Here is a 41,807-nt window from a genome sequence, read left to right on the forward strand (position 1 = left end):
CTTTTAGCGTCAAATAGATTGATGATCCTTTATAAAAAACCGAGTTGTATAACCAACTCGGTTTTTTTATAGTTTATTGATGTCTTTTTTAATCGTGAATTCAATTTACATCTATCGCCACTCTGTTGAAAAACTTATATTTTAAAATCAATGTGATGAATGCATTTTTGAATGAGCGAATGCTTTCATTGCTAAACCTTACATCTAAAGTCTAAATTGTTTTGTGTAGGTGATGCTTCACTTTGCTTAACTAATTTTTATTTAGTCGCTTTCTTGCGCTGTAAACAAAGCAGTGCTTTGTTTTTGCTTATATCCCCCCGCTCAACATGGCGACATTCATGTCTCCTCGCGATAACAAGACCATCTGTAAATCAAAAATACAAAAAACTGTTTCAGCAAAACTTTTTAAAAAAATCATATAAAAAGCATAAAGTTGATTAAGTATACATGCTTGAAATTAAAACCTTTGTATGAACAATTGGGCAATTTAGCTATATTTTTTAAGGTTTTATATTCTATCGTATTCAGTGATCTTAGCTTAGCTCTATCAATATTAGAGCCTTCAATAAAGACTTATATATCACATAAACGAACTATAAATTTATAAAAACTCATAAGGACATATTTAAATAAATCATATGAGACTAGACAGAATCGTATGTATACTGATCAATATTTTTAACAAATATTAAAAACTATGTTAAATAATATTTACTTTTTATTAGGAAAATTGGGATTAACAACACAAAAGCGTGCACTACATGCCCAGTTCAGTAATCATACTCTCAATGACCATGTATTCTTGCAATGTATTCATGGGACACATGCCATCAATGATGGGGTGAACTTACAACTGATTTGTCTATCTACGCAGAACAATATCGCATTAAAAAGCTTTATTGGGTGTCGTGTAGCCATTGATGTGGTCAATGATCGCTCCGAACTCAATCGTATTTCAGGGATCGTGACCAAAGCAGAGGTGGGTGCCTCTGATGGTGCGTTGACGATTTATCGCTTAACAGTAGAAGACCCAACCGCACTATGGAAACAGCGTAGAAACTCGCGCGTATTTATGAATATGTCTGCTTTACAAGTAGTCGAAGTTATATTTAATGAATGGCGAGACAGATCTCCACTGTTTGCTTCAAGTTTAACTTTGGATAAAAGCGGTCTAACTAAGGCTTACGATATTCGACCCTTCATTATGCAGAATAATGAACGAGATATAGATATTATTCAAAGGCTTCTAGCATCGGAAGGTGTGACCAGTTTAATTGATGAGACACAACTAAAAGTGTCTCATTTTAATGAACCCATCCAGCCTCAAAAGCTTCGATTGATTGATGACAATACTCAATACGAAAGTTTAGAACGACGCACGATCCGCTTTCATCGAAGTTCATCTGTAGAGACTCGCGATTCGATTATCAATTTTACAGGACAACGTTCACTTCAACCGACGTCTGTACATATTCAACGTTGGCAAGCCGATATTCTTGAAACCGAACAAGGTGCAGGCAATGTACAAAGCAAACATCAGCGCAGTGACCAGTACGATAACGCCAGTCTAGGTTTAGAACAAGTATGGCACTTTAGCCCTGCATGGACTCAAGACTTAAATGGGGAAGATGGTGCAACACCATCGGGTAACAGTCAGATCGAACGCTTTAACCAAAACATCAGCAACTACTACGATGCGCAAGCCAAACAATTTATCGCAACTTCAACGGTACGAGATGCGCAGGTGGGTTATCACTTTGAACTTAACCAACATCCAACTCTAGAGCTAAAAGATGTTGCCGATCGGCAATTTCTGATCATCTCCAAAACCTTTTATCACCAAAATAACTTACCCAAAGACTTGAGCCATCAAGTCGAAGCACTCATCCGACAAAGCCAATGGCAACTCGCCCATCTCACCACAAACAATAACGAAGAACGCCAAGCCAATCAGTTGGTGCTACAACGACGTAATATTACGGTTGTTCCTGAGTATAATCCCTTAACCCAAACACCCGCAGCCCATCCAATGCGAGCGAGAGTGGTTGGACCAAGTGGAGACGAAATCCATGTCGATGAATGGGGACGTATCAAGGTTCGCTTCCTGTTTACCCGCAATGAAGATCACAGCCATGATGGTGGTGCAGGTGCGAACGACAATGATACCGACTCAGCTTGGGTCGATGTACTCACGCCTTGGGCAGGCGAAGGCTATGGAGCACGCTTCTTACCGCGTATTGGAGAGTTGGTCGTGGTTGACTTCTTTGCGGGGGATATAGACAGACCTTTTGTGGTGGGACGTATTCATGAAGGATACCGTTATCCAACCAAGTTTGATGATAAAGGCAAGTTACCCGATACCAAGAAGTTGGCAGGGATTAAAAGTAAGGAATATCAGGGGAGTGGCTATAACGAACTGAGATTTGATGATACCACCAACCAGATCAGCAGTCAGTTACACAGCAGTCATGGGACAAGCCAACTGAATCTTGGCAACCTCAGCCATCCGAAAGAGACAGATAGAAGTGAAGGGCGAGGTGAAGGCTTTGAGCTAAGAACTGATCAATGGGGTGCAATACGTGCAGGACAAGGCTTATTGCTGAGTACTCACGCTCAAAATGGCGCATCAGGTAATCATCTAGATACAACCGAAGCCAAAAGTCAGTTAGAAAATAGTCTCAACAATTCAAAAGCTTTAAGTGAAGTTGCCAAACATCAACAAACTGATCCTTTAGACAATTTGGAACACTTAAAGTCTTTTATTGCAGCTTTGGAAAAAGATGATACAGCACAAACTAAAAGCCAAGCCGATGCATTTAAACAAGCACTTATGATATTGGCGTCACCAAACTCAATTGCACTTAGCAGTAATCAAGATATCCATCTCTCGGCAGATGGACAAATTAGCCATAGTGCGAGCGATAGTATCAACCTCAGTACGCAAAAGAGCGTAGTAGCACATGCGCAAAACAAGATTAGTCTATTTGCAGCGCAGGAAGGTGCAAGGTTATATGCTGGCAAAGGCAAAGTTGAAATACAAGCTCAGAATGATGGTGCAGATTTGATTGTACGTAAAGGCGTTCAAATCATTTCTACTGAAGATCGCATCGAATTTATTGCCAAGAAGAAAATAGTAATTCTATCCGATACTTCTATGCTTGAGGTGAGTGGTAAAGGTGTGCTTACAACAACACCAGGTTTGTTTGAAGTGAAATCTGGACAGCAGAATTTTTTGAGTGGTGAGAAAGTTTCAGTTTCTCTACCAATTTTACCATTTGGTTCTTTTAATAATACCTGCCCTTTAAAAGGTTGTTATGGGAATAATAATACTCAAAAAGATAAAAATAGTGATTAATGGAGAAAATATAATAATGACTATAGATCATGCACCCTATCCAAACTCAAAGGGCGAAGATATAAATACCCCTGCAATCAATAAACTTCCAAAAGTTCAACCTCCAGATTTTTCAAAAATTCAAGGGCATACTTGCACCAAAATTCCAGCATTTAACGAACGACAAAAGCGTTTTGAAAGTTTATCAGGGAGTTATTATCGAACCAAAGCTGATGGTTCTTATGAGGGTGTTGTTGAGTATGACCCTGAAGAAAGCTATACGGATAAACTTAAAATTGTTGAACAAGATGGCAAACAAAAAGTTGTCCCTTTTTATAATTATGGAGAGAGATCTAAAAATATTGATATTGAATTTGATTCTAAGAAAAATGTCCTCATTTTTTCTCGTAAACTTATTTTTATACTGAAAAAAGTGATAAATTCAGACAATGGTAAAGAATACCCTTACGAAAATCAAAAATCTACACAAAAACCCTATCAAATACAAGATAGAGAAATTACCCAAGAAACCATGCAATTTATTCAAGATAGACAAGATAAAGTGAATGAATTACTGAATTATGCTGGTTATTACCTAACACCAACGGATTGTAACATTGAAGGTGGGTGTACTTGTGTTGTTCCAATCATTATGAAAGTTACTATGCAAGTACAGCAGGCAAGTGAACCGCAAAACTTAATCGCTCATTATATCAACCTGTATCCTTCAGCTTCTCGTGCAGATGAGAGTAATTGGGGGGAAGTTGAGTTAAAAAATGAAAAGTTTACTAAACATGGAGAAACTAAAGTTATCAATGGAAATGTGATTTCTTCACCATCTATATTAGTTCAAGAAGAACGCACCCAAGATTCTACCGCCGTATTTCTACATGAAACTGCACACTTGTTTGGTTTTCCTGATGAGTATTTTGAGGGAGGGGGCGCAGTCCATAAGATGTATATTCATGCTGACACTCAAACTGTAGATATACATTTCCTTGAACCAAAAGATGATTGGAAACGTCAAGTAGATGGTCAACTCATGTCTTCAGCAGTACCTGGAACAATGCCAGTCATTCCTCCCTATTATTATGAACAATTTCGACAGTATTTTGAGAAAAAGACAGGTGTGAGATGGACAATCAAAAAATTAGTAAATTAATAAAAAAAATTACGTTTTGTTTTTTATTATTTGGAATAACCACAATGAATTACGCTGAAAATTTTAAAATTAAACATCGCTATGTTCAAGTTAATCACAGTTTTGGTATCCCGATGCAAACATGGAAACATGAGATTGTTGTCAGTAATGATGACTATATTGTCACTGGACGCTTAAGTGATATATTTTCAATTAAAAGCGATGACTTTGGTGTATTTAAAGTTCCATTAACAGCAGATTTAAAAAAAACAATGTATGAGGTTAATAAAATATTGAGAATTCCAAAAATTGACAAAATACTGGCAACCAGCAAGAAAGAAAAAGACTTTTATTATGTATTAGATCATGATACACCTCAAAAAAAATATGCAACTATTCAAGGGTTTGAAATCTATAATAAATGGAATATAAATGAATACCTTAAATATGGTAAAAAAAATCAAACTAATTTTAGCCAAAAGATCAGTGATTTTATTGAGGATTTAGATAGATTAGGATATTCAAAAGAAAAAAAGAAATTCGCTGATTTTTATGGAACAACCAATATTATTCCAAGAAAAGAAGGCTTAGAAGTAATTCTAACTTTAAAAAATGTAGGTCCTTTTGATGTAACTTTTTCTAATCCATCACATTGGGGGGATATTGCTAACCTTGAAGAACCTTTTAATGAAAATAAAATATGGTATGAAGTCCGTTTAGGTGCACAATGTCATGAAAAGTCATGTTGGACTAGATTAGCATTACAGTCTGAATATCTAATTAAAAATGATTTTTCACCTGAAGAATTAGCAAAATATTACTTTATATTAAAATCAAATAGTGAAAGAAATTTTCGTTATTTAATACCCTACAATAAAATTACGACGACTTTTACCAATGGTGAAATAAATTCCAATCGAACTAAAGAAGGTTATATTCACTTTGATCAAGGATTAGCACTTAAATTAACTTTTTGGAATATGGATGTCGATTTTGGGGGAGTTTTTTCAAAAAGAGTTTGGAAAGAAGAAAAAGAGTCACAAATCAAAGGTTGGATAAATTTGGAGTAGATTATGTTTATTATCACAGTATGTTTTTTAATTTTTTGTATTGTGTTAAAGGTTTATCATTATCAAAATGCATTTAAAGAAAATAACCCATATCCAAAGGATTACTTTGAGAAAAAATGAAAATAATTGAGGGCAAAGTAAAGAATTTAAGAATTCAAAAAACTAAATATGAAGTTCTAAAAAATAATGGTAAACAAGCTACCGTATCTGCTGCATTGGGTACAGCTGTAGGGAGTGCTGCTCTAGCTTCACAAGCCGTTTTAGTTGCCGACAGTCAATGGGATGTAAAAGAGTGTATAGCTATATGTGAATTAAGAGCTACATCTCTTTAAATCCGATATCTAGAGCATCAAAAATAGAAATATTTTGCTGACTTACAAGGTTTCTGACTTTCATTTTCAGTACAGATCATGCTTGGTTTGGCTTTAACGAGTTTGTTAACTTAGAGCATTTTTAGCATATAGATATATGGGTTTGCATATATATGAAAACTCGTATATAAAGGTGTTATAAAATCTCAAAAGAGCTTAATTCGATGACAACTTCATCAAATGTGAAGATTTATCACAACCCAGCTTGTGGGACATCTAGGAATACTTTGGCTTTGATCCGTAATACAGGGATCGAGCCAATTGTGATTGAATATCTCATTACACCACCTAGTCATGACGAATTAGTTAAATTGATTCAGGACGCAAAATTAACAGTGAGAGAGTCCATTCGTCAGAATGTAGATCCTTATCGGGATTTAGACCTTGATCGTAGTGATTTGAGCGATGAGCAGTTACTTGGTTTTATGCTTGATCATCCAATATTGATTAATCGACCATTTGTTATTACTGAATTAGGCACTCGCTTATGCCGTCCCTCAGAAGTTGTTTTAGATATTCTACCATTACCTCAGAAGGGTGCTTTTACGAAAGAGGATGGTGAAAAAGTGATTGATGAAAATGGTCAACGAGTGAATTAAAAATTTTACTTTTATATATGATTATCTGTATATCCAAATAAGTGAATAGGAATTAAGAATGGACCAAGTTAATTTTTTTAAATGCTTATCAGATGAAACTCGACTCAATATCGTGACTTTAGTCACTGAGAATAAAGAATTATGTGTTTGTGATTTGACTGAAAAGTTGCAACTGAGTCAGCCAAAGATTTCAAGGCATTTAGCGTTATTGCGTTCCTCTGGTCTCTTACAGGACAGAAGACAAAGCCAATGGGTGTATTACAGCATCAATCCGCAGTTACCAACGTGGTGCCATGACGTTCTGAATCTTTTGGTAAGCAGTCAAACCTTAGCGAATAAAGCTTCCCAAAATATCCAAATAAATAGTTATTGTGAGTAACAGAATATGAAATTTCTTTTTTTGTGTACAGGAAATAGTTGCCGTAGCATCCTGTCAGAAGTTCTTTTTAACAGCCGTGCGCCTGAAGGGTGGAAAGCATACAGTGCAGGAAGTAAGCCATCAGGGCAAGTACATCCATTGACCATAGAAACTTTACAAAATCTTAGTCTCTCAACAGATGGTTTGTGGAGTAAAACCATTGATGACTGCGAACAATATCAACCTGACGTGGTGATTACTGTTTGCGATTCAGCAGCTCAGGAAGCGTGTCCACTTTATTTAGGTGGAGCGATCAAGGCACATTGGGGCTTGGGTGATCCTTCACATTTAGATTTGCCGAAAGAAGAAAAATTAAAAGCATTCCAAGTTACTGTTGATCATATCAATCGCCGCTTAGACGCTTTATTGGCATTAAATACAACTCATATGACTCGTCCTGATTTGATTGCAGCAATCAATCAAATTTCGCATATTGAATGAGAACATCATGGCTCAACAAAGATTATCCTTTCTAGATCGTAACCTCACTCTATGGATTTTTATCGCCATGGCATTGGGGATTGCGATAGGTGTGTTCTTACCGCAAGCCTCCGTCGCTTTAGATAAAATCAGTGTGGATTCCGTCAATATTCCAATTGCGATTGGTTTGATTCTGATGATGTATCCACCGTTAGCCAAAGTGGATTATGCAGCCCTACCACAAGTGTTTAAAGACAAAAAAACCTTAACTTTGTCTTTGGTGCAGAACTGGGTGATAGCACCAGTACTAATGTTTGCATTAGCCATTATTTTTTTGCATAGCTATCCTGAATATATGACAGGCCTAATCCTGATTGGGTTGGCTCGCTGTATTGCAATGGTCTTGGTGTGGAATGGCTTAGCCTGCGGTGATAACCAATATGTAGCTGCATTGGTAGCATTTAATAGTATCTTCCAAATTTTATTTTTTAGTACCTATGCGTGGTTATTTCTGACTTTCTTACCGCCATATTTTGGTGTTGCAGGGCAAGTGATCAATGTCGATTTCTGGACAATTACCCATGCGGTATTAGTGTATTTGGGAATTCCATTTTTCCTTGGCTTTATTACACGATTCACTCTAGTGAAAGCTAAAGGTCTTGATTGGTATCAAAATGTCTTCTTACCTAAGATCAGTCCACTGAGTTTATTGGCTTTATTATTCACGATTGTGGCGATGTTTAGCCTCAAAGGGAATGATGTGGTGAGCTTACCACTAGATGTCTTACGTATTGCCATTCCATTGACGATTTACTTTATCGTGATGTTCTTCATTAGCTTCTTTATGAGCAAATGGATGGGGAATGACTATCCTAAAACAACAGCAATTTCGTTTACTGCTGCGGGGAATAATTTTGAACTAGCATTGGCGGTTGCAATTGCAACCTTTGGTTTAGCTTCACCTGTGGCATTTACCACAGTGATTGGTCCATTGGTTGAAGTGCCTGTATTGATTGCTTTAGTCAGTGTGTCTTTGTGGCTTAGAAAAAAGTTTTTTAAAGAAGAGGTGTAATTTTTATGACTCTCCCAAATGTAGATATGAATCTTCTCGATCAACCTACTTTAGATAAAGTACAGGCAAAGGAGTTGGATCATCCACCTCGTATTTTGCTGCTGTATGGTTCTAATCGTGAGCGTTCATACAGCCGATTGGCAGTGATGGAAGCAGGGCGTATCTTGGAGCAGTTTGGTGCCGAAGTAAAAATCTTTCATCCTAAAGGTTTACCTTTACCTGAAGATGCAGATATGGAACATCCAAAAGCCAAAGAACTACATGAGCTTTTGGCATGGTCAGAAGGGATGGTGTGGTGTTCACCTGAACGTCATGGTTCAATGAGTTCAATTTTCAAATCGCAAATTGACTGGATACCATTGGCAGGTGGTGCAATTCGTGCAACGCAAGGAAAAACTTTGGCATTGATGCAGGTCAGTGGCGGTTCGCAGTCATTTAACAGCTTAAACCAGATGCGTATTTTAGGCCGTTGGATGCGTATGATCACTATTCCTAATCAATCATCTATTCCAAAAGCTTTTTTAGAGTTTGAAGAAGATGGAAGAATGAAATCTTCATCCTTCTATGATCGAATTGTCGATGTAATGGAAGAACTATATAAGTTCACCTTGCTCACTCGTGGGCAAAGTCAGTACCTCACAGATCGTTATTCAGAGCGAAAAGAGTCGGCAGAAGAATTATCTAAGCGTGTCAATCAACGGAGTCTATAGCTCGAAAATAAGGTTGTGTATACAGATATACTTACTTTTCTATTTTAAAAAATCTGCTTATCAATCGAATAATGATAATACTTCTCTTAACTATGAGAAATTCATTCAAGTTTGAAATAAATAAAAGCCATCCACTAAGGGATGGCTTTTTATTCAAGGAAATTACAATTGTCGCTAAGGAAATTTCAATTGTCGTTATTCGCGACGATGGTCTACCTTACCAGCTCAACGCACCACCAGTTTGATAATCAGTCACACGCGTTTCAAAGAAGTTCTTCTCTTTACGCAAGTCCATCATTTCAGACATCCACTGGAACGGGTTATTTACACCAGCAAACTGCTCAGGAAGACCAAGCTGTGCTAAACGACGGTTACAGATGAATTTCAAATATTCTTCCATCATCGCTGCATTCATACCCAAAACACCACGTGGCATCGTGTCACGCGCATATTCGATTTCAAGCATGGTGCCTTCAAGAATCATTTGAATGATTTCTTCTTGGAACTCAGCAGTCCATAAGTGTGGGTTTTCGATCTTGATTTGGTTAATCATGTCGATACCAAAGTTCAAGTGCATCGACTCATCACGTAGGATGTATTGGAATTGCTCAGCAACACCATTCATCTTGTTACGACGACCCATAGACAAGATTTGGCTGAAACCACAGTAGAAGAAGATTCCTTCAAGTACACAATAGAATGCAATCAAATTACGCAGTAAGATCTGATCGTTTTCAGGTGTACCCGTATGGAAAGTAGGATCACTCAAAGACTGTGTATACTTCAAGCCCCACGCTGCTTTACGGGCAACAGATGGAACTTCGCGGTACATATTAAAGACTTCGCCTTCATCCATACCCAAAGATTCGATACAGTATTGGTAAGCATGGGTGTGAATCGCTTCTTCAAATGCTTGACGCAAAATATATTGACGGCATTCAGGGTTGGTAATATGACGGTAGATCGCCAAAACCAAGTTGTTTGCAACCAAAGAATCTGCAGTTGAGAAGAAACCTAAAGAACGCATTACAATGGTACGCTCATCTTCAGTCAAACCATTTTCAGACTTCCACAATGCGATGTCATGATTCATGTTGACTTCTTGTGGCATCCAGTGGTTTGCACATCCGTCTAGGTATTTTTGCCAAGCCCACTCATATTTGAATGGAACAAGTTGGTTCAAATCTGCGCGACAGTTGATCATGGCTTTATCATCAACTTGTACACGTTGTGCACCCATTTCAAGCTCTTCCAAGCCCGGTGCAACATCCAGCTTTTCTAAGGCGTGAGATGCTCTTGCCAATGAATCGGTTGGATTTGTTGATCTTGCTGTATAGGTTCCAGCGGATTGTGCAGCTGCCAAATTCTGCGATGATTGCTTTGCATCAGATACCACCTGCGAATCAGTCGTTTTTTTCGGTTCGACGGGCGCAGGCTGGTGAGCTTGTGCAGCTTGTTTCGGTTCATCATCTTCAAAATCGTCCCAACTTAGGATAGACATCGTTGTTCTCTCTTCGTTGTTAATATCTATGTTCGACATCTCACAAAAAAGATGTCACTACTATACGCTTATTCTGTGCAAGCAAAATTAAGTTTTGCCGATAGTTGTTTCGTTCTTGTTCGAAAGAACAGATACCCACACTACTTATTTTGATTACGCTTTTGCTGTTTGCGGATCGCAATAAATGCATAGACCGCAGGGATATAAAAAACCAAAAAGGCTAAGATCAGCACAATTATGCCTAACTCATAGTTATGACTTAAATGGAACATGGCTCAGCCTTTTGTGATTTTAGAGTTATTCAATCCCCTTAAATTCCCTGTTAAAAAGGAGGGATTTTCATCCCACCTTTTATCTTGAGGAATCGCCCTCCTTTTAAAAAAAGAGGGTCGGGGAGGATGACTTACTGACAAGCTTCACAATCAGGATTGTCAATTGAGCAAGCTTGTGGCACTGGTGCTGCTTGAGAGAAACCTTCTTCTTCAGCAGGTGCTTCAGGTTTAGCTTCTGGTGCAACCGCTGCCACTGGAGCAGCCACAGTTGTTGGTTTAACTGCGTTTAAAGCACCTGTGTTAATGGTTGATTTTTCAGCAGATGTTGCACCCAATGCACGGAGGTAATAGGTTGTTTTAAGACCACGTAACCAAGCCATCTTATACGTGATGTCAAGTTTTTTACCATTTGCACCCGAGATATAGAGGTTCAATGATTGTGCTTGATCAATCCATTTTTGACGACGTGATGCAGCATCAACGATCCAACGTGTATCCACTTCAAACGCTGTTGCAAAAATTGCTTTTAGTTCATCAGGAATACGGGCAATTTTTTGTACAGAACCTTCGAAATGTTTAAGATCATTGACCATCACAGAGTCCCAAAGACCACGATCTTTTAACGCACGTACTAAGTACGGGTTGATCACTGTAAATTCACCTGAAAGGTTTGATTTTACATACAGGTTTTGGAAAGTAGGTTCGATTGACTGAGAAACGCCACAAATGTTAGAAATCGTTGCTGTAGGCGCAATCGCCATCACATTTGAGTTACGCATACCGTCTTTTTGAACTTTGGCACGTAAAGTGTCCCAGTCTAAACGTTGTGTGCGGTCAACTTCGAACATGCGCTCTGGACGAGATTTTGCAACGATCTCTAAAGAGTCGATTGGTAAGATACCTTGATCCCACAATGAACCTTTGAATGTTGAATAAACACCACGTTCAATCGCAAGGTCGCTAGAAGTTTGGATCGCATAGTAGCTGATCACTTCCATAGACTCATCAGCAAAGTCGACTGCTTCATCTGAACCATAACCCATACCCAATTCATATAAAGCATCTTGGAAGCCCATGATACCCATACCGACTGGACGGTGTTTTAAGTTTGAATTACGTGCTTGTTCAACTGCATAGTAGTTGATGTCAATCACGTTATCGAGCATACGAACTGCTGTTTTTACAGTACGTGCCAATTTTTCACGGTCAAGTTTACCGCCTTGAACGTGTTGAACAAGGTTGATTGAACCTAAGTTACATACTGCGATTTCATCTTTATTGGTATTTAAAGTGATTTCTGTACATAAGTTAGATGAGTGAACTACGCCAACATGTTGTTGTGGTGAACGTAAGTTACATACGTCTTTGAATGTGATCCACGGGTGACCAGTTTCAAACAACATTGATAACATTTTACGCCATAAGTCTTTTGCACGGATTTTCTTATGAAGCATGTTGCTTTCTTTAGCGATGCCTTCATAGTAAGCATAGCGTTCAGCAAATGCAGCGCCAGTTAAGTCATGTAGATCAGGTGTTTCAGATGGCGTGAACAATGTCCACTCAGCATCTTCAATCACACGTTGCATAAACAAATCTGGAACCCAGTTCGCTGTGTTCATGTCGTGCGTACGACGACGGTCATCACCTGTATTTTTACGTAGCTCTAGGAATTCTTCAATATCCAAGTGCCAAGTTTCAAGGTATGCACAGACTGCACCTTTACGTTTACCGCCTTGGTTAACGGCAACAGCGGTATCGTTAGCAACTTTAAGGAAAGGAACCACACCTTGAGATTTACCGTTTGTGCCTTTGATGTAGGAGTTCAAAGCACGAACAGGTGTCCAGTCATTTCCTAAACCACCCGCCCATTTAGATAGGAGGGCATTGTCACGCATTGCACCATAGATGTCGTAAAGATCATCTTGAATGGTGGTTAAGTAACAGCTTGACAATTGTGGACGTAAAGTACCTGAGTTAAACAGTGTTGGTGTAGACGCCATATAATCGAAGCTAGACAATAAGTCATAGAATTCGATTGCACGGTCTTCACGCTGTTCTTCATTTAATGCAAGCCCCATAGAGACACGCATAAAGAACAATTGCGGAAGTTCAAAACGTACATCATTTGAATGAATGAAGTAGCGGTCAAACAAAGTTTGTAGACCTAAATAGGTAAATTGGTTTGAACGTTCTGGTTTGATCGCTGCTGCCAATTTAGCAAGGTCGAAGTTTAAAAGTTCTGGTGAAAGAAGTTCTAACTCGATCCCTTTTTTCAGGTAAGTTTCAAGCGCATCACCTTCTTCGGTATCTGTCGCTAAACCTAAGAATTTTAAACCTGTTGCAACTAAATCATCACGAAGTAAACGTGCAGTTACATAGGTGTAGTTTGGTTCTTGTTCGATACGGGTACGGGTCGCCATCATCATCGTCGTTGAGATGTCTGACTGTTTTACACCGTTATATAAGTTTTTTACTGTTTCATCGACAATGGCTTGAACATCAATACCTTCTAAGCCTTCACTCGCTTTTTCAATCGTGGCTTGAAGTTTGCCCAAATCTAGAGGCTGAAGCTGACCATTCGCATCTGTGATTTGTAAAGTTGGGTGATGATGAGCACCTGTTTGTTTACGTGCTTCAGAACGTTGTTCACGATAGATCACATAAGCACGTGCAACTTTTTGTTCGCCTGTACGCATAAGTGCCAATTCAACTTGGTCTTGAATTTCTTCAATGTGAATTGTTCCGCCAGACGGTAAACGACGATTAAAAGTGTTCATAACCATTTCTGTTAATTGTGTAATACGGTCATGAATTCGGCTTGAGTCTGCGCTTTGCTGGCCCTCAACAGCCAAAAAAGCTTTACCAATTGCTACAGCGATTTTATCTGCATCAAAAGCGGCAACATCACCAGTGCGTTTAATCACTTGTAGTTGACCAGGGGTTGTAATGGCGTTCATTGTCAGCGTAGCTCCATTGTCATCATCTTTGTTATGTTTATGGACCATTTGAACCGGACGAGATGCAATTTTGTTCGTCACGATGTTTGAGGACTAAACACAATACTTAGTGGTTTAATTTAATTTAGAACACAAGATACGGTAATTTTAAGGTCAGATCAATATTGACATTTTAAGAATGTTTTATCTCTAATCAGTAAATTTTTATTTGTGTCTTTTTCCCTTAAAGAACCATTTTTGTTATATGCCTTATTTGGCAAGGACATAGCATAACAAACACTGCCAAGAGTGCTTATAGATAACTATGTGGATAACTTAAAAAACGACGAACTGTTTAAACAGAATATGAACAATGAAATATTTTGTATAAAAAATAGTCTGCGTATTGATTGTGTTAGGAATATTGCTAAATACTGACAGGTGTTCTTGGAAAACTGTCTACAATTCAATAGTTAATAAAAATATAACAAATTGATACGCTCATGTATCAGTTTGGTGAATGAGGTCTTGTTTACATTGTAAACGTGTGTATATTGCAAAACATAGTGTCTTGAATCTGCGAGATTTGTAGCAGGGACCAAACCAAATATAGGGGCAAATAGATGAGCCAAGAAGAAAAGTTACCAAAGATTTTGATTGTTGAAGATGACGAGCGTCTTGCTCGCTTAACTCAAGAATATTTAATTCGTAATGGTCTTGAGGTTGGGGTAGAACCAGATGGTAATCGTGCAATTCGCCGAATTATTGCTGAGCAACCAGATCTTGTGGTCTTAGATGTCATGTTGCCAGGTGCAGACGGTTTAACCGTTTGTCGTGAAGTTCGTCCACATTATCATCAGCCGATTTTGATGTTGACTGCACGTACTGAAGATATGGATCAAGTACTTGGTTTGGAAATGGGTGCAGATGACTATGTTGCTAAACCTGTTCAACCGCGTGTACTGCTCGCACGTATCCGTGCATTGTTACGTCGTACAGACAAAGCCCCTGAAGATGAAGTGGCTCAACGTATTGAGTTTGATGATCTGGTGATTGACAATGGTGGTCGTTCAGTGACCTTAAATGGTGAGTTAGTTGATTTCACTAGCGCTGAATATGATTTGCTTTGGTTGTTGGCGTCCAATGCAGGGCGTATTCTCTCCCGTGAAGACATCTTCGAGCGTTTACGTGGTATCGAGTACGATGGTCAAGACCGTTCAATCGACGTTCGTATTTCTCGTATACGTCCAAAAATCGGTGATGATCCAGAAAATCCAAAACGTATTAAAACTGTACGTAGTAAAGGTTATCTATTTGTTAAAGAGACTGGTCTATAAACGATGGGTCAATCATCTAAAATGCTTGCCTATGCAACGGCAAGCATAACGAAGGTGAGTTTGCGTGTCTAAACACAGTATATTCCTGCGTATTTATGCTGGACTAGTTATTCTTGTGGTGTTGGTGGCATTGTTTGGATACTTGCTTGTTCAAATAATCAACTACCAACGTGCGCAGGAATATCGCGAATCTTTAACAGATGGTATTTCATTTGTGATTAGCGAAGGTGTGGCACGTCAACAAACCGAGCAACAACGTCTTGATTGGATTTCGGACGCTTCTGATTTATTGGAATTGCCTATTTATTATCTGGATGCACAAAAAGTTGATTTATCACGTACGGAAGAAAAACGTATTGAAAGTCAAAAAGCAGTTGTGCGTTATGATGCTGAACAGGGGATTGCTTATTTGGTGTTGGGCATCCGCAATGATCCTAAACACTATCTTTATATCAAAGTAGATCAAATTGGCGAACGCCAAATGAAGGCATTGCCTGTCTTTATTTTGGATTATCTGGTTTATTATCCGGGTCAAGAACAAGAATATCTTAAAAAAATTCAACAGCATTTTTCTTACCATGTTGGTGTAGAAAAAATATCTCAGCTCAATCTTGATTCTGAGCAAATTGGTCGTTTAAGGTCAGATCAAAGTGTTATTTTGTGGCGGGACAGCGCAACAGTCCGTGGCACAACTATTTCCATCGTTTCTCCGTTGCCAAACTCACCAACCGATGTACTCGTACTCGGACCTGTTCCAATGTTTAATTGGATGCCAGTCAAACTTGCTGCGGGAATTACCTTGTTGAGTATGTTCTTGCTTTGCTTGGGTGTATACGGTTTGATCGTGCCAATGCAACGTAAACTGAAACAGGTCAATCAAGCTTTGGATGTGATGAAAACAGGTGATATGTCACAGCGTGTACCGGTTGAGGGTTATGATGAGATGGCGAGTCTTGCCAGTAGTTATAACAGCATGTCCGATCATATTCAGCGTTTGATTGAAGCTCAACGAGAATTGATGCGTGCAGTGTCGCATGAGTTGCGGACGCCTGTGGCACGTATCCGTTTTGGTATGGAAATGTTGGCTGATGAAGAAGATCATGACTATCGTTTGCAACAGGTTGAAATGATCGACAAAGATATCGAGGCATTGAATACTTTGATTGATGAGATTATGACCTATGCCAAGTTGGAGCAGGGTACGCCTTCTTTAGACTTTGAAAAAATTGCATTGATTGATGTTTTACAACAGGTTGCGACAGAAACTGAGGCTTTAAAAACTCAGAAAATAATTCATCTCAATCCACTTTCGTCTGACGTGGTGGTTGATGCGGAACGTCGTTATTTACATCGTGTGGTGCAAAACCTTGTCGGTAATGCGGTACGTTATTGTGATCATCAAGTTAGCCTAAGTGGTGGTGTCAATCATCAAACCAAGATGGCATATGTGTGTGTCGAAGATGATGGTCCAGGAATTCCCGAAGAAGACCGTAAACGTGTATTTGAAGCATTTGCCCGTTTGGACGACAGCCGTACCCGCGCTTCTGGTGGTTATGGTTTGGGATTGTCGATTGTGAGTCGTATTGCTTATTGGTTTGGTGGCACGATTGAGGTTGATCAAAGCCCAGAACTTGGTGGGGCAAGATTCACCATGTCTTGGCCTGTTGAGCGGTTTAAGAAAAAGAAAGTGTAAGCAAGTAAAGTGAAAGCTTAGTGTTGTGGTTAAAAGCTAAGCATAAAAAACACCGAAATATTTCGGTGTTTTTTTATTTAAGCACTCAACAGGCTTATTTTTAAGCCTTGGAACTTATTCTTGAAGCGTCGCATCAGGTGCAATAATCGGTTTACTTTCTCTTAATGCTTGTAAAGCGTCTGCATTAAAGTCAATCAATAAGCTATTTTGTTCTGCATCAATTTTATAGCCACTGATAATTTTTTGATCACCTTGAATGGTGTCAATTCGATATTCATCTGCAATGTTTAAAATACCTTCCAGATTTGTTGTGGTTGCAGCAAGATCTTGACGGAAAATTTCATAAACATCACGAAGATCAAAAATCGCATTTTGTGCATCAGGATGCTTTTTGACATAGTTTTCAATATGACGAATCAGTAATTGTGCAAATAAAAAATAGTTTGGTTTGCTACTAAATTCCATGTTTTAGCCCCTAAATTATTGATTTAAAGTGAATGATATTTAGCATACACAGGAAAAATTGTTAAATGTGTATAGGCTGTGTAGATAATTCGTCTATGTTTGCGACAAGTTACCAGGATTGATTCAATGTTTAAAACAGTACAACAAGATGATGTAAAGCATCAATGAAATGTATAGCGTTAATGAAATGGGAAACGCAAAATAAAATAAGCGGTGGAGGGGGAGGGTGTATAGTAAATACAGATATTGATATACGAGAGTTTATACATAGGATAAAACATGATTAAAGGCTGGAACTTCATATTTGTTTAAAAAATGAGGTTGGATCAGTTCTGATAAAATGAAATATTGATATTGTAAGGTAGGTCAAAAGTAGGCGTATTGGATTTTAGAGAAGCTAAATAAAAAATCTATTTTAAGTTAAGGGTGCTTTTTTTGATAATGGAGTTATCAAGATGAGAATGTTGATTTAATTAAATGACATTATTTATCATATTGAGATAATTTTTATGAAAAATACGGGCTGCTTGAATATGACTTTTTTACATAGAATGTAACAAAATATTTTGTGTATAATTTCGCTAAAAGAAAGCAGATTTGTTGTTGAATAAACACAAAAAGTTGCACAAAAGTGATGTCTGAAAAATTTTAATGAGAATTAAGCTACTGATTTGTCATTTTTAATTCATCTCTTTAAAATATACTTCGGAAAAATTAATAAAAAATAGGAATGGAATTTGATAAAGCGATAATTGAACGTGGTATTGCGTCGAATCATGAAAAATTATGTGTTTTGTCTAAAAAATCATCCGAAAGACTTAGAGCTATTAACTAGCAACAGATGACATCAATCGGGTACAATTGACCAGATTTATTTTGTGTTTGGTGTATTTGCAAGGCCAATACATACATTCTTTGTTAAATAATAGGCCTGCCAGGAGTTATCCCCGCATGAGTGCCATTACTCCATACGATTGGGCAATCATTGCCTTCGTGATCGGCGTGACATTTTTATGTGTCTTTATGCTCACCGTTCCTTTGCTCCTTGGGGGTAAATCATGGGGACGTGCGAAGCAAGAGCAATTTGAATCAGGTGTGGTTAGTGCTGGTGGAGCACGTATCCGCTTGTCTGCAAAGTTCTACCTCGTCGCAATCTTCTTTGTTGTATTCGATTTGGAAGCCCTCTATTTATACGCGTGGGCGACATCTGTACGTGAAGTAGGTTGGTTCGGGTTTTCAGCTGCGGCTGTATTTATTTTAGTTTTACTCGTTGGTTTAATTTATGAATTATCAACAGGTGCCTTAAACTGGTCGCCTTCGGATAAACGTAAAATAGCAGGGATTAAACCTAAAATTGGTTCACCGAATATGGACCTTGCAGAAATTACTCGCTTCAATTCAATTGAAGAGTTGGTGACAGATCCTACAGGAACGATTCCAGCTCAATCTTCTGGTCGTGTGAAAGATAAGACATCGACCATGTCTCTGAACAAGGAGTAACTCGGGAATGAAATATACCTTAACCCGTGCGAATCCAGAAGCTGAACAATATCCGCTTCAAGATCGTCAGATTGTGACAGATCCACTTGAAGAAGAAGTGAATAAAAATGTATTCATGACTCGTTTAGAGGACGTGTTGCATACAGCTGTGAACTGGGGCCGTAAAAACTCATTATGGCCTTTTAACTTTGGTACTTCGTGCTGTTACGTAGAATATGCAACAACCTTAACAGGTGTGCATGATTTATCACGTTTTGGTGCTGAGGTTATTCGTGCTTCACCGCGTCAGGCTGACTTAATGATTGTAGCAGGGACTTGCTTTGTCAAAATGGCACCTGTTATTCAACGTTTGTACGAACAAATGCTTGAGCCTAAATGGGTGATTTCAATGGGCGCTTGTGCAAACTCTGGTGGTATGTACGACATTTATTCTGTTGTGCAAGGCGTAGATAAAATTATTCCTGTTGACGTGTACGTTCCAGGTTGTCCGCCACGTCCAGAAGCATTAATCCAAGCATTAATGTTATTGCAAGACCAAATTCAATTAGAACGTCGTCCGCTGTCTGCGGTAATTGGTGATGATCTTCAGCCAGTATATAAGCCAAAGATGATGCCAGAACGCGACCGTAAGAACGCTGAACGTATTGCAGTGAAAAACTTACGCTCTATGGATGAGATTGAGTAATTTTTTCTGATGAATGTTTGACATACCTGAAGGGTATGATCATCAGAAAATTTCACAGAATTTGTATTAAATAGGAAGCCAAGCCAATGGCTGAAACTGAAATTGCTATGCCAGAATCAACTCCAGTTGATTCCCGCCCAGCATTTGCGATTGTAGAAGATCTCAAAGCCAAATTTGGTGAGAACTTTTACGTGCAACCGACGTTTGAAGATTTTCCAACGGTCTGGGTTGAGCGCGCACGTGTACAAGAAGTTTTAATGTACCTGCGTACAGTGCCACGTCCTTATGTGATGCTGTTTGACTTATCTGCGGTAGATGAGCGTTTGCGTACTCACCGTGATGGTTTACCTGCATCAGACTTCACTGTGTTCTATCACTTGCTTTCATTGGAACGCAATAGTGATATTCGTATTAAAGTGGCGTTGAATGAGAATGATATTAACATTCCAACAGCAACCAACATTTGGCCGAATGCTAACTGGTACGAGCGTGAAGCATACGATATGTTTGGGATCAATTTCGAAGGGCATCCGATGCTCCGTCGTATTTTGTTGCCAACGTATTGGGAGGGTCATCCGTTACGTAAAGAATATTCTGCACGTGCGACGGAATATACGCCGTATATGCAAGACAAAGCCAAACAAGATTTCGAGCAAGAACATCTTCGTTTTGTTCCAGAAGATTGGGGTTTAAAACGCGGTAACGCAGATGAAGACTTCATGTTCTTGAACTTGGGTCCAAACCATCCATCTGCTCATGGTGCATTCCGTGTTATTTTGCAGTTAGACGGTGAAGAAGTAAAAGACTGTGTGCCTGATATCGGTTATCACCACCGTGGTGTGGAAAAGATGGCTGAACGTCAAACTTGGCATTCATTCATTCCTTATACTGACCGTGTAGATTACCTGGGTGGTTGTGCGCAAAACATGCCTTATGTGATGGGTGTGGAGCAAATGGCAGGGATCACTGTTCCTGACCGTGCGCAATGTATCCGTGTCATGATGTCTGAATTATTCCGTATCAATAACCACTTGTTGTATATCGGTACTGCGATTCAGGATGCGGGTGGTATGACACCTGTATTCTATATGTTCGCGGACCGTCAAAAAATCTATGACGCAATTGAAGCGATCACAGGTTTCCGTATGCATCCAGCTTGGTTCCGTATTGGTGGTACAGCACATGATCTTCCAAACAACTGGCAGAAACTGATTCGCGAAATTCTCGAATGGATGCCAAAACGTTTGAAGGAATATCATACTGCGGCGCTTAAAAACTCTGTCTTTGTTGGTCGTACCCGCAATGTTGCGCAATACGATGCAAAATCGGCATTGGCATGGGGTGTAACAGGTACTGGTTTACGTGCAACAGGTATTGACTTTGATGTGCGTAAATATCGTCCTTATAGTGGCTATGAAAATTACGATTTTGAAGTGCCATTGGAGTACGAAGGCGATGCTTATGCACGTGTGATGGTTCACTATCGTGAAATTGAAGAGTCATTGAAAATCATTAAACAGTGTTTGGATAATATGCCTTCGGGTCCTTATAAAGCGGATCATCCATTGGCAGTTCCACCACCAAAAGATAAGACTTTACAAGATATTGAAACTTTGATTACGCACTTCTTGAGCGTGTCATGGGGTCCTGTAATGCCAGCTGGTGAAGCGTCTGTAATGGCAGAAGTGGTAAAAGGTGCGTCTAACTATTACTTGACTTCTGATAAGTCAACGATGAGCTATCGTACCCGTATTCGTACACCAACTTTCACCCACTTGCAGCAAATTCCTTCCGTGATTAACGGCAGTCTTGTATCTGACTTGATCATTTATTTAGCGACAATTGACGTCGTTATGGCTGACGTGGATCGCTAAGGGGTAAACGCATTATGATGATTTTGACTGATAAAAAGCCACGTGTGAATGTTGAAGGGATTCTGACCAGTGAAGAAATCCATGAAATTGAACATCACATAGGTCATTACCCATACCCACGCGCAGCGTCTTTGGATGCCTTAAAGTGTGTACAACGCCGTAACGGTTGGGTAGACGATGCGCAGTTACATGCAATTGCTCAATTATTGACAATTACAACTGCGGATTTGGAAGGTGTTGCAACATTCTATAACCGTATTTACCGTCAACCTGTGGGTCGCCACGTAATTTTATTATGTGATTCGATTGCATGTTTCTTGATGGGTGCGGAAACTTTAGCAGAAGCTTTCCAACGCGAACTGGGTATCCAATTTGGTCAAACGACAGCTGATGGTCGTTTTACTTTATTGCCGATCTGTTGTTTAGGGAACTGTGACAAAGGTCCAACCTTAATGATTGATGAAGATACTCACGGTTTGGTTGAAGTGACTTCTGTGAAACAGTTATTGGAGAAGTATGTATGAATACCGAACCAAGACCAATATATGGCGACGGAAACCCTGAAACTCACCCATTAACATGGCGTTTGAGTAAACAGGAATTTGTTCGTAGTGCTGATGACTATGAAGCTTTAGAAGGCTATGCAGGCTTTAAAAAAGCGCTGTCTATGCCACCTAAAGATGTTCTTGAAGTCATCAAAGCAGCGACTGTAAAAGGTCGTGGTGGTGCAGGTTTCCCAGCAGGGATTAAATGGTCATTGATGGCACCGAATGATGGTGGTCCTCGTTACCTGATCTGTAATGCCGATGAGATGGAACCGGGTACATTCAAAGACCGTTTGTTGATGGAAAAACTTCCACATCAATTGATCGAAGGAATGTTGATTGCAGGTTATACCCTTGAAGCTACACAAGGCTATATCTTCATTCGTGGTGAGTACATTGAAGCTGCTCAATACTTAAATGAAGCTTTAGAGCAAGTTCGTGCTAAAGGTTATTTGGGTGACAACATCTTAGGTACAGGTTGGAACTTTGATCTCCACGTACATACAGGTGCGGGTCGTTATATCTGCGGTGAAGAAACTGCGTTGATTAACTCACTCGAAGGTCGCCGTGCCAATCCACGTACTAAACCTCCATTCCCGCAAGTTGCAGGAGCATGGGGTCGTCCTACGATTGTGAATAACGTTGAAACCTATAACAACTTGCCTGCAATTATGTTGCGTGGTCCTGAGTGGTATATCGGTTTGTCTGCGGGTAAATCTAAAGATCCAGGCACTAAAATCTATGGTGCATCAGGAAAAGTTACTTTCCCTGGGTTATGGGAATTACCATTCGGTACAACTGCACGTGAAGTGATTGAAGACTATGCTGGCGGTATGCGTGATGGTCTTAAGCTTAAAGCATGGTTGCCGGGTGGTGCATCAACGGATTTCTTGGCTGCTGAGCACATTGATCTTCCAATGGATTCAGAAAGCATTATGAAAGCAGGTTCTCGTCTAGGGACATGTTTGTTAATGGTGGTTGATGAAACCCAATGTATGGTTTCTGCGACCCGTAACTTAGAAGAATTCTTTGCACGTGAATCATGTGGTTTCTGTACACCATGCCGTGATGGTTTACCTTGGGCAGTGAAAGCACTTGTCGCTATTGAGAAGGGCGAAGGGAAGATGGAAGACATTCAACATCTTCAAGAACTGACTCGTAAGTTATGGATTGGTAAAACATTCTGTGCTCACGCACCAGGTGCGATGGAACCATTGATGGGTGCACTCAAATATTTCCGTAGCGAGTTTGAAGCTAAAGTGACAGATCGTCCTGTAGCCCAAGCCAGCCACGTAGAACAAGTTTAAGGAATTCGACTATGGCTACAATTCATGTCGATGGAAAATCGTACGAAGTCAATGGCTCGGAAAACCTGCTACAAGCATGTTTGAGCCTTGGCATCGACATCCCATATTTTTGTTGGCATCCAGCTTTAGGTTCTGTCGGTTCTTGCCGTCAATGTGCTGTTACTCAATATGCGAATCCAGAAGATACTCGTGGTCGCTTAGTAATGTCATGTATGACCCCTGCATCTGACAATACCTATATTTCGATTGAAGACAAAGAAGCAAAAGATTTCCGTGAGTCTATCGTGGAATTCTTAATGACCAACCATCCACACGACTGTCCAGTCTGTGAAGAAGGTGGTCATTGTCATCTTCAAGATATGACTGTGATGACACAACACGACCGTCGTCGCTATCGCTTTACTAAACGTACACACCATAACCAAGAGTTAGGTTCTTTCATTGCACATGAAATGAACCGTTGTATCGCATGTTATCGTTGTGTTCGTTACTATAACGATTATGCAGGTGGTACAGATTTTGGTGTTTATGCCAATGCATCACGTGTTTACTTTGGTCGTCCAGAATCAGGAACTTTAGAGTCTGAATTCTCTGGTAACTTGACTGAAGTTTGTCCAACAGGTGTGTTTACCGATAAAACACATTCGGCACGCTATAACCGTAAATGGGACATGCAGTATGCGCCAAGCGTATGCCAAGGCTGTTCTTCAGGTTGTAACATTTCACCGGGTGAACGTTATGGTGAATTACGTCGTGTAGAAAACCGTTTCAACGGTGAAGTTAACCAATACTTCTTGTGCGATAAAGGTCGTTTCGGTACAGGTTATGTGAACCGTGAAGATCGTCCACGTCAGCCACAGTTCCGTAATGGTGCAGATGTTGAAATCGTTTCTGTAGATACAGCACTTGATACAGTGATCGCAAATGTTCAGGGCAAAAAAGTCTTGGGTATTGGTTCGCCACGTGCATCATTAGAATCAAACTACGCATTGCGTGAGTTGGTGGGTCAGCAAAACTACTCAACAGGGATGTCTCAAAAAGAGCAAAACTTGGTTGAGTTGGCTGCATCGATTATGCAGGCTGAGGGTGTTTATAACCCAGGTATGCGTGAGATTGAAAGCTATGACGCTGTATTGATCCTCGGTGAAGATCTTACTCAAACAGCACCGCGTATGGCATTGTCAGTTCGCCAAGCTGCGAAAAACAAAGCCAAACAAATGGCAGCAGACCGCCGTACTCAAGATTGGTTAGCCGAACCAGTAAAACGTATTGGTCAGGATGAAAATTCTCCGATTTATATCTTGGCTGCGACACAAACACGTTTAGCTGATGTGGCTGCGGGTGAAGTTGTTGCTTCTCCAAACGACATTGCACGTTTAGGTTTTGCTGTTGCTGCTGCTGTAAAAGGTGAGGCAATTCTTGGTTTAGATGACGATGCGAAAGCATTTGCTCAAACTGTTGCGGATACATTAAAAGCTGCGAAAAAGCCATTAATCATCTCTGGAACAAGCTTACAAGATGTTGCCATCATGGAAGCTGCTGCACAGGTTGCGCAGAATCTAGGTGAAAATGCAGGTCTAACATTGACGGTTCCTGAAGTGAACTCAATGGGCTTGGCACTGTTCGGTGGTTTAAGCTTAGAGCAAGCATTTGCACAAGATTATGATTCAATCATTATTGTTGAAAATGATCTATTCCGTCGCTTACCAGCAACTCAAGTAGAAGCTGCATTAGCCAAAGCGCAAAGTGTGATTGTGCTTGATCACTCTGAAACTGAAACTGTAAATGCTGCAGATGTGGTTCTTTCTGCTGCAAGCTTCGCTGAAGGCGATGGTACGGTGGTCAGTCAAGAGGGTCGTGCACAACGTTTCTACCAAGTTTATGATCCAAGTTACTACAAACCAGAGTATGCCATTAAAGAATCATGGCGCTGGTTGCATGCCATTGAAACAGGTGTGCAAGGTAAAGCGATTTCATGGACCTTGTTGGATGATGTGATTGAATCTGTTGTGAAAAATGTTCCAGCATTGGAAGCGATTCAAGATGTTGCGCCTGATGCAGGCTATCGTGTTCATGGTTTGAAAATTGCCCGTGAACCACGTCGTTACTCAGGTCGTACTGCAATCCGTGCACCGTTGAACGTACATGAGCCGAAACAACCTGTCGATGTCGATACCGCATTAACATTCTCAATGGAAGGTTATGTTGGACCACAAAATGCATCGTCATTGGTACCATTTGCATGGGCACCGGGTTGGAACTCTCCACAAGCTTGGAATAAATACCAAGACGAAGTAGGGGGGCATCTGAAAGGTGGTGATTCTGGTGTTCGTTTATTTGATCGTTTAGTGAAACGTCCTGCTCGTAGCTATGTTGCACCAAGTGCAGTTGTAAACAATCCAGACAGTTTCCGTCTTGTTCCAATGCATCATATTTTTGCTTCTGGTGAATTTACAGTAAAAACACCAGCGATGGAGTCACGTATTCCAGAAGCTGCTTTTGCTGTAGGTGAACAAGATGCAGCACGTTTGAATGTTCAAGATGGTCAACAACTGACCGTCCAAGCTGGTGAAACGACAATCAGCCTTCCTGTGCATGTGATTGAATATTTACCAACAGGTTATATCGGTTATCCAGTTGGACAAGCTCCAACCGTTTCACTTGCTGAACCTGTATCTGTAACGGTAGGAGTGTAATCATGAATGAATCTTTACGCGCCCTACCGACTTGGGCACAAGATTGGCCGATTGCTTATTCGGTCATCCAAGCAATTGTGATTTTGTTGGTTGTGGTTTTGCTTGCGGCATTGATGTCATTTATTGAGCGTCGTTTGCTTGGCTTGTGGCAAGACCGTTATGGTCCAAACCGTGTAGGTCCGGGCGGGATGTTCCAGATCGTTGCTGACATGCTTAAAATCATGTTCAAAGAAGACTGGACACCTAAGTTCGTTGATAAACTGACTTTCCGTTTAGCACCAGCAGTTGCGATGGCAACTGCGGTACTGTCATTTATGGTTATTCCTGTTTCACCTTATTTAGGTGTTGCAGATATGAGCATTGGCTTATTGTTCTTTATGGCAATGGCAGGTATCGCTGTTTATGCTGTGTTATTTGGTGGTTGGGCTTCAAACAACAAATATGCATTGCTTGGTGGTCTACGTTCAGCAGCACAAACCATTTCTTATGAAGTCTTCTTAGGGATTTCATTGATGGGTGTGGTTGCGATTGCAGGTTCATTCAATTTGCGTGAAATCGTAGAAGCACAACGTGATGTATGGTTTGTGGTTCCACAATTCATTGGTTTCATGATCTTTGTGGTTGCTGGTGTTGCAGTGACACATCGTCACCCATTTGACCAACCAGAAGCTGAGCAAGAGTTGGCAGAGGGTTACCACGTTGAGTATGGTGGTATGAAATGGGGGATGTTCTTCGTTGCTGAATACGTCAACATCATCCTGATTTCAGCACTGATCGTGACTTTATTCTTCGGCGGTTGGTTAGCACCATTTAATTTAAATATTCCATTCATTCCAGATGCGTTCTGGTTCATTGCGAAAACAGCATTCTTTGTAATGATGTTTGTCTTGGCTCGTGGTTCTTTAATGCGTCCACGTTATGACCAAGTGATGAATTTTGGTTGGAAAGTGTGTTTACCACTTGCATTGGTCAACCTTTTGGTGACTGGTGCTGTGATTCTGATGAATCAAGCCTAGGACAGCAGGGAGTACAAAATGTATAAAATTCTAGCTGGCGTAGGATCAATTGTTCGTTCGTTGTGGATGGTGTTTAGCCATGTCACACGCAAACGCGATACGATTTTATATCCAGAAGTTCCAGCCGAGCAAATCGTACCTCCACGTTACCGTGGTCGTATCGTACTAACACGTGACCCAGACGGTGAAGAGCGTTGTGTTGCGTGTAACTTATGTGCGGTTGCATGTCCTGTTGGCTGTATTTCATTACAGAAAGCTGAAAAAGAAGATGGACGTTGGTATCCAGAATTCTTCCGTATTAACTTCTCACGCTGCATTTTCTGCGGTATGTGTGAAGAAGCATGTCCAACAACTGCAATTCAGTTAACACCAGACTTTGAGCTTGGTGAATATGTACGTCAAGATCTTGTGTATGAGAAAGAAAACTTACTCATTTCAGGTCCAGGAAAATATCCTGACTACAATTTCTACCGTGTGACTGGTATGACGATTGATGGTAAAGAAAAAGGTCAAGCGCAGCGTGAAAGCGCGCCTGTAGATGTACGGAGCTTATTACCATGATGTGGCCATTTTATTTAATGGCTCTTGTGGCCATTGTTTCTACGGTTCGTGTTGTGACTAACGCGAATCCTGTACATGCTTTATTAAGTTTGATCGTTTCATTACTTGCAGTTGCAGGTATGTTCTTGACGATTGGTGCACCATTTGCAGCTGCACTTGAAGTGATTGTTTATGCCGGTGCGATCATGGTGTTGTTCGTATTCGTTGTGATGATGCTCAATCTTGGTCAGCATACAGTTGACCAAGAACGTAAATGGTTGACTTCAGATGCTTGGGCTTATCCAGCACTTATGAGCTTTTTAATGGGCTTATGTTTAGTTTGGGTATTGGGTTCAGATCATGTACAGCAGGGTGCTGTACTTGGAACTCAAGTCATTGGTCCTAAAGTTGTTGGTCAAGCACTCTTTACCCACTATTTATTATTGGTTGAAGTTGCCGCGATGTTATTGCTTGCAGCCTTGGTTGCAGCATTCCACTTAGGCAAACGTGAACCAAGTGCAGAAGAGGATAAACAGTAATGGGCAACATTCCTTTAGAACATGGTTTGATCGTTGCATCTATTCTTTTTGCACTGGGTTTTTACGGTGTAATGGTGCGACGCAATTTATTATTTATGTTGATGAGCCTTGAGATCATGATGAATGCAGCCGCATTGGCATTCGTTGTGGCAGGAAGTGCATGGGCACAACCTGATGGTCAAATTATGTTTATTTTGATCCTTACTCTTGCTGCGGCAGAGGCGTGTATCGGTCTTGCGATCGTCCTTCAGTTCTACCATCGCTTCCATCATCTGGATGTAGATGCTGCTAGTGAGATGCGCGGATGAGCTATTTATATTTAACAATTTTATTTCCGCTCATTGGTTTTGTCCTTTTAGCGGCAGGGCGTAATAAACTTCCTGAAAATGTAGCAGCCATTATTGGTGCAGGTTCTGTTGGTCTTTCAGCATTATTTGCATTGCTTGCAGGCATGGACTTTGTAAAACAGGGTTCAGTTGCTCAAGCACAGCATTTGTGGACTTGGTTTAATGTGGGTGGTTTTGCGCCAGGCGTAAGTTTGCATCTTGATGGCTTATCATTATTGATGATGGGCATGATCACAGGTGTGGGTTTCTTGATCCATATCTTTGCAACTTGGTATATGCGTGGTGAAGAAGACTTTGCTCGTTTCTTCTCATATTTCAACTTATTCGTTGCCAGCATGTTGGTGTTGGTGTTGGGTGACAACTTAGCGTTGTTATTCTTAGGTTGGGAAGGCGTAGGTCTGTGTTCTTACCTGTTGATTGGTTATTACTATCAAAATCCTGCAAACGGTTTTGCTGCAATCAAAGCATTTACAGTGACTCGTGTGGGTGATGTATTCTTACTGATCGCATTGTTCTTGCTTTACCAACAATTTGGTACTTTGCATATTGGAACGATCGTTGCCAATGCTTCACAAGTTTTAGCCCTTGATCACAACCTCGCACTTTGGACATCGTTGATGTTGTTCTTGGGTGCTGCGGGTAAATCTGCACAAATCCCATTACAAACGTGGTTGGCAGATGCAATGGCTGGTCCTACACCAGTATCTGCATTGATCCATGCTGCAACAATGGTTACAGCAGGTGTTTACTTGTGCTGCCGTATGTTCTCTGTGTTTGAAATGACACCAGAAGTAATGCAGTTCATTTCGATTACTGGTGCAGTGACATTGCTCGTTGCAGGTTTTGCTGCCTTGGTGCAAACGGACATCAAACGTATTTTGGCTTACTCTACAATGAGTCAGTTAGGTTATATGTTTATGGCTGTAGGTGCTGAAGCATACCAAGCTGGTCTGTTCCATATGCTTTCACACGCATTCTTTAAGGCATTATTATTCTTGTCTTCAGGTGCAGTGATTCTGGCTTACCATCACGAGCAAAACATCTTCAAGATGGGTGGCTTGTTCTACAAAAACAAATTCTTATTCGCTTGTTTTGCAATAGGTGGTGGTGCACTTGCTGCAATTCCATTTATTACGATCGGCTTCTTCTCTAAGGATGCAATCTTGGGTGCTGTTTGGGCGCAAGGTCAATCTGTAGCACTGTATGGCTCATTGTATTGGGTTGGTGTTGCTGGTGCATTCCTGACTTCGATTTATACTTTCCGTTTAATCTGGGTGGTATTCTTCGGTGAAGAAAAAACACATTATCACGAAATCAAAGGTGCGACTTATTGGGCGCCTTTAGGTATCTTGGCTGTTCTTTCAACTGGTTTGGCTTATTTCTTAAAAGCGCCAGTCATGAATGTTTTAAATGCTGCTCATATTCCTGCATTTGAAGTATCAAAAGCAGTTGAAGAAGGTATGCATGGTGCAGAACACCTTGCTGTAGGTATCGCATTGGCTGGTTTAGCAGTAGGTGTTGTATTATTTGCATTTGCTTATAAAGCGGTTAAAGGCTTTGCAGCAACTTCATTTGGTGCTGGGCTTGCGAATATTTGCCGTAACGCATTTGGTTTCGATTCTTTATATAACCTTGTATTCGTTCAACCTTATTTGCTTATTGCGAAAATCTTAGGTCGTGATCCAATTGATGGCTTATGGCTTGTCTTACCTGCAATTGTAAAAGGTGGTAATAAATTTACAAGTACCCGTCAAACAGGTTCATTACGTGAATATGCATCAAGTATGTCACTCGGTGTAGTGGTATTGCTGATGATCTTGATCGTGATTCAGGTAGTGGGGAAATAAGATGGAAATCACAAACAATTGGATTTTACCCGCACTGATTCTTGTACCTTTTATTGCAGGTTTCGCGTGTTGGTTAGTCGATAAACTTGATAAACATTTGCCTCGTTATATCGCATTAGTGGGAATGCTCATTACTTTGGGCTTAACCGTTATTTTGTGGAAACAAGGTGGATTTGATTATGCTTTAGGCGGTCAAGCGCCGACTTGGGCAGCTGAGTTCTATGTCCCTTGGATTAAAACACTGGGTATTAACATTCACTTAGCGGTCGATGGTCTTTCGCTTCTTATGGTCGGTTTAACAGCATTACTGGGTGTACTTGCTGTTGGCTGTTCATGGGGCGAAATTCAAAAGAATGTTGGTTTCTTCCACTTAAACCTTTTATGGTCATTGGGTGGGGTAATCGGGGTTTTCCTTGCAATTGATATGTTCTTATTCTTCTTCTTCTGGGAGATGATGCTGGTTCCTATCTACTTCTTGATCGCACTTTGGGGTCATAAAGGTGCAGATGGTAAATCACGTGTTTACGCAGCAACCAAGTTCTTTATTTATACCCAAGTCGCGGGTCTCATCATGCTTGTTGGCATATTGGGGCTGGTAATCATTGGTTATAGCACGGATGGTCGAATTGGGTTTGGTTATACGCACTTGATGAGTGTTGCAAATGCATTAGACGCTAATCCTAGTACAGCTGGTTATGCTTATGCATTGATGATCTGTTTGTTTATTGGTTTTGCCGTAAAACTTCCAGTCTTCCCCTTGCATGGCTGGTTACCGGATGCCCATGCGCAAGCGCCAACCGCAGGTTCTGTAGACTTAGCTGGTATTTTGATTAAAACTGCTGCATACGGTTTACTTCGTTTTGTAATGCCTTTCTTCCCTGCAGCATCTGCACAGTTTGCTGATATTGCAATTATTTTCGGTTTGATTGGTATTTTCTACGGCGCTTGGTGTGCTTTCCAGCAAACGGATATGAAACGTTTGTTGGCGTATACTTCTATTTCACACATGGGCTTCGTATTACTTGCACTTTATGCAGGTAATATCCTGACATTCCAAGGCTTAATGATCATGATGTTGGCACATGGCTTGTCATCTGCTGCATTATTCATTATGTGTGGTCAGGTCTATGAGCGCTTACATACACGTGATTTACGTTTGATGGGCGGTATTCGTGGTCAATTCCAGTATCTACCATTCTTCTTAATGTTCTTTGTATCAGCACTTGTGGGTATCCCAGGTCTAGGTAACTTTATCGGTGAATTCCTGATCCTTATGGGCTCATTTGCCAAGTTCCCAACATTTACAATTATTGCTGCGATTAGCTTAGTCTTTGCTGGTCTTTATGGTCTAATTCTGATTCATAAAGCATTATTTGGTACACCGAATGAAGCACAGAAGCCACATTATGAAAGCCCGTTAAAAGACTTAAATACACGTGAAACTGTGATTTTATTGGTCTGCGCACTTGGCTTACTTTGGTTAGGTGTACATCCACAAACATTCCTTGATATTTCAAACTCAAGTATGGCGTGGTTAGCAAATAGCTATATTCCAGTTCAAGAAATTGTCGATACAGCTCAACAAGTTGTATCTCAACAAAATGTGGAGATCCAATAGTCATGAACTTCACTATGTCATTTTCGGATCTCATGCCTTTAGCACCAGTTTTTATTGTTGCATTGACAGCGATAGTGGTGATGATTCTGATTGCGATTAAACGTAATCACAATCTGATTGCAACTGTTTCGGTGATTGGTTTAAACCTTGCTTTGGCAAATATATTACTTACTTTGTTTGGTAAGGCATTTGTCCCAGGACCGGTCATGAACATGTTTATGGTTGATCCATTTACATTGTTCTACCAAGTGATGATTTTAATTGCCGCATTGGCTTGCTGCACATTGTCACATGCATATATTGAAACTTATAAAGACAACCGTGAAGAATTGTACCTGCTTATGCTGATTTCAGTTTCAGGTGCAATGTTGATGGTTGCAAGTTCTCATTTTGCATCGTTCTTTATCAGCCTTGAATTGATGTCTATTCCTATATATGGCTTATTGGCATATACCTATCAACGTGGAAAATCGCTCGAAGCAGGTGTGAAGTATCTTGTACTTTCTGCGACAGCTTCTGCCATGTTGTTGATGGGAATGGCTTATGTCTATTCAGCAGTCGGTTCTCTGTCTTTTGCAGGTCAAATTGATGATTTGTTCTGGAAATTGAGTAAAACTCAAAATCCAGAACTGATCATGGCAATCCAATCGGCACTTGGGCAATATCACCAACTGATCGAAACACCAATGGTCATTATTGGTTTGGGGCTGATTATTGCAGCTGTGGCATTTAAACTTTCTCTTGCGCCATTCCATAAATGGACACCAGATGTTTATCAAGGTGCACCTGCACCGATTGCGACGTTCCTTGCAACAGTTTCAAAAATTGCAATGATCGGATTGTTGGTCCGTTATTTATTATCTTCAGGCGTGATTGGCATTGAATCAATTCAGACGGTTATCGTCGTTATTGCAGTTCTTTCAATCCTTGCAGGTAACTTACTTGCAGTGCGTCAAGTCAACTTGAAGCGTATTTTAGCGTATTCATCAATCGCTCATTTTGGTTATCTGCTTCTTGGTTTAGTGAGTGCTTCATTCCTTAGCCTGACATCTGTTGGTGTATATGTATTTACTTATGTCATCACAACCATCGGTGCTTTCGGTGTGGTTGCCTTGATGTCTAGTCCATACAATAATGTTGATGAAGCTGAGTCACTTGCGGATTATCGTGGTTTGTTCTGGCGTCGCCCTGTGCTTACTGCAACTTTAACAGTCATGATGTTATCTCTAGCAGGGATTCCATTGACTGCTGGTTTCATTGGTAAGTTCATGTTAGTGATGACCACTGTGTCTCAACAACACTGGTTCTATGCGGCAATGATCATCATTGGTAGTGGTATTGGTTTGTACTATTACTTACGTGTCATGATCGTTTTGTATATGACACCACCGGATACACCACGTATTGATGCTGATAAGCATTGGGGGCAAAAAGCAGGCGGTATCATGGTTCTTCTTGCTGCCTTATTGGTACTGGTATTTGGTGTTTACCCAGATCCGATTATCGCTTTGGCACATGGTGCTCAAATCGTTGCGCCTTTGCATATCATTTTGCAATAATCTGATGAAAGTAAGTTATTAACAAAAAAAGCCCTCATTTGTTGAGGGCTTTTCTTATCTCTTATATAAAAAACAATTATAATAGCGGAAATTTACTTTTATCCTTTTAGGTAATCTCCTGTGTCAATTCAAGAAATCCGTCATCCGCTTATCCGTCATAAACTTGGTCTATTACGCCGTGCTGATATAAGTACCAAGAACTTTCGTGAGCTTGCTCAAGAAGTGACTATGCTTTTGACTTATGAAGCGACTAAAGATTTACCAGTTTGTGATCACGAGATTGATGGCTGGAATGGCAAGGTAAGTGTAGATCGTATTGCCGGTAAAAAAATTACGGTTGTGCCGATTTTACGTGCGGGTATTGGGATGCTCGATGGCTTCTTGAACCTCATTCCAAGTGCTAAGGTTTCAGTATTAGGGCTTGAACGTGATGAAGAAACTTTGGAAGCACGTACCTATTATAAAAAATTAGTTCCAGATGTTCAGAATCGTTTAGCCATGATTATTGATCCAATGCTGGCAACAGGTTCGTCTTTGGTTGCTGCAATTGATGTATTAAAAGCCAGTGGTTGTAAAGATATCCGTGTGATGGTGCTTGTTGCTGCACCAGAAGGGATTAAACGTGTTGAAGCTGCACATCCTGATGTAACGATTTTTACTGCCTCTATTGATCAAGGCTTAAACGAAAATGGCTATATCGTACCGGGCTTAGGTGATGCAGGTGATAAAATTTTTGGTAGTGTGCAAAAAGATTAAAATTTAGTATGATCAAAGGAGGCGATAGGGGCCTCCTTTTTTTATTCTAATAAATGAGAAAAAAATGTTTCGTAAGGGGATAGTCATTTTTTATGATGAAAAATCTGCTAAGGGCTTAATAGAATTAAAAAACGATCATCAACAAGTTGTTTTTAAATTAGAAGATTTTTCAAACCAAACTGTTCTCCCACAACTTGGAGAGCGGATTAAGTGTGTTGTGCTGGAACAAAATGGAGAAGTTTTAGCTAAATTTATCGTACGTCTAGATCATAAAAACTATGTCACTGATCCAAACCGATCTTTACCTATTCAGCATTTATATGAAGAAAATGTCTATGAGAATGTAAGAAAAGCGCGAAAGGCACATAAGAAAAGAAGAGTGATTGAGGATGAGCAATTACCAGACAATGTTCAATCATTGACAAGACCTGCGTTGCAAGCCCAAACGATGCAAATGAGTGAAGACATAAAACTGGATGTTGTTGTACAAGACATATGTAGTCCAGAAAATAAGACTCAAGAACAGCCCAGTCAAGACAAACAACTACAAGATTATGCGCCAACACTATCGTATCAAGTCGAAGACAAATCATTATTGACAGATCCAAACCTTGTTAATATAGGCAAAGATACAGCTGAAGCAATTTCTGCAATAGCACTATTCGATACAGTCCAAATCTCGAAAACTGAACCATCTTTAGCCCGAATTCAAACGGACAATCGTGCTGCTCAAAAAAATATAAGCCTGCACTGCGAAAGTGAGGAAAGAGCGATCGTCCATGAAAAGCAACAGAACTTGGGAGATAGCAAGCGTGAAGCTGTTGTTGATCTTCAGACGCAAACTGTAGTTTTAACGCATCCAGTTGAACATAGAATTCTTGAAAAAAATATGCATTTGAATGTGTTACAGCAATTTTTTCAAAATATTAAAATTCAATTCTTTTATTCTAAACGTAAGCAGCCGAAGAAGAAAACAGCTTCTGAACCAGCTATACGGTTGAATCCTTGGATAGTCATTATTGGCATTATTTTATTTATCGGTGTAAATTGTGTTATGTATGCCATGGATCGTTATAAGCAGTACAAAATTGAAAGTGTAATGAAGTTACAACAATATCAACAGCAACAAAAAGATGCAATTAAACAGCAGAAACGCGAGGCATACTCGCGCTAAGTCTCTGAAATGAGTAAAATATATTGTGATTCATAAGTATTTATAAGAGAAATGCTATGTTTTATTTGGGGCAAATCATTGAGTATCACGATGATAAAGGATATGGGCTTTTATTAGATCACCACTCTGCACAAACCGTGGCGTTTTATATTGCCGATTTTCCAAAAGAAGGGGGACAGCCTAAAAAGGGTGAAACCATCAAATACGTTGTGATCAATGATAAAGGTACGTTTAAAGCACATCAAATGATCCGTTTAGATGTGGCGATGAGCAATGATCTTAAAAGTAAAAAGGTGGATATCGATAAACAAAGAAATATTTTAAGGGCAAGTCAAACGGATAGTCGTAAATTCGGTTTTATTTCTTTTGTAATTTTGGTGATGGTTTTTGGATTGGTTTATTTTAGTTTTGCGGCTTGGACCCAATATCAAAGTTATCAAAAAGATCAACTGGCAAAATTTGAATTGTTTGAACAACAACAGAAACAAATTGTAGCGCAACAGCGAAAAGAAGTAGGTTATGTAAAACCTGTAAAATTTAGTGAAAAATCTGAAAATGCTTTAAATGGAAAAAATGAGGCATTGCGTGTACAAAATGCGCCTGCTGTAGCCATGACTGCAAATACTCCTGCAGTGGCTTCCACAAATACATCACCATATCGTTGTGATGGAAGAACCCATTGCAGTCAGATGAATTCCTACGAAGAAGCATTGTTTTTTATTCGGAATTGTCCAAATACTCAAATGGATGGTGATCATGATGGTCAACCATGTGAACGCCAATTTGGGCATTAACCCATTCAAAAAGCAAAAGAAAAGCTCCACGTGGAGCTTTAAAACTATTTAATTTGAGTTCGATAAAAATTCTTGATGAAATATGATACTCGGAACCGTCATCCGCAGTTGTTTGAGGCAGGACTACTTTTATAAAGTATTGTTTCTGCGACTGATTGAATGTGTTGCTGGTGATTGACGAGTTTTGCGGATGACAGTGGTTTTGCCTACTTTTCCCGAAAGAAAAGTAGGGCGAGCCGCAGGCTGATCCTGAAATTGGGTGAAAAATCAACAAGACTCCGCCGAGACTTATTGTTTTCCAATAAGTTGAAGATGTGGTTACATCGAACTCACGTTATTTACTTTCACAAAACTTCATGAAGGCTCTTAAGCCGGGACCTTGGTATTTCTGACGGTGTACCAACATAAACAATGGACGAGCCAGTTGCCAGAAAGGAGTATTTAGAATCACCAATTGTCCCTTATCCAGTAAGGGTTGAATAGCCAATTTAGAGATACACGACATACCTAAGCCACCAGCGACTATTTTTAAGATGGCTTCGTTATGACCCAATGTTAAGCGGATATTGGCATCTTGAAGGTCTTTAAGAATCGCATTATCAAATACTTCACGTGTTCCAGAGCCTTCCTCACGTAAAATCCATTCTACATGTTGGAAATCAGATTGTCTGAGTTCACGATGTAAGTTGGCAAGAGGATGACTAGGTGAACAGCACACGGCAAGCTCATCATCACGCCAATGTATACATTGCAATTGAGGTAAGAAACAAGAGCCTTCGATTAAAGCCAAATCAAGTTGAAACTGATTAACTGCTTCGATCATCTGGCGTGTATTACCGACTTGAAGCTGTAAATGAGCTTGGGGTTGAATTTGTAGGAAATCCGCCATTAAATCAGGCATTAAGTAATCACTAATGGTCAGTGTGGCACCAATGCGTAAGTCAATACTTTGCAATTCACCTTTGGCGGCTTGTTCAAAAGCTTCACAGCGACCTAAGATTTCTAAAGCTTGTGGCAATAGAAATCGTCCTAAATCATTTAATTGTAGTCGTTTCCCTAAACGGTCAAACAGAGGAGCACCCAAACCATCCTCTAAGTCTGCCAAAGCCATACTTGCTGCACTTTGAGTTAACCGAACTGCATCACTTGCTTTGGTTACGGTACCTTCCTGAGCGACAGCAACAAACACAGCCAGTTGGCGTAAAGTCATTCGCATAAGTAGAGCCTTAACATTTTAATATTCATACATTATATAGGCATGCTACCATGAGCACTATGTTTCATGCCACGAAGAAATTATGTCAATTGAAAAATTTAGCATAGAAAAGGTCTTATCTGTTCATCGTTGGACGAATACGCTTTTTAGTTTCACCATGACTCGACCCGCTCATTTTAAATTCACCGCAGGGCAATTCGCTCGAATCGGTTTAAAAGTCGGTGATGATTTGGTGGTAAGGGCTTATTCCGTGGTTTCCTCGCCTTTTGATGAAACACTGGAATTTTTTTCAATTGTCGTGCCCGATGGTGCATTCACGTCAAATTTACAACATCTTAACGTGGGTGATGAACTGTATTTGGAAAAAATTCCATACGGATTCTTAACTTTAGCACGTTATCAATTACCACTTCCGCAAGACTTGTGGTTACTGGCAACAGGTACGGGATTGGCGCCATTTATTTCGATGTTACAAGACTTTGAAACATGGTCAAAATACCAAAAAATCAATTTGGTATATAGCGTAAGAACCGCATCTGAATTGGCCTATGTGGATCGTATCCAAGAGATCGCAGAGCAATTTGGTGAAGGGCATACAGGATTTAAATTTATTCCTATTATTACACGAGACCCACACGCAGCCTTGCATGATCGCTTACCGATATTGATTGAAAATGGTGAGTTGGAAAAAGCTGCTGATTTACACTTTAATGTCGAAACCACACATGTCATGTTGTGCGGTAATCCACAGATGGTCGATGATACCAAAGCGGCGCTTAAAGCCCGTGGTTTAACCATGAACCGCCGTGGTGAAGGCAATATTGCTGTTGAAAATTATTGGTAAATGATCTATTCAGATGAGAGAAAGATATCAAGGATCTTTCTCTTCACAATCAGAAAATATTTTCTGCTAAATTACGTGACGATTCTTAATGCGGCATTTTGCATCAGCCGTTCGGTTGAATAGGCGTTAGCATCTACAAACGTTTCCTGTTTTAAAATCAATTGTCTAAGCAGTTGAGCTGAGGCTGGTCCCATACATAAGCCATTACGATAATGTCCAAAGTTCGCCCATAAATTATTGAGCTCTGGCATTTTTCCAATATAAGGAATGCCTGTTGGCGAGCTTGGGCGCAAGCCAGCCCATTGCTTCACAATTGGAAAATTGGCCAATTCAGGCACCATTTCAATACACGCTTTATAAATGCTTTGTTGTACAGAGATACTAGGGCGATGATCAAAGCCAATATGATTCATACTCGAACCGCATACGATATGTCCATCTGTACGTGGAATGAGATACATGACGTTGTTCATACACATGGTTGGAAGCCAGTTTTCAGGAGTTTTAAACAACATCATTTGACCTTGAACAGGATTAACAGGAATCGTTAGCTGCAACTGCTCACTCCAACAATTAGACCAAGCACCTGTTGCAATCACAAAATGATCAGCTGAAAAGTCTTGTCCATTTGCAGTTTGAACAGATTGAATCTGTTCATTTTGAATATTAAATTTCTCAATCCATGTGTTTTCACGGATATCAGCCAAAGGATGTTGTTTTAGATAGCTGATCAGTGATTTGAGTAGCCGAGGGTTGCGTACATTGGCTAACTGTGGAAAGTAGATCGCATGTTGAAATTGTTCAGAAATTTGTGGATTAACTTGTTTAAGTTTTTCTCTGGATAAATATTCACAATGTTGCATGGGTTCTTGGTATTGGTCTTTATAATTGAGTCCAATCTCAAAATCTGCTTCGTCGAAGATCAACATGCCAGTTTCATGAATTTCAAAGTCTATACCCGTTTGAGGGAGTAGTTTTTTATTCCAATCCTGATAAAGTTGTTTGCCATATTGAGCCAAATGGTTGACTTCTTGTGGATAGCGCCAAGGGTACATCGGAGACAGAATACCACCGCCTGCCCAAGAAGCGGCTTGTCCAGCATGTTGTTGATCGAATAGGGTGACTTTACAGCCTTGTTCAATAAGTTCAAGTGCACTGAGTAAGCCACTTACTCCAGCACCAATAATGGCAATATGCATGGTGTATTCTGTAAAAGTAAATAAATTTGAATGAACGAGAGTTCAACCTACATTTCTGAACGATGGCATCATCACAAAATGATTTTGATCATTCAATTAACTTTTGATTTGACCTACTGTGTTAACTACAGTAGATCAAACCAATTCAAAGCGCATTGCGCTTCATCGTTAAACATTTTTTGCGACCTATAAGGGAGTCCATCCATCGCAAAAAATTTACATTTAAAATCTAGCCCTATTGAAGACAATAGGGGATGACATCCATAGGTATCGTTTATAGCAGCGTGAGAATTTACTACATCTGTTTTAATTGACGTGCTGCATCTTCCGCATAATAGGTCCAGATACCATCTGCACCAGCACGACGGAAGCACATCAACGACTCCATAATCACACTCTCAGATAACCAACCATTTTGAATCGCAGCAGCAAGCATGGCATATTCACCACTGACTTGATAAACGAAGGTTGGCACACCGAACGTATCTTTGACTTCACGGACTACATCCAAATATGGCATACCAGGTTTAACGATCACCATATCAGCACCTTCTTGAATATCGAGCGCAATTTCATGCAATGCTTCTGCACGATTGCCGACATCCATTTGGTAATTGTACTTATTACCACCTTTGAGGTTGGATGATGAACCTACTGCATCACGAAATGGACCATAGAAACTTGAAGCATACTTTGCAGAATACGCCATGATATTGGTATAGATAAAATTATTACTTTCTAAAGCTTGGCGGATAGCTCCAATCCGTCCATCCATCATGTCGCTTGGTGCAATGACATCAGCACCTGCCTCAGCATGACTTAAAGCTTGTTTAATGAGACATTGTACAGTTTCATCATTCAGCACATAACCTGTATCATCAATGATGCCATCCTGACCATGCGTAGTATATGGATCTAATGCACCATCAGTAATCAGCACCATTTCCGGAAGTTCTTTTTTCAAAAGACGTAAAGTATTTTGAACTAATCCGTCTTCATGCCATGCCGCTTCAGCTGTTAAACTTTTGTCTTCTTGTGGTGTAACTGGAAATAGGGCAAGTTTTGATACGCCAAGTTCTAATAGTGTTTCAGCTTTTTTTAGCAATAAATCTGCCGATAAGCGCTGAACATTTGGCATACTGGGTACATCTTGGGACTGGTTTTGCCCTGGAAGTACAAATACTGGGTAAATGAGATGGTCTGCCGTAAGTTGTGTTTCTCTCACCATCGCTCGAAGTTTGTCGTTTTTACGGATACGGCGCATACGAGTGGCTGGGAAAGCAGGACGATTGAACGTATAAGTCATAACAATCTCGATGTTCAGTATTAAACTAGGCACATATTGTAGCCCTTTCATATTTTTTTTGGGAAAAAGCTGAAGTTTTTTCTCATTATTGGTTTCGAAATGATGATGAGTGATTCTCCTAAAACTGATTCTGCGCAGAGCGAATCACAAAAGAAGTGGACTGGTAACTTACATTTAGGTGCAAAAGCAGATCTAAATGTCGTCCTTAACCAGTTGACCAAAGCGTTTAATGGTTCACCTTATTTTTCGCATAACAACATGCAAATGCGTGTAGTAAATGATGAAATTGAAGGGTATATCGAAATGAAGCCTTATCTGATTGGCAATGTTGCATTTCAAATCTTGCATGGCGGTGTTGCTGCGACACTGTTAGACAGTATTGGTGGGATTGTTGCAATGGGTGAGTTGTATAAACGAGCCGAACCAGACCAGCTTCCAGATACGCTCAAAAAAGTTTCTCGACTTGCAACTGTGGATATGCGTGTCGATTATCTGGCGCCCGGTCGTGGTGAATATTTTATCGCAAAAGCTGAAACCTTAAGAATGGGACGTAAGGGGTGTACGATGCGGATGACCATGGTCAACAATGAAGGTAAGGCGATCGCAACTGCAATCGCATCGTATGCCTATTGATCATGCTGACAAAGTGTACTAGGCAGTACACTTTTGTATTGTTTATGTCAATATAAGCCATCGGAAAGCATATTTTGATGGCTTATTTGGTTTTAAAAAAAATATGAATAGCACAGGGTCTATTGACAGTTCGTCTATGCTTGCGACTGTGTGTGTGTTTTAGTCGATACTAGGCACGGAGTACGAAATTTAGTCATTCTAAATAAGTAGTTCGTAACGACGTAGCGGCAAAAAACACAATAGTCCCGAAGGGTTGTGGCTAAAATTATCTCAGCCTGCGTTATGAAATTCGAAAATAGTCTCGCTATTCTCTTCATTTCATGCCTTGCCTGCTCAATTTTAACCTACAACGCAAGCCATTTACGAAATGTCCACAGCCCCTAAATTCTTTCTGGAGAAATCTATGTCGTTCAAAAGTTTTGAACGTACACCAGTGAATCTGAGCATCTTAATGATGCTCAGTTTTGGTTTGG

At 40.1% G+C, this 41,807-nt stretch carries 36 protein-coding genes and 1 pseudogene; 30 read left to right on the forward strand and 7 right to left on the reverse strand.

The window, feature by feature from the left end; all coding sequences use genetic code 11:
• Positions 1-697: 697 nt before the first annotated feature.
• From AAV97_RS19055 to arsH, 10 genes and pseudogenes are all read left to right on the forward strand, one after another.
• On the forward strand, positions 698-3,355 hold the full coding sequence (locus tag AAV97_RS19055; RefSeq protein ID WP_228136569.1) for a type VI secretion system Vgr family protein: 2,658 nt from the start codon (positions 698-700) through the stop codon (positions 3,353-3,355).
• Positions 3,315-4,496 carry a hypothetical protein gene (locus tag AAV97_RS19060; protein WP_171249396.1) on the forward strand — a complete coding sequence of 394 codons (1,182 nt, stop codon included), beginning with the start codon at positions 3,315-3,317 and terminating at the stop codon, positions 4,494-4,496. Before AAV97_RS19055 ends, AAV97_RS19060 begins: the two co-directional genes overlap by 41 nt.
• A 44-nt stretch (positions 4,497-4,540) precedes the next feature.
• A complete protein-coding gene (locus AAV97_RS19065) occupies positions 4,541-5,545 on the forward strand; it encodes a hypothetical protein (RefSeq protein ID WP_042090168.1) in 1,005 nt (334 codons plus the stop codon).
• A 116-nt stretch (positions 5,546-5,661) separates the two neighbouring features.
• Complete coding sequence (locus AAV97_RS19070; RefSeq protein WP_042090132.1) at positions 5,662-5,877, forward strand: hypothetical protein; 216 nt, start codon at positions 5,662-5,664, stop codon at positions 5,875-5,877.
• 203 nt (positions 5,878-6,080) lie between these two features.
• A pseudogene (gene arsC, locus AAV97_RS19075) lies at positions 6,081-6,425 on the forward strand (arsenate reductase (glutaredoxin)); the annotation flags it as partial.
• Positions 6,404-6,478 (forward strand): hypothetical protein, encoded by a 75-nt coding sequence (locus AAV97_RS21625; protein ID WP_227560563.1) that lies wholly within the window; start codon positions 6,404-6,406, stop codon positions 6,476-6,478. The pseudogene arsC and the gene AAV97_RS21625, both read left to right, overlap by 22 nt.
• 95 nt (positions 6,479-6,573) lie before the next feature.
• Entirely contained in the window at positions 6,574-6,894 is a 321-nt protein-coding gene (locus tag AAV97_RS19080; protein ID WP_042090135.1) for a metalloregulator ArsR/SmtB family transcription factor, read from the forward strand.
• 6 nt (positions 6,895-6,900) lie between these two features.
• Positions 6,901-7,374, forward strand: coding sequence for an arsenate reductase ArsC (locus AAV97_RS19085; protein ID WP_046761437.1), 474 nt, complete (start codon positions 6,901-6,903; stop codon positions 7,372-7,374).
• Between the two features lie 7 nt (positions 7,375-7,381).
• Positions 7,382-8,425 carry an ACR3 family arsenite efflux transporter gene (gene arsB / locus AAV97_RS19090; protein ID WP_046761438.1) on the forward strand — a complete coding sequence of 348 codons (1,044 nt, stop codon included), beginning with the start codon at positions 7,382-7,384 and terminating at the stop codon, positions 8,423-8,425.
• A gap of 5 nt (positions 8,426-8,430) precedes the next feature.
• Complete coding sequence (arsH, locus tag AAV97_RS19095; RefSeq protein ID WP_042090139.1) at positions 8,431-9,135, forward strand: arsenical resistance protein ArsH; 705 nt, start codon at positions 8,431-8,433, stop codon at positions 9,133-9,135.
• Between the two features lie 217 nt (positions 9,136-9,352).
• Here arsH and AAV97_RS19100 read toward each other — a convergent pair whose 3' ends face one another.
• The 3 genes from AAV97_RS19100 to AAV97_RS19105 all read right to left on the reverse strand — a co-directional run bounded on the left by AAV97_RS19100 (position 9,353) and on the right by AAV97_RS19105 (position 13,913).
• Positions 9,353-10,636, reverse strand: a complete 1,284-nt coding sequence (locus AAV97_RS19100; protein ID WP_004827922.1) for a ribonucleotide-diphosphate reductase subunit beta — start codon at positions 10,634-10,636, stop codon at positions 9,353-9,355.
• A gap of 140 nt (positions 10,637-10,776) precedes the next feature.
• Positions 10,777-10,908 (reverse strand): preprotein translocase subunit YajC, encoded by a 132-nt coding sequence (locus tag AAV97_RS21030; protein WP_004827925.1) that lies wholly within the window; start codon positions 10,906-10,908, stop codon positions 10,777-10,779.
• Positions 10,909-11,039: 131 nt separating this feature from the next.
• Positions 11,040-13,913 (reverse strand): ribonucleoside-diphosphate reductase subunit alpha, encoded by a 2,874-nt coding sequence (locus AAV97_RS19105; RefSeq protein WP_081409771.1) that lies wholly within the window; start codon positions 13,911-13,913, stop codon positions 11,040-11,042.
• Between the two features lie 554 nt (positions 13,914-14,467).
• Between AAV97_RS19105 and bfmR the strand changes: the two genes are divergently transcribed.
• Positions 14,468-15,181, forward strand: a complete 714-nt coding sequence (gene bfmR, locus AAV97_RS19110; RefSeq protein ID WP_004722855.1) for a response regulator transcription factor BfmR — start codon at positions 14,468-14,470, stop codon at positions 15,179-15,181.
• 64 nt (positions 15,182-15,245) lie between these two features.
• A complete protein-coding gene (bfmS, locus tag AAV97_RS19115) occupies positions 15,246-16,874 on the forward strand; it encodes a sensor histidine kinase BfmS (protein WP_004827931.1) in 1,629 nt (542 codons plus the stop codon).
• Positions 16,875-16,988: 114 nt separating this feature from the next.
• On the opposite strand, the gene AAV97_RS19120 is transcribed toward bfmS, so the two are convergent.
• Complete coding sequence (locus AAV97_RS19120) at positions 16,989-17,339, reverse strand: hypothetical protein (protein ID WP_004827932.1); 351 nt, start codon at positions 17,337-17,339, stop codon at positions 16,989-16,991.
• A 951-nt stretch (positions 17,340-18,290) separates the two neighbouring features.
• Here AAV97_RS19120 and AAV97_RS19125 point away from each other — a divergent pair.
• The 16 genes from AAV97_RS19125 (at position 18,291) to AAV97_RS19200 (ending at position 36,136) form a co-directional block, all read left to right on the forward strand.
• A complete protein-coding gene (locus tag AAV97_RS19125) occupies positions 18,291-18,839 on the forward strand; it encodes an NADH-quinone oxidoreductase subunit A (protein ID WP_004827934.1) in 549 nt (182 codons plus the stop codon).
• 7 nt (positions 18,840-18,846) lie between these two features.
• Positions 18,847-19,524 carry a NuoB/complex I 20 kDa subunit family protein gene (locus AAV97_RS19130; protein WP_004827935.1) on the forward strand — a complete coding sequence of 226 codons (678 nt, stop codon included), beginning with the start codon at positions 18,847-18,849 and terminating at the stop codon, positions 19,522-19,524.
• Positions 19,525-19,610: 86 nt separating this feature from the next.
• The gene (gene nuoC / locus AAV97_RS19135; protein WP_004827938.1) at positions 19,611-21,398 is read left to right on the forward strand and encodes an NADH-quinone oxidoreductase subunit C/D; all 1,788 of its coding nucleotides are present in this window, start codon (positions 19,611-19,613) and stop codon (positions 21,396-21,398) included.
• Positions 21,399-21,412: 14 nt separating this feature from the next.
• Positions 21,413-21,922 carry an NADH-quinone oxidoreductase subunit NuoE gene (gene nuoE / locus AAV97_RS19140; RefSeq protein WP_004827939.1) on the forward strand — a complete coding sequence of 170 codons (510 nt, stop codon included), beginning with the start codon at positions 21,413-21,415 and terminating at the stop codon, positions 21,920-21,922.
• Entirely contained in the window at positions 21,919-23,250 is a 1,332-nt protein-coding gene (nuoF, locus tag AAV97_RS19145; protein ID WP_004827942.1) for an NADH-quinone oxidoreductase subunit NuoF, read from the forward strand. The genes nuoE and nuoF overlap by 4 nt, the downstream gene beginning before the upstream one ends.
• Positions 23,251-23,261: 11 nt before the next feature.
• Positions 23,262-25,946 (forward strand): NADH-quinone oxidoreductase subunit NuoG, encoded by a 2,685-nt coding sequence (nuoG, locus tag AAV97_RS19150; protein ID WP_046761439.1) that lies wholly within the window; start codon positions 23,262-23,264, stop codon positions 25,944-25,946.
• 2 nt (positions 25,947-25,948) lie between these two features.
• On the forward strand, positions 25,949-26,962 hold the full coding sequence (nuoH, locus tag AAV97_RS19155; RefSeq protein ID WP_004827946.1) for an NADH-quinone oxidoreductase subunit NuoH: 1,014 nt from the start codon (positions 25,949-25,951) through the stop codon (positions 26,960-26,962).
• 18 nt (positions 26,963-26,980) lie between these two features.
• Positions 26,981-27,523 (forward strand): NADH-quinone oxidoreductase subunit NuoI, encoded by a 543-nt coding sequence (gene nuoI, locus AAV97_RS19160; protein ID WP_005030883.1) that lies wholly within the window; start codon positions 26,981-26,983, stop codon positions 27,521-27,523.
• Complete coding sequence (gene nuoJ, locus AAV97_RS19165; RefSeq protein ID WP_171066809.1) at positions 27,523-28,041, forward strand: NADH-quinone oxidoreductase subunit J; 519 nt, start codon at positions 27,523-27,525, stop codon at positions 28,039-28,041. The genes nuoI and nuoJ overlap by 1 nt, the downstream gene beginning before the upstream one ends.
• On the forward strand, positions 28,041-28,349 hold the full coding sequence (nuoK, locus tag AAV97_RS19170; RefSeq protein ID WP_004827952.1) for an NADH-quinone oxidoreductase subunit NuoK: 309 nt from the start codon (positions 28,041-28,043) through the stop codon (positions 28,347-28,349). The genes nuoJ and nuoK overlap by 1 nt, the downstream gene beginning before the upstream one ends.
• On the forward strand, positions 28,346-30,235 hold the full coding sequence (nuoL, locus tag AAV97_RS19175) for an NADH-quinone oxidoreductase subunit L (protein ID WP_004827954.1): 1,890 nt from the start codon (positions 28,346-28,348) through the stop codon (positions 30,233-30,235). Before nuoK ends, nuoL begins: the two co-directional genes overlap by 4 nt.
• 7 nt (positions 30,236-30,242) lie before the next feature.
• Positions 30,243-31,853 (forward strand): NADH-quinone oxidoreductase subunit M, encoded by a 1,611-nt coding sequence (gene nuoM / locus AAV97_RS19180; RefSeq protein ID WP_171248754.1) that lies wholly within the window; start codon positions 30,243-30,245, stop codon positions 31,851-31,853.
• 32 nt (positions 31,854-31,885) lie between these two features.
• On the forward strand, positions 31,886-33,412 hold the full coding sequence (nuoN, locus tag AAV97_RS19185) for an NADH-quinone oxidoreductase subunit NuoN (RefSeq protein ID WP_373866481.1): 1,527 nt from the start codon (positions 31,886-31,888) through the stop codon (positions 33,410-33,412).
• A gap of 120 nt (positions 33,413-33,532) precedes the next feature.
• Positions 33,533-34,168 carry a uracil phosphoribosyltransferase gene (upp, locus tag AAV97_RS19190; RefSeq protein ID WP_004827961.1) on the forward strand — a complete coding sequence of 212 codons (636 nt, stop codon included), beginning with the start codon at positions 33,533-33,535 and terminating at the stop codon, positions 34,166-34,168.
• Positions 34,169-34,232: 64 nt separating this feature from the next.
• Positions 34,233-35,342 carry a hypothetical protein gene (locus AAV97_RS19195; RefSeq protein ID WP_046761440.1) on the forward strand — a complete coding sequence of 370 codons (1,110 nt, stop codon included), beginning with the start codon at positions 34,233-34,235 and terminating at the stop codon, positions 35,340-35,342.
• A 56-nt stretch (positions 35,343-35,398) separates the two neighbouring features.
• Positions 35,399-36,136 (forward strand): excalibur calcium-binding domain-containing protein, encoded by a 738-nt coding sequence (locus AAV97_RS19200; RefSeq protein WP_046761441.1) that lies wholly within the window; start codon positions 35,399-35,401, stop codon positions 36,134-36,136.
• 334 nt (positions 36,137-36,470) lie between these two features.
• Here the strand turns inward: AAV97_RS19200 and gigC are convergent, their stop codons facing one another.
• Positions 36,471-37,352, reverse strand: a complete 882-nt coding sequence (gene gigC, locus AAV97_RS19205; RefSeq protein ID WP_004827965.1) for a LysR family transcriptional regulator GigC — start codon at positions 37,350-37,352, stop codon at positions 36,471-36,473.
• 82 nt (positions 37,353-37,434) lie between these two features.
• On the opposite strand from gigC, the gene AAV97_RS19210 reads away from it, so the two are divergent.
• Positions 37,435-38,196 (forward strand): ferredoxin--NADP reductase, encoded by a 762-nt coding sequence (locus AAV97_RS19210; RefSeq protein ID WP_046761442.1) that lies wholly within the window; start codon positions 37,435-37,437, stop codon positions 38,194-38,196.
• Between the two features lie 71 nt (positions 38,197-38,267).
• Here AAV97_RS19210 and thiO read toward each other — a convergent pair whose 3' ends face one another.
• On the reverse strand, positions 38,268-39,395 hold the full coding sequence (thiO, locus tag AAV97_RS19215; RefSeq protein WP_046761443.1) for a glycine oxidase ThiO: 1,128 nt from the start codon (positions 39,393-39,395) through the stop codon (positions 38,268-38,270).
• Between the two features lie 295 nt (positions 39,396-39,690).
• Positions 39,691-40,701 carry a porphobilinogen synthase gene (gene hemB / locus AAV97_RS19220; RefSeq protein WP_171248753.1) on the reverse strand — a complete coding sequence of 337 codons (1,011 nt, stop codon included), beginning with the start codon at positions 40,699-40,701 and terminating at the stop codon, positions 39,691-39,693.
• 99 nt (positions 40,702-40,800) lie between these two features.
• Here hemB and AAV97_RS19225 point away from each other — a divergent pair, with 99 nt between their 5' ends.
• Positions 40,801-41,334, forward strand: a complete 534-nt coding sequence (locus AAV97_RS19225; RefSeq protein WP_004827972.1) for a thioesterase family protein — start codon at positions 40,801-40,803, stop codon at positions 41,332-41,334.
• The last annotated feature ends 473 nt before the right edge of the window (positions 41,335-41,807 follow it).

Source organism: Acinetobacter sp. Ag2 (assembly GCF_001005515.1).
GTDB lineage: Bacteria > Pseudomonadota > Gammaproteobacteria > Pseudomonadales > Moraxellaceae > Acinetobacter > Acinetobacter bereziniae.

Excerpts from the sequence above, each read along its gene's own strand:
- AAV97_RS19060 (WP_171249396.1), top strand. The coding sequence starts at position 3,315 with ATGGGAATAATAATACTCAAAAAGATAAAAATAGTGATTAATGGAGAA.
- nuoK (WP_004827952.1), top strand. The coding sequence starts at position 28,041 with ATGGGCAACATTCCTTTAGAACATGGTTTGATCGTTGCATCTATTCTT.
- AAV97_RS19065 (WP_042090168.1), top strand. The coding sequence starts at position 4,541 with ATGAATTACGCTGAAAATTTTAAAATTAAACATCGCTATGTTCAAGTT.
- AAV97_RS19070 (WP_042090132.1), top strand. The coding sequence starts at position 5,662 with ATGAAAATAATTGAGGGCAAAGTAAAGAATTTAAGAATTCAAAAAACT.
- bfmR (WP_004722855.1), top strand. The coding sequence starts at position 14,468 with ATGAGCCAAGAAGAAAAGTTACCAAAGATTTTGATTGTTGAAGATGAC.
- gigC (WP_004827965.1), bottom strand. The coding sequence starts at position 37,352 with ATGCGAATGACTTTACGCCAACTGGCTGTGTTTGTTGCTGTCGCTCAG.
- AAV97_RS21030 (WP_004827925.1), bottom strand. The coding sequence starts at position 10,908 with ATGTTCCATTTAAGTCATAACTATGAGTTAGGCATAATTGTGCTGATC.
- AAV97_RS19125 (WP_004827934.1), top strand. The coding sequence starts at position 18,291 with ATGAGTGCCATTACTCCATACGATTGGGCAATCATTGCCTTCGTGATC.
- arsH (WP_042090139.1), top strand. The coding sequence starts at position 8,431 with ATGACTCTCCCAAATGTAGATATGAATCTTCTCGATCAACCTACTTTA.
- nuoG (WP_046761439.1), top strand. The coding sequence starts at position 23,262 with ATGGCTACAATTCATGTCGATGGAAAATCGTACGAAGTCAATGGCTCG.
- AAV97_RS19120 (WP_004827932.1), bottom strand. The coding sequence starts at position 17,339 with ATGGAATTTAGTAGCAAACCAAACTATTTTTTATTTGCACAATTACTG.
- AAV97_RS19055 (WP_228136569.1), top strand. The coding sequence starts at position 698 with ATGTTAAATAATATTTACTTTTTATTAGGAAAATTGGGATTAACAACA.
- thiO (WP_046761443.1), bottom strand. The coding sequence starts at position 39,395 with ATGCATATTGCCATTATTGGTGCTGGAGTAAGTGGCTTACTCAGTGCA.
- nuoJ (WP_171066809.1), top strand. The coding sequence starts at position 27,523 with ATGTGGCCATTTTATTTAATGGCTCTTGTGGCCATTGTTTCTACGGTT.
- nuoN (WP_373866481.1), top strand. The coding sequence starts at position 31,886 with ATGCCTTTAGCACCAGTTTTTATTGTTGCATTGACAGCGATAGTGGTG.
- nuoL (WP_004827954.1), top strand. The coding sequence starts at position 28,346 with ATGAGCTATTTATATTTAACAATTTTATTTCCGCTCATTGGTTTTGTC.
- nuoH (WP_004827946.1), top strand. The coding sequence starts at position 25,949 with ATGAATGAATCTTTACGCGCCCTACCGACTTGGGCACAAGATTGGCCG.
- AAV97_RS19200 (WP_046761441.1), top strand. The coding sequence starts at position 35,399 with ATGTTTTATTTGGGGCAAATCATTGAGTATCACGATGATAAAGGATAT.
- AAV97_RS19105 (WP_081409771.1), bottom strand. The coding sequence starts at position 13,913 with ATGGTCCATAAACATAACAAAGATGATGACAATGGAGCTACGCTGACA.
- hemB (WP_171248753.1), bottom strand. The coding sequence starts at position 40,701 with ATGACTTATACGTTCAATCGTCCTGCTTTCCCAGCCACTCGTATGCGC.
- nuoF (WP_004827942.1), top strand. The coding sequence starts at position 21,919 with ATGAATACCGAACCAAGACCAATATATGGCGACGGAAACCCTGAAACT.
- AAV97_RS19195 (WP_046761440.1), top strand. The coding sequence starts at position 34,233 with ATGTTTCGTAAGGGGATAGTCATTTTTTATGATGAAAAATCTGCTAAG.
- nuoE (WP_004827939.1), top strand. The coding sequence starts at position 21,413 with ATGATGATTTTGACTGATAAAAAGCCACGTGTGAATGTTGAAGGGATT.
- AAV97_RS19085 (WP_046761437.1), top strand. The coding sequence starts at position 6,901 with ATGAAATTTCTTTTTTTGTGTACAGGAAATAGTTGCCGTAGCATCCTG.
- arsB (WP_046761438.1), top strand. The coding sequence starts at position 7,382 with ATGGCTCAACAAAGATTATCCTTTCTAGATCGTAACCTCACTCTATGG.
- AAV97_RS19130 (WP_004827935.1), top strand. The coding sequence starts at position 18,847 with ATGAAATATACCTTAACCCGTGCGAATCCAGAAGCTGAACAATATCCG.
- AAV97_RS19225 (WP_004827972.1), top strand. The coding sequence starts at position 40,801 with ATGATGATGAGTGATTCTCCTAAAACTGATTCTGCGCAGAGCGAATCA.
- nuoC (WP_004827938.1), top strand. The coding sequence starts at position 19,611 with ATGGCTGAAACTGAAATTGCTATGCCAGAATCAACTCCAGTTGATTCC.
- AAV97_RS19080 (WP_042090135.1), top strand. The coding sequence starts at position 6,574 with ATGGACCAAGTTAATTTTTTTAAATGCTTATCAGATGAAACTCGACTC.
- AAV97_RS19100 (WP_004827922.1), bottom strand. The coding sequence starts at position 10,636 with ATGTCTATCCTAAGTTGGGACGATTTTGAAGATGATGAACCGAAACAA.
- AAV97_RS19210 (WP_046761442.1), top strand. The coding sequence starts at position 37,435 with ATGTCAATTGAAAAATTTAGCATAGAAAAGGTCTTATCTGTTCATCGT.
- nuoI (WP_005030883.1), top strand. The coding sequence starts at position 26,981 with ATGTATAAAATTCTAGCTGGCGTAGGATCAATTGTTCGTTCGTTGTGG.